This window comes from Micromonospora sp. R311 (genome assembly GCF_056780015.1).
The window spans coordinates 1-55051 of sequence record NZ_JBSWCE010000019.1; the positions used below are offsets into that span (position 1 = coordinate 1).

Sequence of the window (55051 nt, forward strand, 5' to 3'; positions counted from 1 at the left end):
GTCGCCCGGCTGCACCTGGACGCCCTCGGCGCCAAGCTCAGCACCCTCACCAAGGAACAGGCCGCCTACCTCGGCGTCTCGGTGGAGGGGCCGTTCAAGCCGGAGCACTACCGCTACTGATCCGACGCGTTCCCGACCGGGCCGGCCGCATCCGCGGCCGGCCCGGTTCGTCGTCCCGGGCCGGCTGCCCGCCGCCCCGACGCCCGGCCCACCAGCGTGGACCGCGGTGGATCGGGCCGGTCAGCGCGGTTCGGAGCCTCGCCGGGTCGGGCGGAACCAGGTCCACACGCACCAGACCAGCCAGGCCAACGAGACGACGGTGGCGAGCGTCCGCAGCCGCAGCGCGCTGAGCAGCAGCACCACGGCCAGCACCGCCAGCCACGGCCCGAAGCCCCTCACGACCGCCACCGGCCCCGCACCAGCCGCCGCACCAGCGGCGGCGCGATCCACGACCAGACGCAGAACAGCAGCCAGGCCAGCCCGAACAACCCGGCGAGCAGGTCCAGCCCGGCCAGGTTGAGTGCCATGATCACGGCCACCGCGATCAGCCAGGTGCGCAACGTGCCCAGCCGGTAGAGCGGGCGCAGCGGGCGCAGCAGCGGGTGGGTGTACACCCGGAACTCCCAGGCCGCGTCGGCGTAGTCGGCGTCGGTCGGGTCGTGCGCCACCGCCTGGCCGAACGATCGGTGGGCCGCGTCCACCCGGCCCCGCTGGGCGGCTGCCGCCCCGTGCAGCGCGAGCGCCACCGGATGGCCCGGCCAGGCGCCGAGGAACTCCCCGGCCACCCGCTCCGCCTCCCGGTCGTCGCCGCGGGCGTACGCCAGCTGGAAGCGGGAGGCGAAGACCGGCGGTGCCTGCGGCGCCAACGCGGCGGCCCGGGCGACCAGCCGGTCCGCCTTGTCGGCCTGCCCCACCGCGCTGCACAGGTCGGCGTACTGGCAGAGCAGCCAGGGGTTCTGCGGCTCGATCGCCAGCCCGTCGAGCAGCGCCCGCTCCGCCGGGGCGTACTCGTCGAGGTGGCGCAGGGCGAGGCCGAGCCGGCCGAGCAGGTCCGCATCCGGGCCGACCTCGGCGAGGCCCTGTCGGGTGACCGTGGCGACGTCGGCCCAGCGGTCCAGGTCGGACAGGGCGGCGGCCCGCAACCGGAACGCCGTCACGTCGATGGCGAGGGCGGCGGGGAGCCGGCTCAGCTCGGCCAGGGCCTGCTCGGCCCGGTTCAGCTCCAGCAACTGGGCGGCCCGCACGAGCGCCGGGTCGGGGGCGCTCATCCGGCGGCGGCCAGCAGGGCGATCAGCAGGGCCTCGGCGCCGCCGAGCAGCAGCACCGCCGCGATGCCGGGCAGCCAGAGCGACGCCGGGCCGCCGCCGCGCAGCTGGTACGCCCGGAACCGGCCCTTCTGGGTGGCCGAGACGACCAGCCAGACCAGGGCACCGGCCAGCGCGCCGATCAGCCGGACGGGTCGGCTCGCCTCGCCGGCGAAGACCGCCAGGGTGATCCCGGTCCGCGCGATCACGGCGGCCAGCCCGGCGCCGGCCACCGTCAGTGCGGCCCGGCGGGGCAGGCCCAACCGGGCGGCGTTGACCAGCGCCAGCACGGTGACCGCGGTCGGGCCGCCGAAGACGGCGGGGAAGAGCAACGACTGGGGACGCCACGGCGGGCGCTTCGGTTCGTACGCCGCGGGGGCGATGGTGGGGGTGAACAGGTCGTCGGCCACGGATGGTCCTGTCTGCGATAGGGGCAGGGCGGATCCTGCCACAACCGGCCCGTCCGGGCGGACCTCGCGCCGCGTCGGCCGAGGCCGGGGCGGCCGTGCGCCGGCGCGGCGCCGGTCACCCGCCGGGGCGGCCGGGCAGCGGCCCGGCGCCGGTCACCCGGCGGGGTGGCCGGGTACCGGCCCGGCGCCGGTCACCCGCCGGGGTGGTCGTCGGGCACCGTCGCCGGCCGCAGCGTGGGCGGGCCGGCCTGCGCCGGCACGACCACCGGCGGCTCGCCGGGCACCGCCGGCCGGACGTACGACGGTGGGGCGGCGGCCGGCGGTGACGCGATGGCCGGTGTGGGCGTCCCGGGCGCCGTGGTGGCCGGTGGGGTGGCCGGGCCGGGCAGCAGCTCCGGCCAGAGCGCCGCGGCGACCGCGCGTTCCCGGGCCAACCGGTGCCGCGCCCGGCGGTGCCGCTCACCGAGCACCGCGGCCAGGTAGACCGTCTCCGGCAGGCCCGGCGGCGGGGGCGGCGTGATCACCGCGGCGACCTCGGCCCACAGGCCGCGGGCCAGCCGGGCGCGCGCCGGCTCGGCCAGCTGGTGCACCCGGGCCAGGTACTGCCGCGCGGCCAGCGCCAGGCGGTCGTCCAGCCGGCTCAGGTCCAGGGTGTACGCCCAGCCCACCAGCGCCGGCACCGAGGTCGGCACCGGTCGCCAGATCGTCGCCGAACGGGTGTGCACGACGAGCGTGCCGGCCACCAGGTCGCCCAGCCGCCGGCCGCGCCGGTCGGTCAGCATCACCGTCACGCCGGCCACCCAGCTGAGCAGCGGCAGCACCAGGCCCGGCCACTCCACCGCGACGCCGACCAGCGCGCGGGTCAGCGACTGCCGAAGGCCGACCGGGGCGCCGTCGGCGCTGACCACCCGCAACCCGACCGCCATCTTGCCCGGCGTCCGGCCGTGGTTGAACCGTTCGAAGAGCACCGGGTAGCCGACCAGCACGGCGACCAGCGCGACGGTCCCGAACGCGTTGCTCAGCGCCGCGTCCACCACGACCATCGGCAGCGCGGCGAGCACGATGCCGACGAGCATGGCCAGGGTCAGCGCGAGCAGCAACTGCGCCAGCACGTCGAGCAGCAGCGCGAGCGCCCGCGAGCCGATCCGCGCGGCCCGCACGTCCAGCTCCACGGCCTCTCCGCTGACCAGCCCGGCGTCGCCCCAGGCCGGGGAGGGGGCCGGCGGTCGTGGTTGCGCGCTCACCCCGACAGTGAACACTATGATCCCCGGACGGGGGTGGGCGGTGGATCTCGACGCGTACGTCGCGGAGCACGGCGGGGAGTGGCGTCGGCTCGAGGTGTTGACCGGCCGGCGCCGGTTGGACGCCGCCGAGATCGACGAGTTGGTCGTGCTCTACCAGCGGGCCGCCACCCAGCTGTCGGTGCTGCGCAGCCGCTCGCCCGACCCGGCGCTGGTCGGTCAGCTCTCCCAGGTGGTGCTCCGGGCCCGGGCCCGGCTCACCGGGCGGCCCCGGCCGTCCTGGGCGGCGGTGGGCCGGTTCCTGCTGGTCGGGTTCCCCGGCGCGGTCTACCGGGCCTGGCCGTGGTGGTGCGGCGTGGCGACCGCCTTCACGCTGCTCAGCTTCTTCCTGATCTGGTTCGTGGCCGGCAACCCGGACACCGCGGCGGCGTTCATCGGCGAGGAGGCGGCCGCCGAGCTGGTCGACTCCGCCTTCGCCGACTACTACACCGAGTACTCCGCGCCGACGTTCGCCCTCCAACTGTGGACGAACAACGCCTGGGTGGCCGCCCGCTGCCTGGCCGCCGGGGTGCTGATCGTCCCGGTGCTCTACCTGCTGTGGCAGAACGCGTTGAACATCGGCGTGACCGGCGGGGTGATGGTCGCGCACGGCCGGGCCGACGTCTTCTTCGGCCTGATCACCCCGCACGGGCTGCTGGAGTTGACCGGGGTCTTCGTGGCGGCCGGCGTCGGGCTGCGGACGGGCTGGGCGTGGATCGCACCGCCGGCCGGGCTGACCCGGGGCCAGGCGGTGGCCCGGGCGGGCCGCCAGACCATCCTGGTCGCCGTCGGCCTGGTCGGGCTCTTCGCCGTCTCCGCCCTCGTCGAGGCGTTCGTCACCCCGGCGCCGGTGCCGGTCCCGCTCCGCGTCGCCGTCGGCGCCGCCGTCTGGCTGGCCTTCCTGGCGTACGTCCTCATCCTCGGCTCCCGCGCCCCGTCCCGCTCCGCCTCCGATCCGGTTGATCATGAGGTTGACGGCGTTCCCGATCTCCGGGACCACCGCTAACCTCATGATCAACGGCGGGGTGGGGCCGGGTGGGGGTTAGAGCTGGGCCTGGGATTTGAGGCGGAGGTAGGTGTCGGCGAGGGTGGGGGCTAGGCGGCCGGCGGGGGCGTCGACGACCGTGACGTTGTGGCGGGCCAGGGCCGCGCGGATGCGGTCCCGCTCGGCCAGCGCCCGCCAGCCGGCCGCCGCGGCGTAGGCGTCTCCCGGTCGGGCCGGTGCGGCGGTGGTGAGCGCGGTCAGCACCGGGTCGTGGGTCGCCGCGATCAGCACCCGGTGTCGGGCGGCCAGCCGGGGCAGTACGGGTAGCAGGCCCGCGCTCAGCGCGCCGGCCTCCAGCGCGGTGAAGAGCACCACCAGGCTGCGCTGCCGCTGCCGGCGCAGCAGCTCGCCGGCGATCAGGTCGAAATCCGTCTCCACCAGGGCCGGTTCCAGCGGGGCCAGCGCGTGCACCAGCCGGGGCAGCAGCGCCGGCCGCCCGGTCCCGGTCACCGTGGCGCGTACGGCGGTGTCGGCGGCGAGCAGGTCGACCCGGTCACCGGCGCGCGCCGCGAGGGCGGTGAGCAGCAGCGCCGCGTCGATCGCGGTGTCCAGCCGGGGCTCGTCGCCGACGCGTACCGCCGAGGTGCGGCCGGTGTCCAGCACGCAGACCAGCCGCCGGTCCCGCTCCGGCCGCCAGGTGCGCACCAGCACGTCGGCCCGGCGGGCGCTGGCCCGCCAGTCGATCGAGCGCACGTCGTCGCCGACCACGTACTCGCGCAGGGTGTCGAACTCGGTGCCCTGGCCCCGCCCCCGGGTGACCTGGGTGCCGTCGATCACCCGGAGCCGGGAGAGCTTCTCCGGCAGGTGCCGGCGCGAGTCGAAGCGGGGCAGCACGCGCAGCGTCCACGGCGGCGTGGCCGGGCGGCCCGAGCGCTGGCGGAACGCCAGCCCCAGCGGGCCGAGCGAGCGGACGGTCAGCGCCACCGCCGGCCGGTCGCCGCGGCGGGTGGGGGTGAGCCGGCTGGGCAGCGCGACGGTCTGGCCCGGCTCCACCCGCACCACCCGCTTGGGCGGGACGTCCGGGCGGGCGCCGGCCGAGGGCACCCAGGCGTCGCGCACCAGCGCCCGCAGCGTACGGCCGGAGGCGTTGCCCAGGTGCAGCACGACGGTGGCGGTCTCGCCGAGCCGGACCGCGCGGTCCCCGTCCCGGGTGGCGGTCACCGCGCCCGGCGGCACCGCCAGCGCCCGGTCCAGCGCCACCAGCAGCAGCACCATCCCGGTCATCACCAGCACCCCGGCGAGCGGCGACGGCCAGGCCGGCAGGGTCAGCGCGCCGGCCGCCAGCAGGAGCGCCGCCCGCCAGGTCATCGCGGCGTCGACACGGTGGCCAGCACCGTGTCCAGCACCGCGTCCACGCTGACGCCCTCCAGCTCGACCTCCGGCCGCAGCCGCAGCCGGTGCCGCAGGGTCGGCCGGGCGACCGCCTTGACGTCGTCCGGGACGACGTGGTCGCGGCCGGCCAGCCAGGCCCACGCTTTGGCGGTGCTGAGCAGGGCGGTGGCGCCCCGGGGCGAGGCGCCCAGCTCCAGCGCGGGGGTGGCCCGGGTGGCCCGGCACAGGTCGACCAGGTAGCCGAGCAGCGGCTCGGCCACGTGCACCCGCCCCACGGCGGCCCGCGCCGCGGCCAGATCGGCGGCCCCGGCCACCGGTCGTACGCCGGCGGCGGCCAGGTCGCGGGGGTCGAAGCCGGCGTGGTGCGCCCGCAGCACGCCCAACTCCTCCTCCCGGCTGGGCAGCGGCACGGTGAGCTTGAGCAGGAACCGGTCCAGCTGCGCCTCCGGCAGCGGGTAGGTGCCCTCGTACTCGATCGGGTTCTGGGTGGCGGCGACGATGAACGGGTCGGGCAGCAGCCGGCGATCACCCTCGACCGAGACCTGCCGCTCCTCCATCACCTCCAGCAGCGCCGACTGGGTCTTCGGCGGCGTCCGGTTGATCTCGTCGGCGAGCAGCAGGTTGGTGAAGACCGGCCCCTCGCGGAAGGTGAACGCGGCGGTGTGCGGGTCGAAGATCAGTGACCCGGTGACGTCGCCGGGCATCAGGTCCGGGGTGAACTGCACCCGCTTCGAGCCCAGGTCGAGCGCGGTGGCCACGGTGCGGATGAGCAGCGTCTTGGCCACCCCGGGCACGCCCTCCAGCAGCACGTGCCCACGGCAGAGCAGGGCGATCACCAGACCGGTGACCACCGCGTCCTGCCCGACGACCGCCTTGGCCACCTCGGCGCGCAGCCGGTGCAGGGCGGCTCGGGCGTCGTCGGGGTCGGCGGTCCGTGGCTCGGCGGTTCCGGCGGGTCGGGTCACCGGGGTTCTCCTTCGGGTCGGTCCGGCAGTGGCGCGTCGGGGGAGGCGGGCGGCGACGCCACCGTACGGGTCACCCCGTCCAGGGTGCGCGCCAGCTCCAACAGCTCCTGGTCGGTCTCCGGCTCACCGCCGTACAGCAGTTCCCCGGTGGCGGCGGGGTCGCCGCCGGTGCGGGCGGCGACCGCGCCGGCCACCTGGTCCGGTGGGGCGTCGGCCGGCAGGTTGAGCCGGGGCAGCAGCCGGGTCAGCGCGGCCTCCCGCAGGGTCCGGGCGGCCGCCTCGCGGGCTCCGGCGCGCTGGTAGAGCCGGGCCCGGCCGAGGACCGTCTCGGCGGAGCGGACGGTCACCGGCAGCGGCTCGGCCGCCGGCGGGCCGAGCCGACGGGCCCGCCAGAGCGCGAGGACGAGCGCCGCCAGCGCGAGCTGGGCCAGCAACGCCCAGAACCAGGGCGGAAAGGCGGCCCAGAGCGGGTTCGGCGGGTCGTCCTGGTCGGCGGCCTCGTTGCCGTCGCCGGAACCGGACGAGTCACCCCCACCCGGGCCGCCGGGCGCGCCGGGCCGCCCCGGCTCGCCCCGGCCGTCCCTACTGCCGTCGCCGGTGCCGTCGCCGTTGCCGTCGTCCGGCCCGTCCCCCGGGCCGTCCCCGGTGACGGGCGGGCCGCCCGCGCCGGCGGTCGGCGGCGGTTCCGCGTCGGCCAGATCGAGCCAGACCACCCGGCCGGCGACGCCGAGCAGGCCGGTGGCGAAGGCGAGGTTGTCCCACTCGGCGATCCGGTCGTTGCGGAACGGGTCGCTGGCGCCGACCACCACCTGCTCGGCCGGCCCCGGCAGGTGGGCCAGCGCGCCGGAGAAGCAGAACTCGACCTGGCCGGAGCGGTAGGCGCCGGCGGTGTAGCGCTGCAGGCCGACGGCGGCCGCACCGACCGCGTCCAGTTCTCGCAGCCGGCAGGGCAGCCCGTCGGCCGCCGGGCCCAGGGCCTGCGCCGCCCACCGGCGCTCGGCGGGCAGCAGCGGCAGTCCGGCGGCGGCCAGCACCGGGCGGGCCGGGTCGACCAGGACCAGCCGGGTGCCGGCCGGGAGCCGGTCCAGCGTCCGGACGGTGTCCGGGCGCAGCAGCTCCGGCGCGGGGACGAAGAGCGTGGCCGGCCCGGACCGGACGGCGGCCAGCGCCGCCCGGGTGGTGGTCTCCCGCTGCACGGTGACGCCGCGGTCGCGCAGGGCCGCGGCGAGGCGGCTGCCGCCGTGCTCGCCGGTGGCGACGGGGGAGAGGAAGCCGCCGTCGGCGTCGGGCTGGTCGACGGCGTGGGTGACCAGGGTGGTGGTGAGCAGCAGCGCGGCCAGCCCGATCGGGATCAGGATCCGGTGTCGCCGCCGGTGTCGCCGGGTGCCGGTCCGCGCGCCGGGGGTCGTCGTGGTGGTGGTCGGGGTCACGGCCTGCCCTGCCCCTCGGTCGGGTCGGCCAGCACCCGGTGCAGCTCGCGGGCGTGCTCTCGCATCCGCCGGTCGTGCTCCGCGGTGGCGGGGCGCTCGGCGTACCAGAGCTCGGAGAAGATCGCGCCGGCCGCGCGCAGCGGCGGGCCGGCCGGCGGGTGCCCGTCACTGGCCGCGGTGATCACCTCGATGACGGTCATGCCGGAGCGCAGCCGCACCGGCCGCCGGGTGACCAGCTCGCGGAGCATGCCGCGCAGCCGCTCGCGGACCGCCTCGGCGTAGCGCCCCTCGGCGGCCAGCCGATCGGCCAGGGACAGGTGGCCGGCGGCCGGCGGCTCGTCGGCCGGCTCCCGGGCCGCCGGCACGGCCGGCGCGGCGGCGGTCACCGGACCCGGCGGGCTCCGCCGCGGCGACCGGCGGCGCAGCCGCGGCAGCCGGCGGGGCACCCAGGCCGGGTAGGCGTACCAGGCGGCGGCGACCAGCACCGCCGCGAGCACGAGCAGCAGCGCGGCCAGCGGCAGCGGCACCCGGTCACCGAGGGCCGCCGTGGTCTCGGTCCACCACCGGCTGAAACTCATCGCCCGGCCGCCAGCAGCACGGCGTCCGGCGTGCCGGCCGGCGCCCGGGCGAGCAGGATGTCCAGCCCCTCGGTGCGGATCCGGGTCTCCAGGTGGACCGCGGCGTCGAGGCAGGCGATCGCCGGGTACGCGACGCTGTTCACGCCCGCCCAGATGATCAGGGAGACCGGCAGCTGCCACGCCTCGGGCAGCAGGTCGAGCCCGTCCAGCCCGTAGTAGACGCCCACCCCGAGGCCGACCCGGACCAGCCACCAGGCGAGGTAGCCGAGCAACCGGACCGCGCCGGCCCGGCCGCCGGCGCGGACCGCGAGCACGGCCGAGCGCAGCGGGGCGCGCAGCGGGTGGACCCGGTCCACGACCAGCGCCGGGGTCACCGCGCCGAGCAGGGCGAAAGCGATGATCCAGGCCGGCCCGAGCAGGGCGGCGGTGGCCATCACCGCCCCGACCAGCGGCACTAGCAGCAGGGTGGCGCCCCAGCGGGCCCCGGCGGGGCGGAGCAGCTCCCGGGCGCCGGCCCGGCGGCCGAGCAGCGCGGCGCCGGCGGCCCGGGCGGCCGGGTTGCCCAGCAGTGCGATGATCATCGCCTCGGTCGCCGCGCCGACGGCCAGGAGCAGCCAGTACCAGGCGAAGTGGCCGAACTCCACGAACCAGAGCGGCTGATCCGTGTCGGCGGCGAGGCGCAGCGGCAGGAGCAGGAGTTGCTCGCCCGCGGCCAGCACGGCGGCGAGCGGGACCAGCACCCGGGCGTGGTCGCGCAGCAGCAGGACCGCCGAGTCGAGCAACTCACCGACGGTGAGCGGGCGACGCGGGAGCACGGCGGTCGGGCCGGCGTCGGGCACGCGTACTCCTGACGGACGAACGGTGGTGGCGCGGGACGGCACACGCGGGGATCATGGTGTCACGCGCGGTCCGGCGGGGTGGACCCGCACGCCGGGCGGCGCCGTCCGGAGCCGGTTGCTGGGCGCCGGCGTCCCGCGGCAGTACCGTGCCGGGTGACGTTGATCCCACCGAACTGAACGGGGATGGAAAATTAATCCCATGAGAGCCCGGGTACTGGTGGTCGACGACGACCCCGCGCTCGCCGAGATGCTCGGCATCGTCCTGCGCAGCGAGGGGTTCCTGCCCTCGTTCGTGGCCGACGGGGAGCGGGCGTTGGCCGCCTTCCGTGACAACAGGCCCGACATCGTGCTGCTCGACCTCATGTTGCCCGGTATGAGTGGTATCGACGTGGCCCGGTCCATCCGGGCCGAATCGGGCGTCCCGATCGTCATGCTGACCGCCAAGAGCGACACCGTCGACGTGGTCCTCGGCCTGGAGTCCGGCGCCGACGACTACGTGGTCAAGCCGTTCAAGCCCAAGGAACTGGTGGCCCGGATGCGGGCCCGGCTGCGGCGCGGCGAGGACGCCGCCCCGGAGATGCTGACCATCGGGCCGCCCGGCAACCAGATCACCATCGACGTGCCGGCGCACACGGTGAGCCGCAACGGCGAGGAGGTGAAGCTCACCCCGCTGGAGTTCGACCTGCTGGTCGCGCTGGCCCGCAAGCCGCGGCAGGTCTTCACCCGCGAGGTGCTGCTGGAGCAGGTGTGGGGCTACCGGCACGCGGCGGACACCCGGCTGGTCAACGTGCACGTGCAGCGGCTGCGCGCCAAGATCGAGCCGGACCCGGAGCGGCCGGAAATCATCCTCACCGTGCGGGGCGTGGGCTACAAGGCGGGGACCGGATAGCCTGGTCCTACTGTGGTCACCTCCCCGGTCCAGGACTCCCCGTCAGCAGCTCCCCGCCGCCGTGGCGCCGCGTGGGAGCTGTGGCGTGGGCTCGCCGCCCGGGGCGCCCGGCTGCTCGCCGCCCTGCACCTGACCTGGCGGCGCTCGTTGCAGCTGCGGGTGGTGACCATCACCCTGGTGGCCTCCAGCCTGCTGGTGGGCGGGTTCGCCTACGTGATCGCGAACAAGATCACCGACATCCTGCTGGAGAACGCCGTCACCGACGCGCGGCTGCGGTTGACCAGCGGGGCGGACTACGCCGCCAAGCAGGTCTACCTCTTCGGCCAGCCGCAGGAGGCCCAGCTCCAGGACACCATCGAGGGCACGGTCAACTACCTGGCCGGCGGCGACCCGCAGCAGACCAGCGGCGTGGTGGTGGCGATCACCGCCGACGACTACACCGGCCTCCTGCACACCCGCAGCTCGCCCGCGGTCGACGTCCGGCCGCTGATCAGCCGGGAGATGCGCGCCGCGGTCGCCGACGGCAACGTGGCCAAGCAGATCCGCACCGGCCGGCTCACCGGCGAGCGCACGAAATACCTGGTGTACGGCTCGCCGGTGCCCACCCGGTTCGGCCAGATCGAGCTCTACTACTTCGTCCCGCTGGCCCGGCAGGACGCCACCGCCGCCGACGCCCGGGCCACCGTGGCGGCCACCGGCGTCGCCCTGGTGCTGCTGCTCGGGCTGCTGGCCGCACTGGTCACCCGGCTGGTGGTGACCCCGGTCCGGGTGGCCGCCCGGACCGCGCAGCGGCTCTCCGCCGGGCTGCTCGACCAGCGGATGGCGGTCAACGGCGAGGACGACCTGGCGCTGCTCGCCGCCTCCTTCAACCAGATGGCCACCAACCTGCAACGGCAGATCCTCCGGCTGGAGGAGATGTCCCGGTTGCAGCGCCGCTTCACCTCCGACGTCTCACACGAGCTGCGGACCCCGCTGACCACGGTCCGGATGGCCGCCGACCTGATCTTCGCCGAGCGCGACGAGTTCGATCCGGCGGTCGCCCGCAGCGCGGAGCTGCTCCAGGCCGAGCTGGACCGGTTCGAGGAGCTGCTCACCGACCTGCTGGAGATCAGTCGCTTCGACGCCGGGTTCGCCATGCTCGACGCCGAGCCGACCGACCTGGTGCCGGTGGTGCACCGGGTGGCCGACCGGCTGGCCGGGCTGGCCGAGCGGGTCGGGGTCCCCATCGAGCTGGACGTGCCGACCGCCCCGGTGATCGCCGAGGTGGACCCGCGCCGGGTCGAGCGGGTGCTGCGCAACCTGGTCGGCAACGCGGTCGAGCACGGCGAGGGCAAGCCGGTGCTGATCACCCTGGGTTCGGACGAGACCGCGGTGGCGATCACCGTGCGCGACCACGGGGTGGGGCTCAAGCCGGGCGAGGAGAAGCTGGTGTTCAACCGGTTCTGGCGGGCCGACCCGTCCCGGGCGCGGCAGACCGGCGGCACCGGGCTGGGGCTGTCGATCAGCCTGGAGGACGCCCGGCTGCACGGCGGCTGGCTGGAGGCGTGGGGGGCGCCGGGGCAGGGCGCGCAGTTCCGGCTCACCCTGCCGGCCCGCGCCGGTGACCGGCTCACCACCTCGCCGCTGCGGCTGGTGCCGGCCGACGCGGCCCTGCCGTTCGGCGGCCCGCGTGACGGTGGGCTGCTGGCCATCGGCCCGGGCCCGGATGGCGCACTGGCGATCGCACCGGCTCCGGGGGCGGCCCGTGGTAGCGACGCCGCCGCCGGCCCGGCCGGCGAGGGCGCCGCCGGGGCGAAGGCCGAGGCGCGGTCGTGAGACGCTCGCTGCTCACCGGCGTCGCCGGGCTCGCCCTGCTGGCCACCGGGCTGACCGGCTGCGGCATCCCGGACCGCACCGACGTCGAGGTGGAGCGCCGGGTATCGACGGCGGAGGCCGGGCCGTTCAGCGGTCACAGCCTGGAGCCGCCCACCCGGAAGGCCGCCGGGGGCAACGCGGACACCTTCGTCCGCAACTTCCTGGCCGCGGCCGCCGGCGAGCCGGACCGCGCCTACCAGCGGATCAAGGACTACATCGACCCGCAGCACCACGACCGGCTCCAGGAGAAGCAGGGCAGCGAGATCGCGCTCACCGTGGTGCGGCTGACCGACGACCCGGTGATCACGCCCGACGTCGACAGCACGAAGGTCGTCATCAACGTGCAGCAGATCGGCGTGCTGCGGGCGAACGGCACGCTGGTGCCTCCGGTGGCCACCGAGCGGAGCTACGAGTTCAAGCTGCGCAGCGCGGCCACCCCCGGGCAGGGTGACGTCGAGCAGGCCGGTCTCTACGTGCAGGACCCGCCGAACGTGCTGCTGCTCAGCGACGTGGCGTTGGAGCAGTACTACAAGTCCTCGTCGGTCTACTTCTGGAGCTCGGACCGCAGCCGACTGGTGCCCGACCTGCGCTATTTGCCCGACGCGGTGCCGGAGGAGCGGCAGGTGACCGAGGTGGTCCGGTGGCTGATCGGCGGTCCGTCCGACTGGCTGCGGCCGGCGGTCACCGCGCTGCCGGACCGCACCGAGCTGATCAACAACGCCACCGGGAGCGCCGGCCGGTGGGAGGTCAACCTGGCCATGTCCGGCAACGACGAGCGGCGGCTGGACCAGTTCGCCACCCAGCTCGCCTGGTCACTGCCGGACGTCGACGGGCAGCTGGAGCTGAAGGTCCAGAACCAGTCCCGCCGGGTGGTCGACCTGAGCGGCCAGCGGCTGGCCAACCGGGTCTACCCGCTGACGCAGAATCCGCAGCGGTTCTGCGTCTACGACGGCGCGGTGCACCCGCTCGCCGTCGTGGGGGAGCCGGGGACGGTGCCGGTGGCCGGGGAGGCCAACCGCAACGTGGTGTGGGCCAACTTCGGCCGCGCCGGTGATCGGACGCTGGCCGCGCTGGTGGTCACCGGGCCGAACAAGCGGCAGCGGCTCGCCGTGGGCAGCGGCGTCGCTCCGCTGACCGACCTGCGCCGAGGGCCCGAGCACACCGCGATCGGCCGGCCGGTCTGGCTGCGTACCCTCGACCCGCTGAAGCCGCGCGGGCTGGTGGTGGCCGACAAGAACCTCTACCGCTTCGACGGGGACGCGGCGATGAGCCAGGTGCAGCTCAACGGCGTGACGGGCGAGGTCACCGCGGTGGCGACGTCGCTGGACGGTCACCGGGCCGCGCTGATCGTCGGCGGCGGGCTCTACGTGGCCGCGGTCAGCCTGGACGGCGACCAGGTCAGCCTCGGGCCACTGCGGAAGGTGTTCACCTCGCTGACCGCCCTCTCGGCGGTCGACTGGAGCGGGGAGGATCAGCTGGTCGTGGCCGGTTCGGTCGACCGTCCGGCGGTCTACCAGGTCAGCATCGACGGCGCCCGGCAGGCCGGGCTGCACGAGAAGTTGGGCGCCAGGGTGACCCACCTGGCGGCGTATCCGGTCAACCCGGTGGTGCCGCAGCCCAGCGTGGTGCTGTACGAGGCGAACGGGGTGGCGTACAGCGGGTCGTCGCGGATCCAGCGGGACCAGGTGCTGAACGTGAGCCCGTCGCCGACCGGGGATCGCCCCGGCAATCCGACCGCCCCCTTCTTCCTCTACTGATCCCGGTGCGGGACGTCGGCGCGCTCTGGGCGGACCTCGCCGACCTGGTGCTGCCCGCCACCTGCGCGGGCTGCCGGGAACACCGGCCCGGCCTGCGGCACGGGGTGTGCCCGGAGTGCGCCGGGCAGTTGCAGGCGCTGCGTCCCCGCCCGGCACGGCCCACCCCCGCCCCGCCCGGCCTGCCGCCCTGCGTCGCCCTCGGCCCGTACGCCGGGCCGCTGCGGGAGACGCTGCTGGCGTACAAGGAGCACGGCCGGCACGGGTTGGCCCGACCGCTGGGCGGGCTGCTCGCCGAGGCGGTGGCCACCGCGCTCGGCGGGACCCGCCCGGTGACGCTGGTGCCGGTGCCGGACACCGCGGCGGCGGCCCGGGCCCGCTACGGCGACCACCTCGGCCGGCTGGCCCGGCACTGCGCCCACCGGCTGCGGCGGGCCGGCTGGCCGGTGCGGGTACGCCGGCCGCTGCGTGCCCTGCCCCGCCCGGACTCGGTGACGCTGGACAGCGCGGGCCGGGCGGCGGCGGCCGAGTCGGCGTTTCGGGTGCGCTCCCGGGTGGCGCCGGCGCCGGCCGGGACCGCCGTGGTGGTGCTGGACGACATCGTCACCACCGGCGCCACCCTCGCCGCGGTCAGCCGGGCGCTGGCCGCGACCGGCCTGTCACCGGCGGTCGCCGTGGTGCTCGCGGCGACCGAGAAACGGCAACAGTCGTAACCGTTCGTGTTTCCGTTTCACCCGTTGGTGTATGAGCTGTGAAAATTTCTGAGCGGTCTCGGCAACCGGGGGTGACTGTGCCATGAACAGGCGTTAGCGTTTTGCTGTCGGGGGTAGGAGGTCTTCCCAGCCGCCCCCGGCGGTGAAAGGAGGCGTAGCCGTATTGACCGGTCGACGCCGAGTGGGGCCTCCCCGGAGCGCGCGACCGGATGCCGGATCGAACGACCATCCGAACGAGGAGGTCACGTGGACATCGTGGTCAAGGGCCGGAACGTCGAAGTTCCCGACCATTACCGGGTGCACGTCGCGGAGAAACTCGCGAAGATCGAACGCTACGATCACAAACTCATTCGCGTCGATGTGGAGCTGTTCCACGAGCGCAATCCGCGTCAGGCGGACCACTGCCAGCGGGTGGAGATAACCTGCGTCTCCCGCGGTCCGGTGATCCGGGCCGAGGCCTGCACGAACGACTTCTACAGCGCGCTCGACGCGGCGATCGCCAAGCTCGACACCCGGTTGCGCCGGGCGGCCGACCGCCGCCGGGTCCACCGGGGTCGGCACGCGCCGCTCTCCGTCGCCGCCGCCACCGCCGGCCTGCCGGTGGCGGACCTCGACGTCCCGCCGCTGTCGGCGCCGGTGAACGGCGCGAGCGCGGCCACCGCCACCGCGGTCGCGGAACGGGTCGACGCCGAGGACGAGTACGACGACCAGCCCTGGCACATCGCGCGGGAGAAGGTGCACCCCGCCGAGCCGATGACCGTCGACGACGCGCTGTTCCAGATGGAACTCGTCGGCCACGACTTCTACCTGTTCCAGGACAAGGAGTCCGGCCGGCCGAGCGTCGTCTACCGCCGGCACGCCTACGACTACGGCATCATCTCGCTGGCGATCTGAGGAGCCGAGCGCGGTCGTGGCGGCGGCACCGCCCGCCGCCACGACCGGGCGGCGCGAGGTAGGTGGTCGGCTGCCCGCCCGGCCCGCGCGGCACGCCGGGTCAGCGCAGTTCCGCCGGCAGCAGTCCGAAGACCAGGTCGTCGACGCGGCTCCCGGCCAGGCCGGGCAGCCGCCCCCGCAGCAGCCCCTCGCGCCGGAAGCCGACCTTCTCCAGCACCCGGTGCGAGGCGATGTTGTCGGGCATGGTGCCGGCGGTCAGCCGGGCGATTCCGGCCGGCCCGAAGGCCCAGCCGGCGAGCAGTCGGACGGCCCGGGTGGCGATGCCGCGACCCCGCGCGGCCGGCAGCAGCGCGTAGCCGACGCTCGCCTCGCCGGCCGGCAGGTCGGTGTAGGAGAGCCCGCAACTGCCGGCCGGCTCGCCGGTGGCCGCGTCCAGGATCAGCAGCCGGGCGATGCTGCCGGTCAACCAGCCGCTCTCCGCCAGCCGGCAGCGCCGCTCGATCGCGTCCCGGGTGGGCGGCACCGGGGGCGCCTGGTTCGCCACCACCTCGGGGAGCGTGTGCAGCCGGAACATCAGGTCCGCGTCGTCCGGGGCGAGCCGGCGCAGGGTCACCACGCCGTCGTCGAGCCGGCCGTCGGGCAGGTCGGGCAGCGGGCGCGGAGTCGGCCCGGGCGGGTCGTCGGCGAGACGTACCCAGGCGAGCAGGTCGTGCCGGCCGCCGCCCCGGGTCGGGTTGGCGGCGCGGCGTACGCCCTCGTAGCGGAAGCCGGCGGCGAGCGCCACCCGCTGGCTGGCGGCGTTCTCGGCGTGGGTGAGCAGTTCCAGCCGGGCGGTCCCGGTGGCGAACGCGTGCCCGGCCAGCGCCCGGGTCGCCGCGGTGGCCACCCCCCGCCCGCGCGCCCACGGCGCCACCCAGTAGCCGATCTCGGCCTGGCTCCGGTAGGCCACCGGCTGGCTCAGTCCGACCCCGCCGAGCAGCCGGTCGGTGTCCCGGTCCGCCACCGCGTAGGCGGCCCCGCCGGTGGCCCAGGCCGCGGGTGCGCCCTCGGTGACCCACCAGCGGGCGTCCGCCTCGGTGTACGGCGACGGCATGCCGGAGATGAACCGCTGGGTCAACGGGTCGGCGCAGGCGGCCGCGGTGTCGGCGACGTCGTCGTCGCGGAACTCCCGCAGCCGGATCCCGTACGCCTCGACCACCTTCGGCGTCACGACAGGTCCTCGGCGAGCAGCCCGGCCACCCAGGCGTCCAGCCGCTCGCCCCGGTGGTTGACCCCGCCGCGGGCGGTGCCCTCGACGGTGAAGCCGGCCTTCTCGGCGACCCGGCGGGACGCGGTGTTGCCCACGTTCGCCCGCCACTCGATCCGGGCCAGGCCGAGCGTGGCGAAGCCCCAGGCGCAGAGCGCGGCGAGCGCGGCCGGCTGGTAACCCCGGCCCCGGGCGTGCGGCGCGGTCATGAAGCCGACGTCGGCCAGCAGCGGGTCGGCCGGGGAGAGCCGCAGGTCGATCGAGCCGGCGTACCGGTCGTCGGTGTCGGCGATCGCGTACGACGCGCCGGTGCCGCCCGCCCAGGCCGCCTCGGCGACGTCCCGCCGGAACCCCTCGGCGTGCTCGCGCCGGTACGGGTCGGGCACGGTGGTCCAGCGGACGGTCTCCGGGTCCTGGCAGGTGGCCACGACCGCGTCGAGGTCGCGTTCCTCCATCGGGCGCAGCCGCAGCTCGGTGGCGCCGGTGGTGGCGAAGAGGACCGGCTGGGGGCGGCCGAAGACGGCGGCCCGCCGGGCCTCCAGGGTGCCGGGGCCGGCCGGGCCGGTGCTGCCGGCGGCCGGCACCTCGCCGGGCAGCAGCGAGCCGATCCAGCCCTGGTTGCCGCCGTCGGGCGCCGGGTCCGCCAGCCGCAGCCGCCCCTCGACCCGGAACCCGGTGCGCAGCGCCACCAGCCGGGACGCGTGGTTGCCGACCTCGGCCTGCCAGATCAGCCGGCGCAGCTTGAGGGTGTCGAAGGCCCAGCGGGCGACCGCCCGGGCGGCCCGTACGGTGACGCCGCGCCCGCGGGCCCAGGGGGCGACCCAGTAGCCGATCTCGCCGGAGCCCAGGCCGGTGTCGATGGAGACCAGCCCGCACGAGCCGAGCAGCTCACCGGTGGCCGCGTCGCAGACCGCGAAGGGCGCCCCCCGGCCGGCCGACCAGTCGCCCGGCGCCACCTCGGTGACGAACCTCTGGGCGTGTTCGGGTAGGTACGGGCGGGGTACGGTGGTCCAGCGCTGAATGTCCGGGTCCTGGCAGGCGCGGTGCACGGCGTCGGCGTCGGCGGCCCGCCAGGGGCGCAGCAGCAGGCCGTCCTCGATGATCTCCACGGGCTCCACCCGACTCATCGTGCCGGATCGTTCGCGGACGGCGTAACGGATATCGGCGCCGCCGGGGGACGGGCTGCGTGTTATGTCGTTTTCGTTGGGACGGACCGCCGCCACCAGTGACCATCGCCCCGATGGAGCGCCTACGATGGTTCGAGACTGTCTAGGGGAGCGTTGATCCGTGTCGATTCTGGAAAAGGTCCTCCGCGCGGGCGAGGGCCGTATGGTGCGCCGGCTCAAGGCCATCGCCGCCGCCGTCAACTCGATCGAGGACGACTACGTCAACCTCACCGACGCCGAGCTGCGCGGCATGACCGAGCAGTTCAAGGAACGGCTGGCCGACGGCGAGACCCTCGACGACCTGCTGCCCGAGGCGTTCGCGGTGTGCCGCGAGGCGGCTGCCCGGGTGCTCGGCCAGCGCCCGTACGACGTCCAGGTGATGGGCGGCGCGGCGCTGCACTTCGGCAACATCGCCGAGATGAAGACCGGTGAGGGCAAGACCCTGACCTCGGTCATGCCGGTCTACCTGAACGCGCTCTCCGGCAAGGGCGTGCACGTGGTCACGGTCAACGACTACCTGGCCCAGCGGGACGCCGCGTGGATGGGCCGGGTGCACGAGTTCCTCGGCCTCACCGTCGGCGTGGTGCTGCCCAACCGCCCGGCCACCGAGCACCGGGCCGCGTACGAGTGCGACATCACCTACGGCACCAACAACGAGTTCGGCTTCGACTACCTGCGCGACAACATGGCCTGGTCGCGGGACGAACTGGTCCAGCGCGGGCACAACTTCGCGGTGGTCGACGAGGTCGACTCGATCCTGATCGACGAGGCCCGCACCCCGCTGATCATCTCCGGCCCGGCCGAGCACTCCGCCCGCTGGTACGGCGAGTTCGCCGCGGTGGTGGCCCGGCTCCAGCCCGGCAAGGACGGCGAGGGCGACTACGAGGTCGACTACGCCAAGCGGACCATCGCGGTCACCGAGCGCGGCGTCGCCAAGGTCGAGGACCGGCTCGGCATCGACAACCTCTACGAGTCGGTGAACACCCCGCTGGTCGGCTACCTGAACAACGCCATCAAGGCCAAGGAGCTCTACAAGCGCGACAAGGACTACATCGTCAGCGACGGCGAGGTCCTGATCGTCGACGAGTTCACCGGCCGCATCCTGCACGGCCGCCGCTACAACGAGGGCATGCACCAGGCGATCGAGGCCAAGGAGGGGGTGGAGATCAAGCAGGAGAACCAGACCCTGGCCACCATCACCCTCCAGAACTACTTCCGCCTCTACGAGAAGCTCTCCGGCATGACCGGTACCGCGCAGACCGAGGCGGGCGAGTTCAACAAGGTCTACAAGGTCGGCGTGGTGACCATCCCGACGCACCGGCCGATGGTCCGGCAGGACCGGCCGGACGTCATCTACAAGACCGAGAAGGCCAAGTTCAACGCCGTGGTGGAGGACATCGCGGAGCGGCACGGGGCCGGGCAGCCGGTGCTGGTCGGCACCGTCTCGGTGGAGAACTCCGAGATCCTCTCCCAGCTGCTGCGTCGGCGGGGCATCCCGCACTCGGTGCTGAACGCCAAGTTCCACGCCCGGGAGGCCGAGATCGTCGCCCAGGCCGGGCGCAAGGGCGCGGTCACCGTGGCCACCAACATGGCGGGCCGGGGCACCGACATCCTGCTCGGCGGCAACCCCGAGTTCCTCGCCGCGAGCGAGCTGCGCCAGCGCGGCCTCGACCCGCTGGAGCACGAGGAGGAGTACGCCAAGGCGATGGAGGAGGTCCTGCCCAAGTGGAAGCAGGCCTGCGAAGCCGAGGCGGAGGAGGTCGCCGCCGCCGGTGGCCTCTACGTGCTGGGCACCGAGCGGCACGAGTCCCGGCGGATCGACAACCAGCTGCGCGGTCGCTCTGGCCGGCAGGGTGACCCGGGCGAGTCGCGCTTCTACCTGTCGCTGCAGGACGAGCTGATGAAGCGGTTCCGCTCCGGCGCGGTCGAGGCGGTCATGGACCGCTTCAACATCCCGGAGGACGTGCCCATCGAGTCGAAGATGGTCACCCGGCAGATCAAGAACGCGCAGGCCCAGATCGAGGGCCAGAACGCCGAGATCCGCAAGAACGTGCTGAAGTACGACGAGGTGCTGAACAAGCAGCGCCAGGTGATCTACGCCGAGCGGCTCCGGGTGCTCAACGGCGAGGACCTCTCCGACCAGGTCCGCAACATGATCGACGACGTCATCGAGGCGTACGTGCAGGGGGCCACCGCCGAGGGCTACGGCGAGGACTGGGACCTCGAGCAGCTCTGGTCCAGCCTCAAGCAGCTCTACCCGGTCGGCATCACCATCGAGGAGCTGGAGGAGGAGGCGGGCGGCTCGCGGGCCGGCATGGACGCCGACTTCCTGATGTCCCGCCTCAAGGAGGACGCGCACGCCGCGTACGACCGGCGGGAGGAGCAGCTCGGCGAGGAGGCGGTACGCCAGCTCGAGCGGATGGTGCTGCTCCAGGTCATCGACCGCAAGTGGCGTGAGCACCTCTACGAGATGGACTACCTGCAGGAGGGCATCAACCTGCGGGCGTACGCCCAGCGCGACCCGGTGATCGAATACCAGCGCGAGGGCTTCGACATGTTCGCCACCATGATGGACGGCATCAAGGAGGAGACGGTCGGCTTCCTCTACAACCTGGAGGTCCAGGTCGCCGAGCCGGAGCCGGAGGCCGAAGAGGTCAAGCTGCTCGACAAGCCGGTGGAGATCCGGGCCAAGGGCCTGAACCGGGCGCCGCAGCAGCAGGGTCTGCAATACTCCGCGCCGACCATCGACGGCGAGGCGGGTCGCGGCTCGGTGGCCGTCGAGCCGGCCGAGGAGCAGGCTCCCGCGCTCGGCATCGGGCGGGGGGCCAAGGCCGCTCCGGCGGCACCGGGGACGACCGCGCCGAACGCCCCGCAGCGCCCGGCGACCGGGCTGCGCGGCCCGGCCGTCGCGTCGAGCGCGGCCCGCCGGCCGGCTCCGGGGCAGGCGGAGGCGGGCAACGGCCCGTCCCGCAACGCGCCCTGCCCGTGCGGCTCCGGCCGCAAGTACAAGCGCTGCCACGGCGCGCCCAGCGGCGGCGCCTGATCCGACGCTCGCCCGACGGGCCCCGGCCAGTTCGGCCGGGGCCCGTCGGCGTCTCCGGCCCGCCGCGGCGGCGTCCACCGTCTTGATCGACTCCGGGTGCGGCAGGGCGGGGTATCCGGCCGCGGGACACCCCGATCTGCCGCAACCGGAGCCTCAGCCCCCGCCGCCCGTCGGACGGCCGGCGGCTGCGGCCCGGCCGGCCGGGCCCGTCACAGGACCTGGAGGGCGGTGCAGAGCCAGGTGCCGCGGCGGTGTTCCAGGCGCAGCGCCATCGCCCAGGCGTGACCGTTGCCGCCGGCGAGCACCGCGGCCACCTCGACCGCGGCGGCCCGGGGCTCGCAGACCCGCAGCCGGCGCAGCCGCACGGCGGGCCGGGTCGACCGGCGGCGCACCGGGCCGGTCCGCGCGCCGGCCCGGGCCAGCTCGGACAGCAGCTCGGCGGCCCGGGCCGGGTCGAGTAGCGGCCGGAGCTGCCCGGGTGGACGGTAGCCGTTGAGCACCTCGAGGCACGTGCCGACGAAGCGGTGGGCCGCCCGGGTCGCCTCGGGCGTGGCGGTCACCAGGGCGCCGGGCGGCAGCGGGCCGGGGGCGCGGCGGCCGGGCCCGGCGGGGGCGGGCCCGGGCCGCAGCCGCCGGTCCGGCGGTCGGCCGGGCTCCCGGCGGACCCGCTCGAACAGGTCGAGGGCGAGCTGGCCGTCCCCGGGCAGTGGCCAGTGGCTGCCGTCCTCGTCGACGAAGGGTGGCTCGAACGAGGGCGCGGGCCGCAGCCGCACGGGCGGCCGGGACGGGCCGGGTCGGCGGGAGTCCGTCATCGCGTTGCCCCCTCGAAGCTTGCGTTTGCCTTCGTTTGCCTCTGGCTGCCTCTCATTCTTGAGCATGGCAGAGCCCGTGGTCAATGGCTCACCGCGTCGGCGGGGTCACTCGGAGTCGCGGTCGGCGAGCGGGTTGCTGCGTACCCACTCGGCGGTCTCCGCGTACTTGCGCTGGATGTACTCCTCCAGTTGGGCGCGCTCCACCCGCCACTGGCCGCGCCCCCCGATCTTGATCGCGGGCAGTTCGCCGCTGCGCACCATGTGGTAGACCTGCGAATCCGACACGTTGAGCTCGGCGGCCACGTCGGAGAGGAGCAGGAACCTCGGCTCCACGGAGACTCCCGGGGTTGGCGTCGTTTGGCTCAGTTTGCCACCGCCTGCCGGTGTCGCCCAGCACCCGCCGGCCGTCCCGGCCACTTCCGGCGCGGGACACACCGGGGCGGAACTTCCACCGGGCGAGGTGCGAGGTGTATGACGGTCACGGCGTGCGGCATGATCGGCGCCCGGGCCGGTGGACGCCGGCGGAGGACTCAGCAGGGAGACGACCGGTGAGCGACGACCTTGTCCGGGTGTACGTGCCGGCGACCGTCCCGATGCTGTCCCGGCTGCGGGAGCAGGGGCTCGCCGCGGCGCAGGCGCACGCGGTGACCCCGGCCCTGCGGGAGTGGTACGCCGAGGGCGACGAGGAGGAGTTGGAGTACGTCGCCTTCACCCGCGCCGCCCAGGACGCGTTGCAGCTGCTCCGGGCCGACCCGGGCGCGCCCCGCCGCAGGGTGGTGGTCTCGGTGGACCTGCCGGCCGCGGCGGTCGGGCGCGGTGACGGCGAGCTGGGGTCGAGCGGGGTCGAGCTGGCCCGGCCGGTGCCGGTCGAGGCCGTCGCCGCGATCCACGTGGACGGGTCGGAGGCGGTCGAGGACGTGACCGCCGCCGCCGAGGTGGTCGCCGAGGCGCTCGCCGGTGACCCGGACGCCCAGTTCACCGTCGACGGCGCCGAGGACCACGAGCTGGAGTGGTACGACGTCACCGAGCTGGACCTGCTGCTGCGTACCGCCACCTGACCCGCTCGGCGCGGGCGGCGGCGCGGCGACGCGGACCTGCGTGCCGCCCGGCCACACCCGGTCAGCGGTCGGCCGCGGCCTCCGCGGGCTCCGGGTCGTCGTCGGTCGGCGCCGGGCCGAGCGTCCGGCCGAACAGGACCAGCGCGGTCAGCGCGCCCACGAAGAGCACCCAGATGGCGTTGTCCACCCGCGAGGTGCCCAGCGACGTCTGGGCCACCGCGTCCGCCTCGCTCAGCGCGGCGGCCAGGTCGAGCAGGGAGCGCCCGCCGACCCGGATGACCACCTCGGCGACCACCAGGAGCAGGCCCGGGCCGGCCCCGGCCAGCAGGTACGCCGGCCAGCGCAGCACGGGGGCGCCCGGGTCGCGCCGGGTGGCCCGGCGGCGGGCCCAGGTCAGGTAGCCGAAGGCGAGCAGCCCGGCGACCAGCCCGGCGAGCAGGGACTCGGTGCGCGACACCCACTTGGCCGCGGTGACCAGCGACTCCTGCGTGTCGCCGGCGCCGAAGAGGTCGAAGAGCGGGTCCCGGGCCCGGCTGAACGCCACCACGAAGACCAGCGTGCCGAGCGCGGCGGCCACCACGGCGCCGACGGTCGGGGCGCTGCGGGCGCCGGCGACGGCCCCGCCGATGATCGCGGCGGCGGCGGTGGTGCCGGCGATCACGTTGGTGGTCGCGTTGTCGGCGTAGGTGAGGTTGATCGCGAACGCGGCGGCGAGCCCGATCAGCAGGCCGGCGCCGATCGCCGCGAGGAAGCGCAGGGTGGCCCGGTCGCCGACCCGGCGGCCGAGCAGGTCGACCCCGGAGAGGGCGAACGCGGCGCCGGCGACCAGCGCGGCGGAGATCACTCCCGGCAGCGCGAAGGCGGAGAGGCTGATCGCGGTGACCCCGGCCGCCGCCGAGGTGATCGCCTCGCGGGTCGACCAGAGCATGGCGGCCAGCCAGCCCAGTGCCAGCAGCGCGAGCAGCGGCGCCGCCGGCGCGGCGGCGCCCGCCGGAGCGTCGTCGGCCGGTCCCGCGCCGGTGGATGCTGCCCGTTCGGCGTCCGTCGGGTCGGCGGCACCGTCCGCCGGTCCCGCCTCGTCCGCCGCCGTCCGGGTGGTGGCGGCCGGTCCGGCGGTCGCGGGTGCGGCGCCCGGGCCGGCGGCCGCAGTGGTGTCGTCGGCCACCGGCTGGTCCGACTCCGCGGCCGCGGAGCCGCCGGGCTGCTTGGTCATCGTCTCCCCTTCGAGGCGGGCCGGCCCCCGGGCGGTCGGCCGGGCACGGGCGGGCAGGTCACCGGCAACCCAGGGTACGCGCCCACCCGCCCCGCCCGGCCGTCCCGCCCGGTGACCGGAGGTTCGGGTCGGTGCCGCGGCGATCCCCGACACCCACCTCTCGACCGACCGGACCGGGGCCGGCGGCTCGGGGGAGCCGGCCGCGCTCGTGAAGGGCCTGGTCGGCTGCCCGGCTCGAGCTGCGCGCCGACGACCCGCGCGCCGCCGGGCACCTGCTGGCGCCCGGCGTGGCGGCCCGGCGGGGAGGGCGGGGCAGGGTGGAGGCGAGGGGCCCGCATGGGAGAATTGGCCCCGGTCCCGCCGCCGCGACCGGCTACCGTCGCGCGGCGTCCCGGCGCAGGTCACCCGGCCGTGCGCCCGCGGGTCCGGTTTCGCCACCGCTGTCGAGATCGCCAGGAGCCTTGATGGACGCCGTGTTCTCCGTACCCGAGCCCCGTAACGAGCCGGTACGCAACTACGAGCCGGGTAGCGCCGACCGGGAGCGGCTCCAACGGCGACTGGCCGAGTTGGCCGCCGAGCGGATCGACCTGCCGATGACCATCGCCGGTGAGCAGCGGATGGCCGGCGGCGAGTCGATCGACGTGGTCCAGCCGCACAGGCACGCGCACGTGCTGGGCGTCACCGCGCACGCCACCCACGACGACGCCCGCGCGGCGGTCAAGGCGGCCAAGGACGCCGCCCCGATGTGGCGGGCGCTGCCGTTCGAGGAGCGGGCGGCGATCTTCCTGCGCGCCGCCGAACTGCTCGCCGGCCCCTGGCGGGACACCCTGAACGCGGCCACCATGCTCGGCCAGTCCAAGACCGCCATCCAGGCGGAGATCGACTCGGCCTGCGAGTTCATCGACTTCCTCCGGTTCAACGTGCACTTCGCGCGCCGGCTCCTGGCCGAGCAGCCGCTCTCGTCGGCCGGCACCTGGAACCGGTTCGACCACCGGCCGCTGGAGGGCTTCGTCTACGCGATCACCCCGTTCAACTTCACCGCGATCGCCGGCAACCTGCCGTCGGCGCCGGCCCTGCTGGGCAACACCGTGGTCTGGAAGCCGGGCCCGACCCAGCAGTTCGCCGCGCACTTCACCATGCGGCTGTTCGAGGCGGCCGGGCTGCCGGCCGGTGTGATCAACATGGTCACCGGTCGGGGCGAGGAGGTCTCCGACGTGGTGCTCGCCGACCCCGACCTGGCCGGCATCCACTTCACCGGCTCGACCAAGGTCTTCCAGCACCTGTGGAAGACCGTCGGCGACAACATCTCCCGCTACCGGGGCTACCCCCGGCTGGTCGGCGAGACCGGCGGCAAGGACTTCGTCGTGGCGCACTCCAGCGCCGACGTGGACGCCCTGCACACCGCCCTGATCCGCGGCGCCTACGAGTACCAGGGCCAGAAGTGCTCCGCGGCGTCCCGGGCGTACGTGCCGCGGTCGATCTGGGAGGGCGGGCTGCGGGACCGGCTGGCCGCCACCGCGGAGTCGCTGGCCTACGGTGACGTCACCGACTTCAGCAACTTCGGCGGCGCGGTCATCGACGCCAAGGCGTTCGACCGGCACACCGCCGCGCTGGAGCTGATCAGCGGCGACGACACCTGCCGGATCATCGCCGGGGGCACCGCCGACGACTCGGTCGGCTACTTCGTCCGGCCGACCCTGTTCGAGTGCACCGACCCGGCGCACGAGACGTTCACCACCGAGTACTTCGGCCCGATCCTCGGCGTGCACGTCTTCGACGACGCCCGCTTCGACGAGGTGGTCGCCCAGGCCGAGTCGATCGCCCCGTACGCGCTGACCGGGTCGATCTTCGCGACCGACCGCCAGGTGGTCGACGCGGTGGCGGAGAAGATGCGGTACGCGGCCGGCAACTTCTACATCAACGACAAGCCGACCGGTGCGGTGGTCGGGCAGCAGCCGTTCGGCGGCGCCCGGGCCAGCGGCACCAACGACAAGGCCGGCTCCTGGCACAACCTGGTGCGCTGGATGTCGCCGCGGACGATCAAGGAGACCTTCGTCCCGCCGACCGACCACACGTACCCGCACATGGGCTGAACCGGCGACGGTGGCCGGCGGCGCGTTCCGCGTCGCCGGCCACCGGTCCGTCGGCGGTGAGCGGGGGCCGGAGCGCGGCGGTAGCGTGGCGCGATGAGCCACCCCACCCCCGCGTACGACCCCCGGTTCGGTGAGCAGGGTGGCCTGCTCACCTACAGCGACTACCTGCGGCTGGCCGACCTGCTCGCCGCGCAGGTGCCGGAGTCCGATCCGGCCTCCCACGACGAACTGCTCTTCATCACCATCCACCAGGTCTACGAGCTGTGGTTCAAGCTGCTGCTGACCGAGCTCTCCGACGCCCGGGACCGGATGCTCGCCGGCGAGACCTACCTGCCGCGGGTGCGGCTGGAGCGCTGCCACGTGGTGGAGCGGGTGCTGATCGGCCAGGTCGACGTGATCGACACCATGACCCCGCAGGATTTCCTGGTCTTCCGGACCAAGCTGGCGCCCGCCTCCGGCTTCCAGTCGGTGCAGTTCCGGGAGATCGAGTTCCTCTCCGGGCTGAAGGACCCGGACTTCCTGCGCCGGTTCCGGGGACTGTCCGCCCCGGACCGGGAGCGGCTGGAGCGGCGGCTGGCCGAGCCGAGTCTCTGGGACGGCTTCCTGGCCGTGCTCGACCGGGCCGGCTTCGACGTCTCCGAGGCGGAGGCACGCTTCGCGGCGTACGCCACGATCGCCGCGGACCGGGAGCGGTTCGGGCCGCTGTGGGACCTCGCGGAGGCGCTGGTCGCCCACGACCAGGCGTTCTCGCTGTGGCGGGCCCGGCACGTGCTGATGGCCGAGCGGCAGATCGGCACCAAACCGGGCACCGGCGGCTCGGCCGGCGGGGCGTACCTGCGCTCCCGGGTGGAGACCCGGTTCTACCCGGAACTGTGGGAACTGCGCAGCCGGCTGTGAGGCATCGACGCTCCGCCACGGACTGTCTTGCGCCGACAGTGCACATAGGAACCCCTACCGGGTGGCGAAACTGTGAAATCCTGGACGGAGGGTCGGCAAAGTGGCAGCGTGAGGGGCATGGCGGATTCCGGAGTCAACCCCACGGCGGCGGCCCTGCTCGGGCTGCTCCATGAGGGCCCCATGACAGGTGGCCAGTTGATGGCCGCCGCCGAGCGCCGGCTGGCGCCGTACTGGTCGATGACCCGCAGTCAGGTCTACCGGGAGTTGCCGGTGCTCGCCGACCGGGGGCTCGTCCGGATGGGCAAGCCCGGCCCGCGCATGAGCCAGCCGTACGCGATCACCGCGGCCGGAAAACGGACGTTCTCCCGCTGGTTGGCGGAGGATCCCGGGCGGGACACCATCCGCAACCCGATCGCGCTGCGCATCGCCTTCGGCGACCTGCACTCGCCCAGCCAGCTGAAGAACCTCCAGGCGGCGGCGAACGAATACCACACCGAGGCCCTCGCCCGGGTCCGGGAGCAGGTCAAGAACGCCAAGAAGGAGGGCGAGACGTACGACGCCAGCGCGCTGGAGTTCGCCGTCGCCTACCACAAGGCCGCCCTGTCGTGGCTCAAGAGCGCCCCCGTCGGGTGATCCTCGGCCAACCCGCCCACCCGGGACCGCGGGGCTCGCAAGCCCACTCCGCACCCTCGCAGTACGCTTGTCAGTCGTGACCGCTGCCGATTACGCCGAACAGCTCAAGGACCTCGACGCCACCCTGCGCAACATCGAGTCGGTGCTCGACATCGACCGGCTGCGCGCGGACAAGGCCCGCCTGGAGCAGGAGGCGTCCGCACCCGACCTCTGGGACGACCAGGCCAAGGCCCAGCACGTCACCTCCCAGCTGTCGTACGTCAACGGCGAGATCGGCAAGCTCTCCAGCCTCCGCTCCCGGCTCGACGACGCCGGCGTGCTGCTGGAACTGGCCGAGGCGGAGTCCGACCCGGGGGTGCTGGCCGAGGTCGAGGCGGAGATCATCGGGCTGACCAAGGCCATCCAGGAGATGGAGGTCCGCACCCTGCTCTCCGGCGAGTACGACTCCCGGGAGGCGCTGGTCGCCATCCGGGCCGGCGCCGGCGGCGTGGACGCGGCCGACTTCGCCGAGATGCTGCTGCGGATGTACCTGCGCTGGGCCGAGCGGCACGGCTACCCGACCGAGGTCTACGAGACCTCGTACGCCGAGGAGGCGGGCCTGAAGTCGGCCACCTTCACGGTCAAGGTGCCGTACGCCTACGGCACGCTCAGCGTCGAGTCGGGCACCCACCGGCTGGTCCGGATCAGCCCGTTCGACAACCAGGGTCGCCGGCAGACCAGCTTCGCCGGCGTCGAGGTGCTGCCGGTGGTGGAGCAGACCGACCACATCGACATCCCCGAGAACGAGATGCGGATCGACGTCTACCGCTCCTCCGGCCCGGGTGGGCAGAGCGTGAACACCACCGACTCGGCCGTGCGGATCACCCACCTCCCGACCGGCATCGTGGTCACCTGTCAGAACGAGAAGTCCCAGCTGCAGAACAAGGCCTCCGCGCTGCGCGTGCTCCAGGCCCGGCTGCTGGAGCGCAAGCGGCAGGAGGAGCAGGCCAAGCTCCAGGGTCTCAAGACGGACGCCGCCGGCTCGTGGGGCGACCAGATGCGCTCGTACGTGCTGCACCCGTATCAGATGGTGAAGGATCTCCGAACCGAGCAGGAGACCGGCAATCCGTCGTCGGTCTTCGACGGCGACCTGGACGCCTTCATCGAGGCCGGGATCCGGTGGCGCAAGCAGCAACAGCTCGCTGGCGACAGTGCGTGACCGGGTACGGGCGGAGCGCTTCGTCGATCTTCCCGATACGCCCTAGATTGATGACTCGCCCCGCAACCGCGGGGCGTGGGGCTTGGCTCTTCCGTTACACCGCGTAGACTCACCACCCGTGATTCAGCTTGAGCAAGTGACGAAGACGTACCCGAAGGCGTCCCGGCCTTCGCTCGACAACGTGTCCGTCTCGATCGAGAAGGGCGAGTTCGTCTTCTTCATCGGTCCATCCGGCTCCGGCAAGTCCACCATCATCAAGTTGCTGCTGCACGAGGTCACGCCCAACAAGGGCCGGGTCATTGTGAACAGCAAGGACGTCACCTCGATGCGCTCCTGGAAGCGACCCCACTTCCGGCGCTCGATCGGCTGTGTCTTCCAGGACTTCCGGCTGCTGCCGAACCGCACCGCCTACGAGAACGTGGCGTTCGCTCTCGAGGTGATCGGCAAGACCAAGGCGGTGGCCCGCCGGGTCGTGCCGGAGGTGCTGGAGCTGGTCGGGCTCGGTGGCAAGGAGCACCGCTACCCGCACGAGCTCTCCGGTGGTGAGCAGCAGCGGGTCGCCGTCGCCCGGGCGTTCGTGAACCGCCCGCTGATCCTGCTCGCGGACGAGCCGACCGGAAACCTGGACCCGGACACCTCGATCGAGATCATGCGCCTGCTGGACCGGATCAACCGCACCGGCACGACCGTCGTGATGGTCACGCACGACTCCAACATCGTGAACCAGATGCGCCGCCGGGTCATCGAGATCGAGAGCGGCCGCATCGTGCGCGACCAGGCCCGCGGCGTCTACGGGTGAGCCGAACGGCCACCGCCAGCCGTACGACCTGACGACGAACACCTCACGCCGGAGAGCCGGAGGAATTCCCGATGCGGATGAAGTACGTCCTGTCCGAGGTACTGGTCGGACTGTGGCGCAACGTCACCATGACCATCGCCATGATCATCACCATGGCGGTGTCCCTGTTCATGCTTGGCGCGAGCGGCCTGCTGTACCAGAAGGTCGGCGACATGAAGGACCTCTACTACGAGCAGGTCGAGGTCTCGATCTTCCTGGACCAGGAGGTGACCGAGCAGCAGCGCACCGACCTGGACGCCAAGCTCAAGGGCGACCCCCTGGTCGAGGAGGTGCACTACGTCAACAAGGACGAGGCGTACAAGCGCTTCCAGGAGATGTACCAGGACGCCCCCGACCTGGTGAGCGCGGTCAAGCCGGACCAGCTGCCCGAGTCGTTCCGGCTCGAGCTGGTCAACCCGGAGCAGTACAAGAACATCTACGACCAGTACAAGGACGCCGAGGGGGTCGACGAGATCGTCGACCAGAGCCGGCTGCTGGACAAGGTCTTCGGCGTGCTCACCGGGATCCAGAACTTCGCGCTGGCGATCGCGGTCGTGATGGCCGTCGCCGCGCTGCTCCTGGTCGCCAACACCATCCAGGTCGCCGCGTACAGCAAGCGGCGTGAGGTCGCGGTCATGAAGCTGGTCGGCGCCTCGAACTGGTTCATCCAGGCGCCGTTCGTGCTGGAGGCCGTGGTCGCCGGTCTGATCGGCTCGATCTTCGGCCTGGTCGCGCTGGCCGCGCTGAAGGTCGCCGCCGGCGGCGGCTCGCTGGCCACCCTGGAGGGCCTGATCACGCCGATCTCCTGGTCCGACATCGCCCTGACGTTCCCGCTGATGGCCGCCGTCGGTGGCCTCGTCAGCGCGGTCACCGCCTGGGTCACGCTCCGCTTCTACCTGCGGGTCTAGTTACCGTACGGCTCTCCGAGGACCCTCCCGCGCCGGAATAAACGGTGCGGGAGGGTCCTTGTCGTTCGGGTAGCATGATCTCCGCCCCGGGCCGGTCCGACCGGTCGCGGGTCACCTGGAAGGGGGTGGCGCCGATGCCACGGGAAAAGGGACGAAAGGTCGTCGCCTCCAACAAGAAGGCCCGGCACGACTACGCGATCCTCGACACCTACGAGGCGGGGATGGCGCTGACCGGCACCGAGGTCAAGTCGCTGCGGGCCGGGCGGGCGTCGCTGGTCGACGCGTTCGCCCAGGAGCGCAACGGTGAGCTCTACCTGCATGGGATGCACATCCCCGAGTACACCCAGGGCACCTGGACCAACCACGAGCCCCGGCGTACCCGGAAGCTGCTGCTCAAGCGGCTGGAGATCGACCGGCTGATCGGCAAGACCCGCGAGGGTGGCCTCACCATGGTGCCGTTGCAGGTCTACTTCTCCGACGGCTGGGCGAAGGTGGAGATCGCCCTGGCCAAGGGCAAGAAGTCGTACGACAAGCGGCAGGACCTCGCCAAGCGGGACGCGGACCGGGAGATCGCCCGGGTCGCCGGCCGGCGGGGTAAGGGGATGGATGACTGATCTGTCCGCTTCGTCCGGGTCGGCGCGCCGGCCCGGGCCTCGGGATGAATCCCGTTGCGGCAGGCGTTAGGCTTGATGGTGCCGCCACACCGGCGGCCCGTCGAGGGGGTGACTGGTTTCGACTTCGTACGTTGCGGCAGGGGAAGCGAGCCGAGGAAGCCGACGTCGTCTCGAGAATCGTTCGTCGGAAACCAATAAGCGCCAAGAACAATCGCGCTGACTTCGCTCTCGCCGCCTGAGGCGAGTAGCGAGTCTGTCGGCCTGGGAGCGCCTTCGACCCAGTTAGCCGGCATCAGCTAGAAGGCTGGCCAACCGGACCCGGTCGCGGGGTCCGTGCGGCGAGATCAATCAGCGACTGGGCCCGTCACACCGACTCGCTCGCGTGATCGGAGGGGCCGAGTAGAGGCACAGCGAGCTGCGCTCGGAGAAGCCCTGACAAACCGGCGAAGGACCCGGGTTCGATTCCCGGCACCTCCACCACCTGACCTGTGCGCCCCGGTCCACCGGACCGGGGCGCACAGTCGTCTCCGGACCCGGTGCGGGCCGGGTCGCCGGGTCACCCCTGCCGTGGTGGGTCCGCGGCGTGCCAGTCGGCCGGTGGGACGTTGCGGCGTGACCGCTGGGGCCGGTGTGACCTGCGGGAACAGCGGGGCGCACGGGACGGATGAGGCGGGCCCGCACCCTGGACACCGGACATCGACAGGTTCACCATCGCTGTACGCGGTCAGACGCAGCGCGGGGAGGTGCCCATGGTCACCGGTCCGATCCACCAACCGTCCGCCGTCTTCGAGGCGGTCCGCCCGCAGGACGCCGTCCACCGGGCCGCCCTGGCCGGCGACCTCCACGCCCTGACCCGGACGCTGGCTGTCCCGCCCGGGGAACCGCGCTGGCGGGAACGGCTCGTGCTCCGGCTGGCACCGGTCCGGCAGGGCTTCGCCGAGCACGTCCAGGTCACCGAGGGGCCCTGCGGCCTGTACGCGGAACTGCTCGCCCACGCCCCCCGGCTGGCCCGTGGGGTGCGGCTGCTGACCCGCGAACACGCCACGATCGGCACCGCGCTCGCCGCTCTCCAGGAGGCCGTGCAACAGCCCGGGGTGCCGGTCGACGACCTGTGGGTCCGCACCAGGCACCTGGTGCGGGTGCTGGGCCGGCACCGGCAGCGCGGCGCGGACCTGCTCTGGCAGGCGTACCAGACGGATCTCGGCGGGGAGACCTGAGCGGCCCGGCCGGTGTCGGGAACCGGGCCGGCCGGGCCGGCGTCGAACCCGGTATGCGTCGATCAGTCGCCCTGCTGGGTCTGCCCCTGATGGTGATCGTGGCCGGCTGCGCGCCGGCCGGCTCCGGCGGGCCGGCCGCCCCCGACCAGCGGCAGGAGGCGTTCGCGCAGCGGGCCACCGAGGTGGCCGAGGCGTGGCGACCCGGCCCGGCGTGGCGCACCGGGTACGTGCCGATGCAGGAGCCGACCGTGCTGCTCGGCGATCCCGGCTTCACTCCGGAGACCGAGGCGGCCTTCCGGGCGGGCTGGTACCGCGAGCAGATCGAGCTGCCCACCGCCCGCCCGGCGGACGGCACCATCCGGTTCCCGGACGGCACCCTCACCGTCGGGCTGGTCACCGCGGCCGAGGCGTACCGGCAGCTCGACCAGGGGGACCCGCCGCCCTGTCCGGGGCGGCCGACGGAGCCCGACCGGCCGAAGTCCGGTCCGACCATCGAGCCCGGTCCGGACGGCCCGGTGAGCAGCAGCCCGCAGACCGCGTGCGTCCCGCTGACCGTCACCGAGGTGCGGCTCGGCACCGCCGCGGTGCGCACCAGCCGGGGCGAGGCGCAGGTGCCGGCGTGGCTGTTCACCGTGGCGGAACTCGGCGCGCCGGTGGCCCGGGTCGCGGTCGCCCCGGGCGCGACCGCCGCCGTACCCGAGCCGACCGCGCCGGACCGGCCGGCGCCGGACGGGGTGGTCGGCGCCCAGGACCTCGAAGCGGTCGACGGCGCGACGGTGACCTACCGGCTCGGCGTGGGCGCGTGCGACAGCGGCATCACCCCGCTGGTGCAGGAGCGCGACGACGTGGTGGTGGTCGGGGGCGGCGTGGTCCGCGCCACCGGCGTCTGCACCGCGATCCTCAAGCTCCAACCGGTCACCGTGACGCTGGCGGCGCCGCTGGGCGCCCGCCCGGTGCTCGACGTGCTCACCGGCACCCCGCTGCGGCTCACCGCGAACTGACGCCGGACGCCCGGACGGTCAGAGGATCCCCGGCACATCGGTGCTGATCGGCACCGGCAGCACGGTCGGGCCGTCGGCCCGCAACCCGGCGGCCAGCGCCTCGCCGAGCTGCTCCGGCGTCTCGACCACCTGTGCGGCGCAGCCGTAACCGCGGGCCAGCGCGGTGACGTCCATCCCCGGCAGGTCCAGCCCGGGCACCCCGGGAGTCTGCTTGAACTCGGCGAACGCCTTGAGGATGGCGTACTGCTGGTTGACCGGGACCACGACCACCAGCGGCAGCCGCAGCCGCGCGGCGGTCCAGAGCGACTGCACCGAGTAGTGGAACGAGCCGTCGCCGATCACCGCCACCACCGGTCGGTGCCGTCCGGTGTCCCGTTCGGCGAGCGTGACCCCGACCGCCGCCGGCAGGCCGTAGCCGAGGCCGCCACTGGCCATGGTGAAGTACGACGCCGGCCGGGTGATCCGCAGCCGGCGGCGCAGCGCCGGCAGGTTGGACGGGGTCTCCTGGACCAGCACCCCGTCGGCCGGCCAGTGCCCGGCCAGCGCGGCGAAGAGCGCGTCGGCGCTCAGCGGTCGCCCGTCCGGGGGCGGCGCCGGCTCGGCGCGCGGCGGCGGAGCCGGCCGGTCGGTGGCCGGCAGCAGGTCGAGCAGGGCGGCCATGGTCAGCCCGGCGTCGCCGAGCAGGCTGTCGCCGACCGGGGCGCGGGCCGCCTCGTCCGGGTCGTCGGTGACGTGCAGCAACCGGGTGCCCTCGGGCAGGTGGTCGCCCGGCACGTGCGGGTAGTAGCGGAAAACCGGGGCGCCGACCACCAGCACGGTGTCCCGCCCGCGCAGCGCCTCGGCCAGCGGCCCGATCGCGAACGGGAGCACCCCCTGGTAGTGCGGGTGGTCCTCGGGGAAGCCGGTCCGCTCCGGCGCGGGCGCGGACCAGACCGGCGCGGCCAGCCGCTCGGCCAGCGCCACGGCGGCCGGCCACCCGCCGGCCCGGTCCACCGCCGCGCCGAGCACCAGGCCGGGCGCCCGGCTGTCGGCCAGCACGGCGGCGAACTCCCGCAGCCGCTGCGGATCCGCGGCGTACCGGGTGGCCACGGTGCGCACCGGCGGTGGCGGGTCGGCGGGCTGCGACCAGTCGTCGAGCGGGAGCGAGAGGTACACCGGGCCGGACGGCGGCTGCACCGCGGTCGCGTACGCCCGCATCAGCGCCGCCGGGATGTCCTGCGCGCGGACCGGCTCGTGGCTCCACTTCACGTACGGCTGGGGCAGCTCGGTCGCGCGGCGGCTGGTTAGCCGCGGCTCGGCCAGCAGCATCTCCCGGGTCTGCTGGCCGGCGGTGACGATCAGCGGGGTGCGGTTGTGCCAGGCGGTGACCAGGTTGCCCATGCCGTTGCCGGTGCCCGGTGCGGTGTGCAGGTTGACGTGCGCCGCCCGGCCGGTGGCCTGTGCGTACCCGTCGGCCATCCCGACCGCGGACGCCTCGTGCAGGGCGAGCACGTAGTGGAAGTCGTCCGGGAAGTCCCGCAGGAACGGCTCCTCGGTGGAGCCGGGATTGCCGAAGACGGTGGTCAGACCGAGGGCGCGGAGCAGGTCGTACGTCGTGTCGCGGACCGTTGCCATCGTCACCCAATCTAACGGCGCAGACCGGGCGGGTCGGGCGATTCGCCCGCGCTCCCCCGGGTCAGGGCAGCGCGAAGGGCAGCTTGATCCCGTCCAGCGCCCGACCGCAGTCGCAGTCCCGCTCGGCGGGCAGCTCGGCGAGGGCCGCCAGCAGCAGCCCCCGCAGCCGGTCGGTGTTTTCCCCGAAGACCCGGAACACCTCCTCCTGGGTCACCGCGCCGCCGCCCTCGACGCCGGCGTCCAGGTCGGTGACGAGGGCGATCGACGAGTAGCAGAGGGCCAGCTCGCGAGCCAGCACGGCCTCCGGGTGGCCGGTCATGTTGACCACCGTGCCGCCGATCGAGGCGAACCAGCGGGACTCGGCGCGGGTGGAGAAGCGGGGGCCCTCCACCACCACGACCGTGCCGCCGTCCACCGCCGGGACGTCCCGGTCGGCCGCCGCGGCGAGCAGTGTGCGCCGGCCGTTCGGGCAGTACGGGTCGGCGAAGGAGACGTGCACCGCGCCCCGGTCGTAGTAGGTCTGGGCGCGGCCGCTGGTCCGGTCGATCAGCTGGTCCGGCACCACGAACGTGCCCGGCCCGAGGTCCGGGCGGAGCCCGCCGACCGCGCACGGGGCGAGCACCTGCCGCACCCCCAGCGACCGCAGCGCCCAGAGGTTGGCCCGGTAGGGGATCAGGTGCGGCGGATGCCGGTGGTCCCGACCGTGCCGGGGCAGGAACGCCACCCGGCGGCCGGCCACCTCGGCGATGGTGACGACGTCCGACGGCGGCCCGTAGGGCGTCTCCACCTCGTGCTCGGTGGCGCCGTCGAGCAGGGCGTAGAGACCTGATCCGCCGATCACCGCGAGTTCCGCCGTCGGGCCCATCGGTCCTCCCCTTTTCCTGTCGATCACGCGCCTGTCAGACCTTAGCCACCGCCCCGGGCGCAGGCTATGGTGCCAGGCATGGCGTTGACAGCGCGGATGGTCTCGGGTGACCGTGCGCACCCGACAGGCGACGGGCGCCGCGTCCGGGCGCACGGCTGACGGGTGTACGGCATGCAGGGAGAGGGACAGGCGATCGGCGGGCGGGCGATGGAGTCGATGACCGGGCGGCTGCTGGTCGCGACTCCGGCGCTCAAGGACCCGAACTTCGACCGTACGGTGGTGCTGCTGGTCGCCCACGAGCCCGGTGGGGCGCTCGGTGTGGTGCTGAACCGGGCCACCGAGGTGCCGGTCGCGGACGTGCTCGGGGACTGGAGCGACCTCGCGCGCCACCCGGCGGTGCTCTTCGAGGGCGGCCCGGTGCAGCCGGACTCGGCGATCTGTCTGGCCCGGATGCGCCACCCGGTGCGCCGGCTCAAGGGTTTCCACCAGGTCTCCGGCGCGGTCGGCACGCTGGACCTGTCGGTCGACCCGGAGCGGCTGCGGGAGAGCATCACCGGAATCCGGGTCTTCGCCGGCTACTCCGGCTGGGGCTCCGGCCAGCTGGAGCAGGAGATCGAGGACGGCTCCTGGTTCGTGCTGGACGCGCTGCCCGGCGACGCCTTCGTCGACCGCCCCGACGACCTGTGGCCGATGGTGCTGCGCCGGCAGGGCGGCATGATGGCGGCGGTGGCCCACTTCCCGCCGGACGTGGCGCTCAACTGAGTCGCCGGCGTCCCCCCACGCAGGACGTCGAGATCGCGGCCGAAGTGGCCACGAGTGACGTCGTGCCGGTGCTGGCGTGACCGGAACCGCGCCGTCGACGCCCGCCCCGATCCGGCCGCCGAGCGGGCCCGGCGACATGGCCGGGAACGCCGACGGGGCGGCGTACGCCGACCCGGTGTCGGAGTACGCCGCCCTCGGGCGGGACGAGCTGCGGGAGGCGGCCCGCGCTGCCATGGCGGTTACTTCGGGTCCCGGTTGAACTTCGAGGTCGACCAGAAGTAGCCGAGCACCGCGAGCCCCAGGCACCAGAGGACCGCCAGCCACCCGTTGTGGCCGATCTCGCTGCCGAGCAGCAGGCCCCGGAGGGTCTCGATGGCGGGCGTGAACGGCTGGTACTCGGCGACCGGCTGGAGCCAGCCGGGCATGGCGTCGACCGGGACGAAGGCGCTGGAGAGGAGCGGCAGCAGGATCATCGGCATCGCGTTGTTGCTGGCGGCCTCGGCGTTCGGGCTGACCAGGCCCATGCCGACCGCGATCCAGGTGAGCGCCAGGGCGAAGAGCACGAGCAGCCCGAGCGCCGCCAGCCACTCCAGGACGCCGGCATCCGTGGACCGGAAGCCGATGGCTACGGCGACGGCGCCCACCAGGACCACGCTCATGATCGATTGCAGCAGGCTGCCGACGACGTGCCCGACGAGCACCGAACCGCGGTGGATCGCCATCGTGCGGAAGCGGGCGATGATGCCCTCGGTCATGTCGGTGGAGACCGAGACCGCGGTCCCGATCACGGTGCTGCCGATGGTCATCAGCAGGAGGCCCGGAACGATGTACGCGACGTACTCGGAGCGATCCGCACCGCCGCCGCTGATGCCCGAGCCCATCACGTCGCCGAAGACGTAGACGAAGAGCAACAGCAGCATGATCGGGGTGAGCAGCAGGTTCAGGGTGAGGGACGGATAGCGCCGCGCGTGCAGGAGGTTGCGGCGCAGCATCGTGGACGAGTCGCGTACGGCGAGGGAGAGGGAACTCATCGGACGGCCTCCTTGGCCTGGTGGGGGACGCGGGCGTCGCCGGTCAGGGCGAAGAACACGTCGTCGAGGTCAGGGGTGTGCACGGTGAGGGTGTCGGCGTGCACGTCGGCGGCGTCCAGCCGGTCGAGGATCGCGCGCAGCTCGCGCTGGGTGCCGTCGCCGGGGATCTGCAGGGTGAGCGCCTGATCGTCGCGCACGGTCCCGCGCAGCGCGCCGGCCGCCCGCTCGTACGCCGCGGGGTCCTCGAAGCGCAGCTGGACGTGTCCGCCGGGGACGAGCCGCTTCAGCTCCGCGGCGGTGCCCTCGGCGGCGATCTTCCCGTCGTTGAGCACGGCGATACGGTCGGCGAGCTCGTCGGCCTCCTCCAGGTACTGGGTGGTGAGGAAGACGGTGACGCCGTCGGCGACGAGCTCGCGGATGATCTGCCACATGTTGTGGCGGCTGCGGGGGTCGAGGCCGGTGGTGGGTTCGTCGAGGAAGATGATCCGCGGGTTGCCGACCAGGGTCATGGCGAGGTCGAGGCGGCGCTTCATGCCGCCGGAGTAGGTGGAGGCGGGCTTCTTCGCGGCGTCGCTGAGGTCGAAGCGCGCCAGCAGGTCGGCGGCGGCGCGGTGGCCCTCGCGCCTGGGCAGGTGGTGCAGGTCGGCCATCAGGAGCATGTTCTCCTCGCCGGTGATCAGGCCGTCGACGGCGGAGAACTGGCCGGTGACGCCGATCGCGGCGCGTACCGCCTGCGGATCGGCGGCGAGGTCGTGGCCGCCGACGTGGATGGGGCCGGAGGCGGGGTCGGGGGAGATCAGGGTGGAGAGGATCTTGACGGCGGTGGTCTTGCCGGCGCCGTTCGGGCCGAGCAGGGAGAAGATCGTTCCTTCGGGGACGGCCAGGTCGACGCCGTCGAGCACAACCTTGTCGCCGTAGGACTTTCGCAGTCCGTTCGCCGCGATGGCCAGGTTGGTCATGATGTGCTCCTCAGAGGCTGCGGGCGACGATGTCGCCGTGGGAGGTGGTGGCGCGGATGTCGAGATCGGCGGCGCCATCGTTCTTGAGGGCGTTGCTGATGCGGCCGTAGCCGGTGCCGGCGTCCAGGGCGGCCGAGACGCCGGCGGCGGCGGCGACCGAGATGTCGCCGCTCTGGGTGCGGAGCACGACAGTGCCGCGCACGGCCTCGGTGATCCGGATGTCGCCCCTTGCGGTGCTGATCTCCGCGGGGCCGTTGAGTCGGCCGACCTCGACGTCGCCGTCGATCGCGGTGAGCCGGACGCTCGCGGCCTCGTCGATCTTGATCTGGCGGTAAGCGCCGTCGAAGACGACGTCGCCGAGGCGGCCGACGCCGCGCAGCTCGGAGCTGGCGGCCTTGGCCTCGACCCGGGAGCCGGCGGGCAGTTGGACGGTGACCTCCAGGGATCCGGAGGGGCCGAAGAGCTGGTTCCTGGGCTCGGGGGTGTGGATCCGCAGGACGCCGTCGCTGTATTCGACCTTGGTCTGCGCCGCCGCCTTCACGTCGCGACCCTTCGAGGCGTCCGCGGGCCGGACCTCGACGGTGGTGTCGGCCCGGTCGGCGGCGATGAACTGGACGCGCCCGGCGGGGATGTCGAGGACGGCGGAGATCGGGGTGGGGGTGTCGAACTTCTGCATCGTGCTCTCCTCTTGCGCTCCTTGTTTCTGACATCGGAAACGCTACGTTGCGTTCAAGATCTGAGCAAGACACATGTTGCATCTCGCCAACATCTTCCTAGGTAAACAGGCAATTATCGTTGCAACGATCGTGGTTTTAACGCAACGGCGGCATCGTGATCGTTGCATTGGATTAAGAATGAACGCTATGCTGGGGCATCAAGGAAGCGTGGAGGGAGATCGCGATGCCGGGAGGCAGGCTCACCCAGCAGGAACGCCAGCAGATCGCGCTGGGGCTGGCCGACGGGCTCGCCTACGCGGAGATCGCCAGACGTCTCGACCGCCCCACCTCGACGATCACCCGTGAGGTGATGCGGAACGGCGGCCCCACCGCCTACCGTGCCGACCTGGCCCACCGCGCCACCGAACGCCGCGCCCACCGGCGCAGGCAGACCGCCGCCCGAGGGCCGCAGGAGCCCCCGCAGCCCCACGGACGCGACGCCGAGGCCGTGCGCGAATACGAGGAGACGTTCACCACCCTCCTCATGCAGCAGGGCCTGCCCAAGATGATGTCCCGGGTGCTGACCTGCCTCTTCACCACCGACGCGGGCAGCCACACCGCGTCCGAACTCGTCCAGCGCCTCCAGGTCAGCCCGGCGTCCATCTCCAAAGCGGTCGCGTTCCTCGAGAGCCAGGGCCTCGTCCGCCGGGAGCGCGACGAACGCCGGCGCGAGCGCTACCTCGTCGACAACGACGTCTGGTACCAGTCGATGATCGCCGCCGCCCGATCCAACGCCCAGCTCGCCGAGACCGCCCGGCAGGGCGTCAGCATCCTCGGCCCCGACACCCCGGCCGCCGTTCGCCTGGAGAACATCGCCCGCTTCGTCGACTTCGTCGGCGAGAGCATCGCCCGCGCCGCGGAGCAGGCCCGCGAGATCCTCTACACGACAACCGAAGCGACCTCGGGCGGCACTGCCACGCCACGTTCGGATCACGGATAGGCGGCCGTCCTGGTGGTCGCGGCCAGCCGTCCACCCCAGCTCCGTGGCTGCTCGGGTGGCGGCGCTGCCGGCGGGAGGGCCCCGCGAGATGACCATGCCGACGGGCGTGTGTATAGTTCTCCCAGTGCCCGGGCGACCGGGTAGCAGCAAGGGGCCGTGGCGCAGCTGGTAGCGCACCACACTGGCAGTGTGGGGGTCAGGGGTTCGAGTCCCCTCGGCTCCACCCTTTCTCGACCAGGGCGTTCGTCACAATGACGGACGCCCTTCGTCATTTCGGACACCAGTTCCGGAAGTCCGTGCCAGGACCGTCTCAACCCGTCGGTGACCCTCCCGCTAGCGGGTGGTGACGGCGGCTCGGGTGGGCGTCCGCGGGCGTAGGCCGCGTCGGCGATGGCGGTTCCGGCCAGGACCGCGGTCGCCGCGAGGGCGGCCAGCAGCGGTGGCACGAACAGCATCGCCGGCGCCAGGACGGCCAGCACGAGCACGCCGATCGGCCGGATCCGGGACACGTGGCTGAAGGCGGCGTACTCGAAACCGGCGCGCCCGGCCAGGAGCAGCACGGGACCGCCGAGGAGGACGGCGACCCTGGGCGAGCGCGACGACGAACGCCAGGTCGAAGAAGAGTTCCAGAAAGTTCGTCTGCCGCGGCTCCCCGGGTCTGCGCAGCAGCTTCGCGGCGCTCGTCGGCATCGGCTCGCCGTCGCGTTCCGGCTACCCGAACGTGAACACGTACGCCTCGGCACCGGCCTCGAGGAACGTGATCTCCAGGGTCCGTTCGCGGACCGCGTCGCGTTGGCGCACGAGCTGGTAGAGGCGGCCGTCCCGGAGCGACCCGTTCCCCTCTTCGTCGACGTCGACGCCGTGTGACGGTCCCGGGGGCGCCCCGTCGAGGAGCACGCGGAAAGGGATCGGCTCGCGCGCCCCGGGGGACAGCACGAGATGAGCGTCGCGCGCGTGGAACCGGCAGGCGATGCTTCCGCCGGCCCGGTCGAGGACGACATTCTCCGGCCCGATCGTCCACTCGCCGGTGAGGGCCCAGTGGTCGGGGCGCAGGCTCTCGGGTAGCTCGTAGGCGCCGCGTTCGTCGAACGCGCCGCCGCCCGGTGACGCGAAATGCTCGCCGCGCTGGTAACCGAGATAGGTCTCCGGCGTACGCAGATGCTCCCAGTCGGCGTCCGCCTCCACGCCGAGCCCTTCCACGGGTACGGGCTCGCGCTCGACGCCGAGCAGCCGCTGGATGAGCCGCTCCGATTGCTCGTAGCGTCCTTCCCCGAAGTGGTGGTCGCGGATGACGCCCTCCGCGTCGACGAAGTAGAGCGCCGGCCAGTAGTGGTTGTCGAAGGCGCTCCAGACCTGGTATTCGTCGTCGATCGCGACCGGGTAGTCGATTCCCCGCGCCGCGACCGCCTGCCGCACCTGGGCGATCTCGTGCTCGAACGAGAACTCCGGCGTGTGGACTCCGATGACGATCAACCCGTCGTTCCGGTAGGCCTGCGACCACGCGCGGACGTACGGCTCCTGGCGCAGCCAGTTGATGCACGTCAGCGTCCAGAAGTTCACCAGGACGACGCGGCCGCGCAGCTCGGCGGGGCCGAGTGGCTCGGAGTTGAGCCACCCGGTCGCCCCGCCGAGCGAGGGCAGGTGCTGACGTGCCAACACGGCCATCTAGCGAAGCGACCGGAATGCGGTCCGGAGCTCTTCGGAGAGAAGTTTCGGCTGTTCCCAGGCCGCGAAATGCCCACCCTTGTCGAGCCTGTTGTAGTGGATGAGATTGGGATACGCCCGCTCCGCCCAAGTCCGCGGGGTCTGATACATCTCATTCGGGAAGACACTCACGGCGGCCGGGACGGTGACGCCCTTGGCGGCGAAGAAGGAGAGCTTGTTCTCCCAGTAGATGCGCGCCGCGGAATTCCCCGTGTTCGTCAGCCAGAAGAGCGTGACGTTGTCGAGAACGTCGTCCCGGGTGAGGCCGACGGGTTGTCCGGCGAAGGCCCGGCAGATCAGATCCAGGCTTGCGGCGTCATGGTCGATCATGTAGCTCGCCAGAGCGATGGGCGAATCCGCGAATCCGGTCAGTGTCTCCGGGCGCGTCCCCATCATGAGGGCGTAGGCGGAATGCTGCCAGAAGAAGTTCAACTGCTCGCACGCCCGCTTCTCCTCGTCGGAGAGGTCGGACGGCAGCGAGGCGAGTGGGTCGGTGGCGCCGGTGATGCCGGACTGGAGCAGCGCATCGATGTCGGGCGGGACGATACCCGGCATATTGGTATGAATGCCAACCAACTCGGGCGGCCCCTGCAGCGCCATCACATCCGTGATGAGAGCGCCCCAGTCGCCGCCCTGCGCCACGAATCGCGTGTAGCCGAGGCGCCGCATCAGTTCGATCCAGGCAGCCGCGACGCGCTCGGGGCCCCAGCCGGGCGTGCTCGGCTTGCCCGAGAACCCGAAACCGGGCATCGACGGGATCACCAGGTGAAAGGCGTCGGACGCGTCCGCGCCGTGCGCGGTGGGGTTGGTGAGCGGGTCGATGATCTTCAGCTGCTCGATCACCGAGCCCGGCCAGCCGTGCGTGACGATGAGCGGCAGCGCGTCCTCGTGTTTCGACCTGATGTGGAGGAAATGGATGTCGAGCCCGTCGATCTCGGTGATGAACTGCGGTTGGGCGTTCAGTCTCGCCTCGACCTTGCGCCAGTCGTACTCTTTCTCCCAGTAACGCGCGAGTGCCTGGCTCGTCGCGAGCGGCACGCCCTGCGACTGGTCGTTGACGGTCTCCGGTTCGGGCCAGCGGGTGGCCGCGATGCGCGCCCGCAGCGCCTTGAGTTCCGACTCGGGGATTTCTACCGTGAACGGCCGGATCTCTGTGGCGCGCGGCGGCGCTACGGTCTTGACAGCCACGTAGGACTCCTTTTCGGTCGCGCTCATCGGTGGTCGGGCGAGGGCCTGCCGCTGTCGGCGGACGTACGCCCCGGCTCCTGCCTCGCGGGCGCGTCGTGGGTGAAGGAGTCGCGCGGACTCGTGCCGGTTCGGCAGCGCGACGCGATCCCTGAGTCCGACCCTAGAACGCCTTTTCCCTGATCGCGGGCCGTTACGCGCACTCGGCGGGGCGGCCCGTCCGGAACAGGCGCCAGCCGGCGCGGGTCATTGACCCGGGCGCGCCGGACCAGTCTCGTTCGCGTCTTGTCCGGCGACGTCCGGCGGCATTCGGCACACCCGTCCCGAGGCGGCCGTGCTGGTCAGAAACGCTGCCGGCCGCGCACTAACTGGCGTTCTCCCCGCGACGGGGTAGCTTCCAGTTCGGCCGGACGTAGTGGCAGGTGTAGCCCTCGGGATACTTCTCCAGGTAGTCCTGGTGCTCCGGCTCGGCCTCCCAGAAGGGCCCGGCGGGGCTGACCTCGGTGACCACCTTGCCGGGCCACAGGCCGGAGGCGTCGACGTCGGCGATCGTCTCTTCGGCGACCCGCCGCTGCTGCTCGTTGCAGTAGAAGATGGCTGACCGGTAGCTGGTCCCGATGTCGTTGCCCTGGCGGTTCTTCGTCGTCGGGTCGTGCACCTGGAAGAAGAACTCGAGAAGATCCCGGTAGGACAGTTGGGCGGGGTCGAAGACGATCTCGATCGCCTCGGCGTGGGTCCCGTGGTTCCGGTAGGTCGCGTTCGGCACGTCCCCGCCGGTGTACCCGACCCTGGTGGCGAGCACGCCGGGGCGCTTCCGGATGAGGTCCTGCATGCCCCAGAAGCAGCCGCCGGCCAGGATCGCCTTGTCAGTCGTCTCGGTCATCGCCTCGCCTCCCCGTCCGGCACCGTCTTCAACGGGCCTCCCCGCGCGCCTACCCCGCCTGCCGTTCAATAACCCCGGCGCCGGCCGCGCAGGGGCGAGCTGGCGTACCGGCCGGGCGCCGCTGGCGACGCCCGGCCGGTCGATCAGCCCTGGCGGCCCTTCCACCGGGGGTTGGCGCGATTCACCACGACCACCCGGCCACGGCGGCGGACCACCACCGAACCCGGCTTCTGCTTCAGCGCGCGCAGTGAGCTGCGTACCTTCATGGCTGCCTCTCCTCGGCCTCGGGTCTGGCCTCGTTGCGGTTCCCGGCGGTGCAAACGCCGCGGTCGATACCGGGATTCCCGCCGGAAGGGGGAGCGCCGGCACGGTGTCGAACCTTTGGCGAGCCGCGTCCGTACCAGTGCGCGGGAGGTCGAAGCCATGACCGTACGCCGAGCCGCCGTCGCCGTGCTGGTCGCCGTCGCGTCCCTGCCCGTCACCGCCGCACCGGCCGCCGCGCACGGCGCGCCGACCGATCCGCTCAGCCGCGCGGCGGCCTGCGGCCCCGCGGGCCGGCACGCGGCCACCCCGGCCTGCCGGGCGGCGGTCGAGGCGGGCGCCGCCGTCCGGGAGTGGGACAACGTCCGGGTGGCCGCGGTCAACGGGCGGGACCGGCAGCGGATCCCGGACGGGGAACTGTGCAGCGGCGGGCTGTCGGCGTATCGGGGGCTGGACCTGCCGCGCGCCGACTGGCCGGCCACCGAGGTGACCGCCGGCGGCAGGTTCACCTTCCGCTACCGCACCACGATCCCGCACCGGGGCACCTTCCGGCTCTACCTGACCCGCCCGGGCTACGCCGCCACGAACCGCCTGACCTGGAACGACCTGGAGTCGGTGCCGTTCCTGCGGGTGACCGACCCGCCGGTGCGCGACGGGGCGTACCAGCTGCGGGGGCGGCTGCCGGCGGACCGGACCGGCCGGCACCTGATCTACACGATCTGGCAGAACTCCGACACGCCGGACACCTACTACTCCTGCTCCGACGTGGTGCTCCGCCCCCCGGCCGGCAACGCCGGCCTCGGCGGGCCGGCCGCCACCCCGGACCGGGGTGCGGCGAGCCCGGCTCCGCCGCCGCGTACCGCCGCGGCGGAGCCGACCGGCGCGGCGGCCGGCGAGCCCGGCGTGGCGGTGGCCTCGCTCCGCGACGTCGACGGCGGCGGCCGGCCGCTGCTGGCCGGCGCCGCCGTCGCGCTCGCCGTGCTGCTGCTCACCCTCGGGTGGACACGACTGCGCCGGCCCGGCAGGGCTCCGGCGGGCCGGCCCTGCGAGGTCCGCAACCACCGGGCCAACCGCCCCCGCATCTGGTGAGGCTCAGCCGAGGTGCCGGTCGATCTCGGCCAGCTCCTCGGCGGTGAAGTCGAGGTTGCCCAGCGCGGCGATGTTCGCCTCCAGCTGGGCCACGCTGCTCGCCCCGATGATCAGGCTGGTCATCCGCGGGTCGCGCAGCGCCCAGGCGAGCGCGAGCTGGGCCAGCGACTGGCCGCGCCGCTCGGCGATCGCGCCGAGCGCCCGGATGGTGGCCATCCGCTGCTCGTCCAGGTCGCTCTCCTTGAGGAAGACGCTGGTGCGCACCCGGGAATCGGCGGGGATCCCGTCGAGGTAACGGTCGGTGAGCAGGCCCTGCGCCAGTGGGCTGTACGCGATGCAGCCGGCGCCCACCCGCTCCAGCGTGTCGAGCAGGCCGTCGGACTCGGTCCACCGGTTGAGCATCGAGTAGGACGGCTGGCTGATCAGCAGGGGCGTGCCCAGGTCGCGCAGGATGGCGGCGGCCCGCTCGGTCTGCTCGGCGTTGTAGTTCGAGATGCCGACGTAGAGGGCCTTGCCGGAGCGGACGATGGCGTCGAGCGCGCCCATCGTCTCCTCGAGCGGAGTCTCCGGGTCGAAGCGGTGGGAGTAGAAGATGTCGACGTACTCCAGGCCCATCCGGCGCAGCGACTGGTCGAGCGAGGAGACCAGGTACTTGCGGGAGCCCCATTCGCCGTACGGGCCGGGCCACATGAGGTAGCCGGCCTTGCTGGAGATGACCAGCTCGTCCCGGTAGGGCGCCAGGTCGCCGGCGAGCAGCCGGCCGAAGTTCTCCTCGGCGGCGCCGGGCGGCGGGCCGTAGTTGTTGGCCAGGTCGAAGTGGGTGATCCCCAGGTCGAAGGCGCGGCGGACGATGTCCCGCTGCCGCTCGAAGGGGCGGTCCGGGCCGAAGTTGTGCCACAGGCCGAGGGAGATGGCGGGCAGCCGCAGGCCACTGCGCCCGCTGCGCCGGTAGGTCATGGTGTCGTAGCGGTCGTCCGCGGCGAGGTAGTTCACGATCATGAGCCTAGTCGCCGGGTGGGACACGCCCGCGCGTCGCGTCACCCACCCGGGAGCCGGGGAGTTGACCACCACGGCCGACATCCGAACGGGGGGAATGACCAGATGGACGACATCACCGCGCTGATCCTCGACGACCACACCGCGTTCCGGCGCGGGTTCGCCCGCCTCGACGACGCCCGCGACGAGCACGAGCTGCTGGCGATCTGGGAGGCGCTCGCCCTGCACCTGGACATCCACGCCGAGGCCGAGGAGGCGATCCTCTACCCGCACCTGGTCCGGCACGGCGACGACGGCGAGGCCGAGACGGCGGACGCGGTCGGCGACCACAACAAGATCCGCGATGCGATCGCCGAGGCGAAACTGCACCCGGTCGGCTCCGAGCAGTGGTGGGCGGCGGTGTGGAAGGCCCGCCGGGAGAACAGCGAGCACCTCGCCGAGGAGGAGGACGAGGCGCTGCCGGACTTCCGCCGGCACGCCGGCACCGAGCTGCGCGCCGAACTCGGCCGGCGCTGGCTGACCTTCTACGGCGAGCACAAGAACGGCCGCGACCTGCCGTTCCGGGACAAGGACCCGCAGCGCTACGTGCAGGAGCACCGCTGAGGATCTCCCCGGCACGGGGGAGTCGCCCGGCCGGGTGACGGCGGCAGAATGGGCGGATGACCCCCCGGGCGGCCCTGGTCCCGCTGGTCGCCGGCAGCACCTGGCGGCGCGGCGTGTTTCTCTTGCTGGGCGGGGTGCTGGTACTGCCGTACGTGCTGCTCGCGGTCACCTTCGGGCAGCTGTTCGCCCAGTCGGACGTGCCCCGGCCGCTGGCGCTCGGGCTGCTGGTGGTGGCGGCGGCGATCGCCGTGGTGCCGGTGTTCCTCGGGGGGAGCCGGGCGCTGGAGATCGCCGCGGCCCGGGCCCTGCTCGGCGTCGAGCTGCCCGACCCGGCCCCCGGGCACCGGGCCGACCGGGAGACCCGGCTGCGGTCGGCGCTCTGGATCGCCACCCACCTCACCGTCGGCGGGCTGGTGATGTTCGCGCTGATCAGCGCGCTGCCGATGGCGCTGGCCTTCATCGCCCAGCAGTTCGGTCTCGGCGCCGACCTGATCAGCCGGGAACGGTTCGGGCCGCTGGACGGTCGGGACACCGGCTGGTTGACGCTGATCGGCGTGCTGATGCTGGTGGGCCTCGGCTACGCCGTCGCCGGGCTGGGGGCGCTGGCCGCCTCGATGGCGCCGGTGCTGCTCGGCCCCGCCCCGGCGGAACGGATCGCGGCCCTGGAGGCACGGGCCACCCGGCTCGCCGAACGCAACCGGCTGGCCCGGGAACTGCACGACTCGGTCGGCCACGCGCTGACCGTGGCCACCCTCCAGGCCGGCGCGGCCCGCGAACTGCTGGACCGGGACCCGGAGTTCGTCCGGCGGGCGCTCACCGCGATCGAGGAGACCGCCCGTACCGCGACCGAGGACCTGGACCACGTGCTCGGGTTGTTGCGGGACAGCGAGGGCGGGCGCGCCGCGCCGGCGCCGCAGCGCACGCTCGCCGACCTGGACCGCCTGGTCGCCGACACCCGGGCGGCCGGGCTGGCGGTCGACGCGCGGTGCACCGGTGATCCGGCCGACCTGCCGGCGGCGGTCTCCCGGGAGGGCTACCGGATCGTGCAGGAGGGGCTCACCAACGCCGCCCGGTACGGCCGCGGGCCGGTGACGCTCCGGCTCGACGTGGGCGCGGAGGCGCTGGCGCTGGAGCTGGTGAACCGGCTGGCCGGCGACGTCGTGGCCGACCCGGGGCGCGGCGGGCGGGGCCTGGACGGGATGCGCGAGCGGGTGCTGCTGCTCGGCGGCCGGCTGACCGCCGGGCCGGAGGGCGACCGCTGGCGGATCCGGGTGCGACTGCCGCTGGAGGGGGCGCGATGACCGACGGCGCGACGACCGACCGCGCGACGACCGGGCTGCTGATCGTCGACGACGACGAGCTGGTCCGGATCGGCCTGCGGGCGATCCTGGACGCCCAGCCCGACCTGCGGGTGCTCGCCGAGGCCGCGGACGGCGCCGAGGTGCTGCCGCTGGTCGCCCGGCACCGGCCCCGGGTGGTGCTGATGGACGTGCGGATGCCGGGCATCGACGGCATCCAGGCCACCCGGTCGCTGCTCGCCGCGTCCGCCGACCCGCCCCGGGTGCTGGTGGTGACCACCTTCGAAAACGACGAGTACGTCTACGACGCGCTACGCGCCGGGGCGAGCGGCTTCCTGCTCAAGCGGGCCCGGCCGGCCGAGGTGGTGGAGGCGGTGCGGGTGGTCGCCCGGGGCGAGTCGCTGCTCTTCCCGGCCGCGATCCGCCGGCTGGTGGGGGCGTACGGGGGGCGGGGCGCGGACCGGCTGACGGCGGCCCGGCTCACCGAGCGGGAGGCCGAGGTGCTCCGGCTGATGGCGACCGGCCGGTCCAACCCGGAGATCGCGGCGCACCTGGTGGTCGGGGTGGAGACGGTGAAGACCCACGTCGGCAACGTGCTGGCCAAGCTCGGGGTGCGCGACCGCACCCAGGCGGTGATCGCCGCGTACGAGTCGGGGTTCATCACCCCCGCCGGCTGACCCGTTCCCCCGGGCGGGGGAGCCGGTTCACCGGTGCACGGGAGGGATCGCGGGGGCCGCCGGCCGAGGCTGGAGCCATGACGACGATCACCGCCACCCGCCACCGTCCACTGTCCCGCTGGCCCGACCGCTTCGCTCCGCTGGCCGCCGGCTGGCTCGGCCTCTGGGGCGTGCTCGCCCTGGTCGCCACCGTCACCGGCGATGGCTACCCGTTCGGCGCGAACGATCCGCGCGGCGGCGACACCAACCTGCTCCGGCTGGTCCCGGTCAGCGCCGGGCCGCCGCTCTTCGCCGCGCTGCTGCTCGGCGCGGCGGTGGCCGCGCTGGCCATGACCGGCCCCGCCGCCCGGGCGTCCCGGCCGCTGCGCACGCTGCTGGCCGGGTACGCCTGGACGGTCGCCGCCCTGCTGGCCGTGGTCGTCCCGGACGCCCAGGTGCTGGTCCTCCTCGGCTACGCGCCGATGCTGATCCTCGGGGCGCCGTTCGGCTGGCCGCCGGTGGACTACGCCGAGATCTTCACCTGGACGCTGTTCGCCCGGTTCGCCGCCCTCGCCGGCGGGGTGCTGCTGGCCGGCGCGGTGCTCGTCTGGCAGCGGCGGACCGCCGACGCCTGCGTGGGGTGCGGCCGCGGCGGCACCGGCCGGGGCTGGACGAGCCGGGCCGCCGCCGCCCGCTGGGGGCGGTGGGCCGCCTGGACCGCCGCCGCGATCCCCTTCGGGTACGCGCTGACCCGGTTCGCCTGGGCCGCCGGCATCCCGCTCGGCATCTCCCGCGAGTTCCTCACCGAGATGCAGGGCAACGGCATGGTCTGGGCCGGGTTCGGGCTGGCCGCCTTCGCCACCGTCGGCGCCCTGCTCACCCTCGGCCTGGTGCAGCGCTGGGGCGAGCGGTTCCCCGGCTGGGTGCCCCGCCTGGGCGGTCGCCCGGTGCCGGTGAAGCTGGCCGTGGTGCCGGCCACCCTGGTCGCGGTCGCGGTCACCGCGGCCACCGTGGGGCTGGTCGCCAGCCCGGACTTCTGGTCGCTGGCCGGCGGCGGGCTCACCGTGGCCACCGCGCCGATGCTGCTCTGGCCGGCCTGGGGGCCGGCGCTCGCCGCCGCCGCGTACGCGTACCACCTGCGCCGCCGGGGCGGCTGCCCGCGCTGCGGTCGGGGCTGAGGGTGGGAGCGGGGGTACCCGGCAACGAACGGGCACCCCCGCCCGGCCCGAGCTAGCGTGGTCGGGTGACTGCGCGCAACCCGATGATCCCGGTCCCTCCGGCCGACCTGCCCGGCACGCTCGGCGCGCTGCGGGCGGCCGGTCACCGGTACCGCACCGTCAAACAGGAACTCCGCGACAACCTGCTGGCCCGGATGCGCGCCGGCGCCGACCGCTTCCCCGGCATCGTCGGTTACCAGGACACGGTGCTGCCGGAGGTCGAGCGGGCGCTGCTCGCCGGGCACGACATGGTGCTGCTCGGCGAGCGCGGCCAGGGCAAGACCCGGCTGATCCGCTCGCTGGTGGCGTTGCTGGACGAGTGGACCCCGGTGATCGCCGGCTCGGTGCTCAACGAGCACCCGCTGCACCCGATCACCCCGGCCTCCCGGGCGCTGGTCGCCGAGGCCGGCGACGACCTGCCGGTCGGCTGGCTGCACCGCTCGATGCGCTACGGCGAGAAGCTGGCCACCCCGGACACCAGCGTCGGTGACCTGATCGGCGACGTGGACCCGGTCCGGTTGGCCCAGGGGCGCAGCCTCGGCGACCCGGAGACGATCCACTTCGGGTTGGTGCCGCGTACCAACCGGGGCATCTTCGCGGTCAACGAGCTGCCGGACCTGGCCGAGCGGATCCAGGTGGCGCTGCTCAACGTGCTGGAGGAGCGGGACATCCAGGTCCGCGGCTACCAGTTGCGGCTGCCGCTGGACCTGTTCCTGGTGGCCAGCGCCAACCCGGAGGACTACACCAACCGGGGCCGGATCATCACCCCGCTCAAGGACCGGTTCGGCGCCGAGGTCCGCACCCACTACCCGGTCGAGCTGGAGCTGGAGCTGGCCCTGATCCGGCAGGAGGCCGACCTGGTCGCCGAGGTGCCGGAGCACGTGCTGGAGGTGCTCGCCCGGTTCGCCCGGGCGGTGCGCGAGTCGCCGTCGGTGGACCCGCGCTCCGGGGTCTCCGCCCGGTTCGCCATCGCCGCCGCCGAGACGGTCGCCGCCGCCGCGCTGCGCCGCGCCGGCCTGCTGGCCGCCGCGGACACCACCGCGGGGGTACGCCCCGAAGCGCCGGTGGCCCGGGTCGGCGACGCGGTCTCGGTCACCTCCACCCTGCGCGGCAAGGTGGAGTTCGAGAGCGGCGAGGAGGGGCGGGAGATCGAGATCCTCGGTCACCTGCTGCGGACCGCCACCGCCGAGACGTTCCGGGCCCGGCTGGCCGGGCTGGACCTGTCCGGCTTCACCGGCCTGGTCGCCGAGGGCACCGTGATCGAGACCGGTGAGCTGGTCAGCTCGGCCGAGCTGCTGCGCCAGGTGGGCACCGTGCCCGGGCTGGCCAAGGTGCTGGACAAGCTCGGCATGGGCGACGCGCCCACCCCGGAGGAGGCCGCCGCCGGCGTGGAGTTCGTGCTGGAGGGGCTGCACCTGACCCGCCGGCTCGGCAAGGACGTCACCGAGTCCGGCCGCACCCGCTACGGCGGCCGGGGCTGAGCGTGGCCGGCAACCGGTTCCGGTACGGGCAGTGGCGCGGCGGTCCCGATCCGCTGGCGCCCCCGTACGACGTGCGCGAGGCGGTGGACGCGGTGGGCGCGGAGGTGCTCGCCGGCGGCAGCCTGCGGGAGGCGCTGCGCGACCTGCTGCGCCGGGGCCCGCAGGGCCGGGGCGGCCTGGACGACCTGGCCGCCCGGGCCCGGCGGCTGCGCCGCGAGGCGCTGCGCCGGGGGGACCTGGACGGGGCGGTGACCCGGTCCCGGGCGCTGCTCGACCAGGCCCTCGCGGCGGAGCGGGACGAGCTGCGCGGCCGGGACGACGCCGCCGCCCGGTTCGCCGAGGCGATGCTGGACAATCTGCCCCGCTCCACCGCCCGGGCGGTGGAGGAGCTGGCCGGCTACGAGTGGGCCAGCGACGAGGCCCGCCGGTCGTACCAGCAGATCCTCGACGGCCTGCGCGACGACGTGCTGGGCCAGCGGTTCGCCGGGCTGCGCGACGCGGTGCGGGCGTCCGCCGACCCGGCGGCGCAGCAGCGGCTGGCCGAGATGATGCACGACCTGAACGAGCTGCTGGCCCGGCACGCGCGGTCGGAGGACACCACCGACGCGTTCGCCGAGTTCATGCGCCGGCACGGCGAGTTCTTCCCGGAGCAGCCGAAGGACGTCGACGAGCTGGTGGACGTGCTGGCCCGGCGGGCGGCGGCCGGCGAGCGGCTGATGCGGTCGCTGTCCGACCGGCAGCGCGAGGAGCTGGCCGGACTGATGCGCCAGTCGCTCGGCGACCGGCTGGCCGGGGAACTGTCCGCGCTGGACGGGCACCTGCGCGCGCTCCGCCCCGACCTGGCGTGGGGGCGCGGCGAGCGGGTCCGCGGCGAGCAGCCGCTGGGCTACGGCGAGGCGGCCGGCGCGCTCGCCGAGATCGGCGAGCTGGACGAGCTGCTGGACGCCCTGGACCAGGACTACCCGGGGGCGACCCTGGACGACGTCGACGTGGACGCGGTGACCCGGACGCTGGGCCGGGACGCCGCCGACGACGTACGCCGGTTGCGGGAGCTGGAGCGGGAGCTGCGCCGGCAGGGCTGGGTGAGCCGGGACGCCGACGGGCTGACCCTGAGCCCGAAGGCGCTGCGCCGGCTCGGCGGCACCGCGCTGCGGCGGGTCTTCGCCGACCTGACCGCCGGGCCGCGCGGGCAGCACGACCTGCGTTCGGCGGGCGCGGCCGGCGAGGTCAGCGGCGGTTCCCGGCCCTGGGAGTACGGCGACGAGCAGCCGCTGGACGTGGTGCGGACGCTGACCCGGGCGGTCCGCCGGGCCGGGCCGGGCGTGCCGGTGCAGCTCGCGGTCGAGGACTTCGAGGTGGTGGAGACCGAACGGCGGGCCTCCGCCGCGGTGGCGCTCTGCGTCGACCTGTCCTACTCGATGATCTCGCAGGGCCGCTGGGGGCCGATGAAGCAGACCGCGCTGGCGCTGTCGCACCTGGTGGCGACCCGCTTCCCGCAGGACGCGCTGCAGATCATCGGGTTCGGCCGGCAGGCGCTGCCGCTGAGCCAGCAGGAGCTGGCCGCGGTGGAGCCGGACATGGAGCAGGGCACCAACCTCCAGCACGCGCTGCGGCTGGCCGCCCGGCACCTGCGCCGGCACCCGGACGCCGAGCCGGTGGTGCTGGTGGTCACCGACGGGGAGCCCACCGCGCACCTGGACCCGGACGACGGGGAGGCGCTGTTCCACTGGCCGCCGCTGCCGGAGACCATCGAGGCGACGATCCGGGAGGTGGACCGGCTCACCCGCTACGGCGCCACGCTCAACCTCTTCATGCTCGGCGAGGACGAGGGGCTGCGGCGCTTCGTGGACGCGGTGGCCCGCCGCAGCCGCGGCCGGATGTTCACCCCCGACCTCGACGACCTGGGCGAGTACGTCGTCTCCGACTACCTGCGCGCCCGCCACGGTCGCCGCTGACCCGCCCCGCGCACCGGTGCGGCGCTGATCGGGGCCGGCACGGCGAGGCGCCGTCGTGGCGTGCAGCCGGGTGCGGTCCCGGGGTTTCGGGCCCTGTCGAGCTGCCCCATCTGTACGGGCGCCTGGCCATTGCGCCGGCCCGTCGGAGTGCCGGCCGTCCGGGCAGCCTCCGCCGGCTGGGCACCTGCTGCCTCGGGTGCCGGCCGCCCGGTTGCCGCGTTCGCTGCCCCTGGTCCTACCGGTGGGGCAGCTCGACAGCGTCCCGTCAGTCGTTCCTCCGGCGATCCCGGAACTAGGCTGGCGGCGCGGGGACGGCGGTCGGCGCCGCCGGGTCCCGTCCGGGTGAACCGACCACCGGAACGCCCGACCGGCCGGCGCGGGCCGGGCTTCACTGAGCGTATGGACAGTGGGGCGTTACGGGACGCGTACGCGCAGGTGCTGGCCGAGGTCGACGCGGGCGGGTTCGGGCCGCCGCCGCAGGGGCAGCTCAGCGCCGAGCAGATCGTCGCCCACCTGGCCGCCAACGACGAGCTGATGGTCGAGGCGACCGAGGCGGTGCTGGCCGGCGCGCCGTTCGCCTACTACGACCTGGAGACCATCCACCGCCCGCAGGTCGACGCGCTGGTCGCCGAGTGCGGCGGGCTGGACCCCCTGGCCACCCTGCTGCGCGCCACCAGCCAGAAGCTCTGCGCGCTCACCGAGCGGCTCGGCCCGGCCGCCCAGACCCCCGTCGACACCCATCTGCGCGAGGGCTACGACCTCAACGTGGACGGGCCACTGCCCTGGGGCCGCACCCTCGACCTGCACACCCGGGTGCACCTGCCCAAGCACCTGGCACAGCTGCGCATGCTCCGTGCCGGCTGACCGGACGGGTGGCGCCCGCAGGGCGGCGGTCAGGCCGGCTCGGGTTGCCGGCGGAAGGCTCGGCGGTACGCCGACGGGGCCACCCCGATCCGCAGGTGCAGTTGCTGGCGCAGCGCGGCGGCGGTGCCGAAGCCGCAGCGGCGGGCCACCTGGTCGACGGTGAGGTCGGTGGTCTCCAGCAGCAGCCGGGCGTGGTCGGTGCGCTGCTGGAGCAGCCACTGCGCCGGGCTGAGCCCGGTCTCGGAGCGGAAGTGCCGGGTGAAGGTGCGGACGCTCATCCGGGCCTGCTCGGCCAGGTCGCGCAGGGTCACCGGCTCGTGCAGCCGCTGCCGGGCCCACTCCCGGGCGGCGGCGGTGCTGGCCCCGGCGACCCGCGGCACCGGCCGCTCGATGTACTGGGCCTGGCCGCCCTCGCGCCACGGCGGCACCACGCACCGGCGGGCCGCCCGGTTGGCCACCTCGCTGCCGTGGTCGGTGCGGATGACGTGCAGGCACAGGTCGAGCCCGGCGGCCACCCCGGCGGAGCTGAGCAGCCGGTCGTCGTGGATGAAGAGCACGGCGGGGTCGAGGTCGACCTCCGGGTGCAGCCGGCGGAAGCGGTCGGCGTACGCCCAGTGGGTGGTGGCCCGCCGGCCGTCGAGCAGCCCGGCGGCGGCCAGCACGAAGGCACCGGTGCAGATCGACACGAGTCGGGCGCCCCGCCGGTACGCCGCGCGCAGCGCCTCGGCCACCTCCGCGTCGAGGGCGC

At 73.9% G+C, this 55051-nt stretch carries 54 protein-coding genes, 1 tRNA gene and 1 other RNA gene (1 of these 56 cut by a window edge); 31 read left to right on the forward strand and 25 right to left on the reverse strand.

The features are described from left to right. Positions 1–120 (forward strand): adenosylhomocysteinase (locus AC1WTP_RS17500; RefSeq protein ID WP_481650438.1); only part of this gene is annotated, 120 nt, incomplete at its 5' end. A 120-nt stretch (positions 121–240) separates the two neighbouring features. Here AC1WTP_RS17500 and AC1WTP_RS17505 read toward each other — a convergent pair. From AC1WTP_RS17505 to AC1WTP_RS17520, 4 genes are all read right to left on the reverse strand, one after another. Next, complete coding sequence (locus tag AC1WTP_RS17505; protein ID WP_481650329.1) at positions 241–399, reverse strand: hypothetical protein; 159 nt, start codon at positions 397–399, stop codon at positions 241–243. Further along, the gene (locus tag AC1WTP_RS17510) at positions 396–1268 is read right to left on the reverse strand and encodes a hypothetical protein (protein WP_481650330.1); all 873 of its coding nucleotides are present in this window, start codon (positions 1266–1268) and stop codon (positions 396–398) included. The genes AC1WTP_RS17505 and AC1WTP_RS17510 overlap by 4 nt, the downstream gene beginning before the upstream one ends. After that, positions 1265–1714 carry a hypothetical protein gene (locus tag AC1WTP_RS17515; protein WP_481650331.1) on the reverse strand — a complete coding sequence of 150 codons (450 nt, stop codon included), beginning with the start codon at positions 1712–1714 and terminating at the stop codon, positions 1265–1267. Before AC1WTP_RS17515 ends, AC1WTP_RS17510 begins: the two co-directional genes overlap by 4 nt. A 191-nt stretch (positions 1715–1905) precedes the next feature. Further along, the gene (locus AC1WTP_RS17520; RefSeq protein ID WP_481650332.1) at positions 1906–2958 is read right to left on the reverse strand and encodes an RDD family protein; all 1053 of its coding nucleotides are present in this window, start codon (positions 2956–2958) and stop codon (positions 1906–1908) included. A gap of 16 nt (positions 2959–2974) precedes the next feature. Here AC1WTP_RS17520 and AC1WTP_RS17525 point away from each other — a divergent pair, with 16 nt between their 5' ends. After that, a complete protein-coding gene (locus AC1WTP_RS17525; RefSeq protein ID WP_481650333.1) occupies positions 2975–4000 on the forward strand; it encodes a stage II sporulation protein M in 1026 nt (341 codons plus the stop codon). A 36-nt stretch (positions 4001–4036) separates the two neighbouring features. On the opposite strand, the gene AC1WTP_RS17530 is transcribed toward AC1WTP_RS17525, so the two are convergent. From AC1WTP_RS17530 to AC1WTP_RS17550, 5 genes are read right to left on the reverse strand one after another with little or no spacing between them, the layout of a single operon-like run. Then, on the reverse strand, positions 4037–5347 hold the full coding sequence (locus AC1WTP_RS17530) for a DUF58 domain-containing protein (RefSeq protein WP_481650334.1): 1311 nt from the start codon (positions 5345–5347) through the stop codon (positions 4037–4039). Beyond that, entirely contained in the window at positions 5344–6336 is a 993-nt protein-coding gene (locus tag AC1WTP_RS17535; RefSeq protein ID WP_481650335.1) for an AAA family ATPase, read from the reverse strand. Before AC1WTP_RS17535 ends, AC1WTP_RS17530 begins: the two co-directional genes overlap by 4 nt. Beyond that, entirely contained in the window at positions 6333–7766 is a 1434-nt protein-coding gene (locus tag AC1WTP_RS17540) for a DUF4350 domain-containing protein (protein ID WP_481650336.1), read from the reverse strand. Before AC1WTP_RS17540 ends, AC1WTP_RS17535 begins: the two co-directional genes overlap by 4 nt. Beyond that, the gene (locus AC1WTP_RS17545; protein ID WP_481650337.1) at positions 7763–8344 is read right to left on the reverse strand and encodes a DUF4129 domain-containing protein; all 582 of its coding nucleotides are present in this window, start codon (positions 8342–8344) and stop codon (positions 7763–7765) included. Before AC1WTP_RS17545 ends, AC1WTP_RS17540 begins: the two co-directional genes overlap by 4 nt. Next, on the reverse strand, positions 8341–9183 hold the full coding sequence (locus AC1WTP_RS17550) for a hypothetical protein (RefSeq protein ID WP_481650338.1): 843 nt from the start codon (positions 9181–9183) through the stop codon (positions 8341–8343). Before AC1WTP_RS17550 ends, AC1WTP_RS17545 begins: the two co-directional genes overlap by 4 nt. 199 nt (positions 9184–9382) lie before the next feature. Between AC1WTP_RS17550 and mtrA the strand changes: the two genes are divergently transcribed. The 5 genes from mtrA (at position 9383) to hpf (ending at position 15287) form a co-directional block, all read left to right on the forward strand. Then, a complete protein-coding gene (mtrA, locus tag AC1WTP_RS17555; protein WP_088995875.1) occupies positions 9383–10072 on the forward strand; it encodes an MtrAB system response regulator MtrA in 690 nt (229 codons plus the stop codon). A 78-nt stretch (positions 10073–10150) separates the two neighbouring features. Then, positions 10151–11887, forward strand: coding sequence for an MtrAB system histidine kinase MtrB (gene mtrB, locus AC1WTP_RS17560; protein ID WP_481650439.1), 1737 nt, complete (start codon positions 10151–10153; stop codon positions 11885–11887). After that, entirely contained in the window at positions 11884–13683 is a 1800-nt protein-coding gene (locus AC1WTP_RS17565) for an LpqB family beta-propeller domain-containing protein (RefSeq protein WP_481650339.1), read from the forward strand. The genes mtrB and AC1WTP_RS17565 overlap by 4 nt, the downstream gene beginning before the upstream one ends. Positions 13684–13688: 5 nt before the next feature. Then, positions 13689–14393, forward strand: a complete 705-nt coding sequence (locus tag AC1WTP_RS17570; RefSeq protein WP_481650340.1) for a ComF family protein — start codon at positions 13689–13691, stop codon at positions 14391–14393. Positions 14394–14639: 246 nt separating this feature from the next. Continuing rightward, positions 14640–15287, forward strand: a complete 648-nt coding sequence (hpf, locus tag AC1WTP_RS17575) for a ribosome hibernation-promoting factor, HPF/YfiA family (protein WP_481650341.1) — start codon at positions 14640–14642, stop codon at positions 15285–15287. A gap of 100 nt (positions 15288–15387) precedes the next feature. Here the strand turns inward: hpf and AC1WTP_RS17580 are convergent, their stop codons facing one another. Further along, a complete protein-coding gene (locus AC1WTP_RS17580) occupies positions 15388–16497 on the reverse strand; it encodes a GNAT family N-acetyltransferase (protein WP_481650342.1) in 1110 nt (369 codons plus the stop codon). Further along, complete coding sequence (locus tag AC1WTP_RS17585; RefSeq protein ID WP_481650343.1) at positions 16494–17660, reverse strand: GNAT family N-acetyltransferase; 1167 nt, start codon at positions 17658–17660, stop codon at positions 16494–16496. Before AC1WTP_RS17585 ends, AC1WTP_RS17580 begins: the two co-directional genes overlap by 4 nt. 160 nt (positions 17661–17820) lie before the next feature. Between AC1WTP_RS17585 and secA the strand changes: the two genes are divergently transcribed. Further along, complete coding sequence (secA, locus tag AC1WTP_RS17590; protein WP_481650344.1) at positions 17821–20742, forward strand: preprotein translocase subunit SecA; 2922 nt, start codon at positions 17821–17823, stop codon at positions 20740–20742. Between the two features lie 209 nt (positions 20743–20951). Here secA and AC1WTP_RS17595 read toward each other — a convergent pair whose 3' ends face one another. Both AC1WTP_RS17595 and AC1WTP_RS17600 read right to left on the reverse strand, forming a co-directional pair. Beyond that, a complete protein-coding gene (locus tag AC1WTP_RS17595; RefSeq protein ID WP_481650345.1) occupies positions 20952–21554 on the reverse strand; it encodes an Rv3235 family protein in 603 nt (200 codons plus the stop codon). A gap of 105 nt (positions 21555–21659) precedes the next feature. Continuing rightward, positions 21660–21887, reverse strand: coding sequence for a helix-turn-helix transcriptional regulator (locus AC1WTP_RS17600; RefSeq protein WP_481650346.1), 228 nt, complete (start codon positions 21885–21887; stop codon positions 21660–21662). Positions 21888–22102: 215 nt separating this feature from the next. Here AC1WTP_RS17600 and AC1WTP_RS17605 point away from each other — a divergent pair, with 215 nt between their 5' ends. Continuing rightward, positions 22103–22612, forward strand: coding sequence for a DUF6912 family protein (locus AC1WTP_RS17605; protein ID WP_481650347.1), 510 nt, complete (start codon positions 22103–22105; stop codon positions 22610–22612). 61 nt (positions 22613–22673) lie between these two features. On the opposite strand, the gene AC1WTP_RS17610 is transcribed toward AC1WTP_RS17605, so the two are convergent. After that, a complete protein-coding gene (locus AC1WTP_RS17610; protein ID WP_481650348.1) occupies positions 22674–23825 on the reverse strand; it encodes a hypothetical protein in 1152 nt (383 codons plus the stop codon). Positions 23826–24289: 464 nt separating this feature from the next. Here AC1WTP_RS17610 and pruA point away from each other — a divergent pair, with 464 nt between their 5' ends. The 10 genes from pruA (at position 24290) to AC1WTP_RS17660 (ending at position 33224) form a co-directional block, all read left to right on the forward strand. Continuing rightward, positions 24290–25918: an L-glutamate gamma-semialdehyde dehydrogenase gene (gene pruA / locus AC1WTP_RS17615; RefSeq protein ID WP_481650349.1), complete on the forward strand. Its 1629-nt coding sequence runs from the start codon at positions 24290–24292 to the stop codon at positions 25916–25918. Between the two features lie 93 nt (positions 25919–26011). Then, a complete protein-coding gene (locus AC1WTP_RS17620; RefSeq protein ID WP_481650350.1) occupies positions 26012–26815 on the forward strand; it encodes a tryptophan 2,3-dioxygenase in 804 nt (267 codons plus the stop codon). 117 nt (positions 26816–26932) lie between these two features. Then, positions 26933–27448, forward strand: a complete 516-nt coding sequence (locus AC1WTP_RS17625) for a PadR family transcriptional regulator (protein ID WP_481650351.1) — start codon at positions 26933–26935, stop codon at positions 27446–27448. Positions 27449–27524: 76 nt separating this feature from the next. Continuing rightward, positions 27525–28646: a peptide chain release factor 2 gene (prfB, locus tag AC1WTP_RS17630; protein WP_481650352.1), complete on the forward strand. Its 1122-nt coding sequence runs from the start codon at positions 27525–27527 to the stop codon at positions 28644–28646. A gap of 118 nt (positions 28647–28764) precedes the next feature. Continuing rightward, the gene (gene ftsE / locus AC1WTP_RS17635; RefSeq protein ID WP_109904753.1) at positions 28765–29445 is read left to right on the forward strand and encodes a cell division ATP-binding protein FtsE; all 681 of its coding nucleotides are present in this window, start codon (positions 28765–28767) and stop codon (positions 29443–29445) included. A gap of 71 nt (positions 29446–29516) precedes the next feature. Then, positions 29517–30392, forward strand: a complete 876-nt coding sequence (gene ftsX / locus AC1WTP_RS17640; RefSeq protein WP_481650353.1) for a permease-like cell division protein FtsX — start codon at positions 29517–29519, stop codon at positions 30390–30392. 134 nt (positions 30393–30526) lie between these two features. Then, entirely contained in the window at positions 30527–31006 is a 480-nt protein-coding gene (gene smpB / locus AC1WTP_RS17645) for an SsrA-binding protein SmpB (RefSeq protein ID WP_088979560.1), read from the forward strand. 104 nt (positions 31007–31110) lie between these two features. Beyond that, positions 31111–31486: a transfer-messenger RNA gene (ssrA, locus tag AC1WTP_RS17650) on the forward strand. A gap of 269 nt (positions 31487–31755) precedes the next feature. Further along, positions 31756–32223 carry a hypothetical protein gene (locus AC1WTP_RS17655; protein WP_481650354.1) on the forward strand — a complete coding sequence of 156 codons (468 nt, stop codon included), beginning with the start codon at positions 31756–31758 and terminating at the stop codon, positions 32221–32223. A 53-nt stretch (positions 32224–32276) separates the two neighbouring features. Then, on the forward strand, positions 32277–33224 hold the full coding sequence (locus tag AC1WTP_RS17660; RefSeq protein WP_481650355.1) for a hypothetical protein: 948 nt from the start codon (positions 32277–32279) through the stop codon (positions 33222–33224). A gap of 18 nt (positions 33225–33242) precedes the next feature. On the opposite strand, the gene mdlC is transcribed toward AC1WTP_RS17660, so the two are convergent. Continuing rightward, on the reverse strand, positions 33243–34838 hold the full coding sequence (gene mdlC, locus AC1WTP_RS17665; protein WP_481650356.1) for a benzoylformate decarboxylase: 1596 nt from the start codon (positions 34836–34838) through the stop codon (positions 33243–33245). Between the two features lie 61 nt (positions 34839–34899). After that, entirely contained in the window at positions 34900–35703 is an 804-nt protein-coding gene (locus AC1WTP_RS17670) for an S-methyl-5'-thioadenosine phosphorylase (protein WP_481650357.1), read from the reverse strand. Between the two features lie 171 nt (positions 35704–35874). On the opposite strand from AC1WTP_RS17670, the gene AC1WTP_RS17675 reads away from it, so the two are divergent. After that, on the forward strand, positions 35875–36465 hold the full coding sequence (locus AC1WTP_RS17675; RefSeq protein WP_481650358.1) for a YqgE/AlgH family protein: 591 nt from the start codon (positions 35875–35877) through the stop codon (positions 36463–36465). A gap of 76 nt (positions 36466–36541) precedes the next feature. Next, on the forward strand, positions 36542–36724 hold the full coding sequence (locus AC1WTP_RS17680) for a hypothetical protein (protein ID WP_481650359.1): 183 nt from the start codon (positions 36542–36544) through the stop codon (positions 36722–36724). Here the strand turns inward: AC1WTP_RS17680 and AC1WTP_RS17685 are convergent. Genes AC1WTP_RS17685 through AC1WTP_RS17695 form a run of 3 tightly spaced genes read right to left on the reverse strand, consistent with a single transcriptional unit; the run spans position 36705 to position 39131 of the window. Beyond that, positions 36705–37496 (reverse strand): ABC transporter permease, encoded by a 792-nt coding sequence (locus AC1WTP_RS17685; protein WP_481650360.1) that lies wholly within the window; start codon positions 37494–37496, stop codon positions 36705–36707. The two genes, AC1WTP_RS17680 and AC1WTP_RS17685, sit on opposite strands and share 20 nt — an antisense overlap. Beyond that, positions 37493–38455 carry an ATP-binding cassette domain-containing protein gene (locus AC1WTP_RS17690; protein ID WP_481650361.1) on the reverse strand — a complete coding sequence of 321 codons (963 nt, stop codon included), beginning with the start codon at positions 38453–38455 and terminating at the stop codon, positions 37493–37495. The genes AC1WTP_RS17685 and AC1WTP_RS17690 overlap by 4 nt, the downstream gene beginning before the upstream one ends. 10 nt (positions 38456–38465) lie before the next feature. Beyond that, positions 38466–39131 (reverse strand): DUF4097 family beta strand repeat-containing protein, encoded by a 666-nt coding sequence (locus AC1WTP_RS17695; protein ID WP_481650362.1) that lies wholly within the window; start codon positions 39129–39131, stop codon positions 38466–38468. A gap of 224 nt (positions 39132–39355) precedes the next feature. Here AC1WTP_RS17695 and AC1WTP_RS17700 point away from each other — a divergent pair, with 224 nt between their 5' ends. Both AC1WTP_RS17700 and AC1WTP_RS17705 read left to right on the forward strand, forming a co-directional pair. After that, positions 39356–40111 carry a helix-turn-helix domain-containing protein gene (locus AC1WTP_RS17700; RefSeq protein WP_481650363.1) on the forward strand — a complete coding sequence of 252 codons (756 nt, stop codon included), beginning with the start codon at positions 39356–39358 and terminating at the stop codon, positions 40109–40111. A gap of 150 nt (positions 40112–40261) precedes the next feature. After that, positions 40262–40334, forward strand: a tRNA-Ala gene (locus AC1WTP_RS17705). 488 nt (positions 40335–40822) lie between these two features. Here the strand turns inward: AC1WTP_RS17705 and AC1WTP_RS17710 are convergent. From AC1WTP_RS17710 to AC1WTP_RS17725, 4 genes are all read right to left on the reverse strand, one after another. Beyond that, positions 40823–41767, reverse strand: coding sequence for a redoxin domain-containing protein (locus AC1WTP_RS17710; protein ID WP_481650364.1), 945 nt, complete (start codon positions 41765–41767; stop codon positions 40823–40825). 9 nt (positions 41768–41776) lie between these two features. Next, positions 41777–43003: an epoxide hydrolase family protein gene (locus tag AC1WTP_RS17715; protein ID WP_481650365.1), complete on the reverse strand. Its 1227-nt coding sequence runs from the start codon at positions 43001–43003 to the stop codon at positions 41777–41779. A 361-nt stretch (positions 43004–43364) separates the two neighbouring features. Continuing rightward, positions 43365–43883 (reverse strand): peptide-methionine (S)-S-oxide reductase MsrA, encoded by a 519-nt coding sequence (gene msrA / locus AC1WTP_RS17720; protein WP_481650366.1) that lies wholly within the window; start codon positions 43881–43883, stop codon positions 43365–43367. 143 nt (positions 43884–44026) lie between these two features. Beyond that, positions 44027–44149: a 50S ribosomal protein L36 gene (locus tag AC1WTP_RS17725; protein WP_447137344.1), complete on the reverse strand. Its 123-nt coding sequence runs from the start codon at positions 44147–44149 to the stop codon at positions 44027–44029. A 157-nt stretch (positions 44150–44306) separates the two neighbouring features. Here AC1WTP_RS17725 and AC1WTP_RS17730 point away from each other — a divergent pair, with 157 nt between their 5' ends. Then, entirely contained in the window at positions 44307–45233 is a 927-nt protein-coding gene (locus tag AC1WTP_RS17730; RefSeq protein WP_481650367.1) for a lytic polysaccharide monooxygenase auxiliary activity family 9 protein, read from the forward strand. A 3-nt stretch (positions 45234–45236) separates the two neighbouring features. Here the strand turns inward: AC1WTP_RS17730 and mgrA are convergent, their stop codons facing one another. Beyond that, positions 45237–46232 carry an L-glyceraldehyde 3-phosphate reductase gene (gene mgrA, locus AC1WTP_RS17735; RefSeq protein WP_481650368.1) on the reverse strand — a complete coding sequence of 332 codons (996 nt, stop codon included), beginning with the start codon at positions 46230–46232 and terminating at the stop codon, positions 45237–45239. 102 nt (positions 46233–46334) lie between these two features. Here mgrA and AC1WTP_RS17740 point away from each other — a divergent pair, with 102 nt between their 5' ends. From AC1WTP_RS17740 to AC1WTP_RS17770, 7 genes are all read left to right on the forward strand, one after another. Next, positions 46335–46832 (forward strand): hemerythrin domain-containing protein, encoded by a 498-nt coding sequence (locus tag AC1WTP_RS17740; protein ID WP_481650369.1) that lies wholly within the window; start codon positions 46335–46337, stop codon positions 46830–46832. Positions 46833–46888: 56 nt separating this feature from the next. After that, complete coding sequence (locus AC1WTP_RS17745; RefSeq protein ID WP_481650370.1) at positions 46889–48133, forward strand: sensor histidine kinase; 1245 nt, start codon at positions 46889–46891, stop codon at positions 48131–48133. Next, entirely contained in the window at positions 48130–48807 is a 678-nt protein-coding gene (locus AC1WTP_RS17750; protein ID WP_481650371.1) for a response regulator transcription factor, read from the forward strand. Before AC1WTP_RS17745 ends, AC1WTP_RS17750 begins: the two co-directional genes overlap by 4 nt. A gap of 77 nt (positions 48808–48884) precedes the next feature. Next, on the forward strand, positions 48885–49964 hold the full coding sequence (locus AC1WTP_RS17755; RefSeq protein ID WP_481650372.1) for a hypothetical protein: 1080 nt from the start codon (positions 48885–48887) through the stop codon (positions 49962–49964). A gap of 83 nt (positions 49965–50047) precedes the next feature. Then, complete coding sequence (locus AC1WTP_RS17760) at positions 50048–51484, forward strand: magnesium chelatase ATPase subunit I (RefSeq protein ID WP_481650440.1); 1437 nt, start codon at positions 50048–50050, stop codon at positions 51482–51484. A gap of 2 nt (positions 51485–51486) precedes the next feature. Continuing rightward, the gene (locus AC1WTP_RS17765; protein ID WP_481650373.1) at positions 51487–53439 is read left to right on the forward strand and encodes a VWA domain-containing protein; all 1953 of its coding nucleotides are present in this window, start codon (positions 51487–51489) and stop codon (positions 53437–53439) included. 399 nt (positions 53440–53838) lie between these two features. Continuing rightward, a complete protein-coding gene (locus AC1WTP_RS17770; protein ID WP_481650374.1) occupies positions 53839–54303 on the forward strand; it encodes a hypothetical protein in 465 nt (154 codons plus the stop codon). 29 nt (positions 54304–54332) lie between these two features. Here AC1WTP_RS17770 and AC1WTP_RS17775 read toward each other — a convergent pair whose 3' ends face one another. Beyond that, on the reverse strand, positions 54333–55051 hold the 3' portion of the coding sequence (locus tag AC1WTP_RS17775; protein WP_481650375.1) for a GlxA family transcriptional regulator. 283 nt of this gene lie beyond the right edge of the window; the window shows 719 of its 1002 coding nt (coding positions 284–1002); its start codon lies beyond the right edge, outside the window; its stop codon occupies positions 54333–54335.

What these genes read in the sequence shown, in the direction of transcription:
- AC1WTP_RS17510 (WP_481650330.1), bottom strand. Translation starts at nt 1,268, where the DNA reads ATGAGCGCCCCCGACCCGGCGCTCGTGCGGGCCGCCCAGTTGCTGGAG.
- AC1WTP_RS17525 (WP_481650333.1), top strand. Translation starts at nt 2,975, where the DNA reads ATGATCCCCGGACGGGGGTGGGCGGTGGATCTCGACGCGTACGTCGCG.
- AC1WTP_RS17530 (WP_481650334.1), bottom strand. Translation starts at nt 5,347, where the DNA reads ATGACCTGGCGGGCGGCGCTCCTGCTGGCGGCCGGCGCGCTGACCCTG.
- AC1WTP_RS17545 (WP_481650337.1), bottom strand. Translation starts at nt 8,344, where the DNA reads ATGAGTTTCAGCCGGTGGTGGACCGAGACCACGGCGGCCCTCGGTGAC.
- mtrA (WP_088995875.1), top strand. Translation starts at nt 9,383, where the DNA reads ATGAGAGCCCGGGTACTGGTGGTCGACGACGACCCCGCGCTCGCCGAG.
- AC1WTP_RS17585 (WP_481650343.1), bottom strand. Translation starts at nt 17,660, where the DNA reads ATGAGTCGGGTGGAGCCCGTGGAGATCATCGAGGACGGCCTGCTGCTG.
- AC1WTP_RS17595 (WP_481650345.1), bottom strand. Translation starts at nt 21,554, where the DNA reads ATGACGGACTCCCGCCGACCCGGCCCGTCCCGGCCGCCCGTGCGGCTG.
- AC1WTP_RS17610 (WP_481650348.1), bottom strand. Translation starts at nt 23,825, where the DNA reads ATGACCAAGCAGCCCGGCGGCTCCGCGGCCGCGGAGTCGGACCAGCCG.
- pruA (WP_481650349.1), top strand. Translation starts at nt 24,290, where the DNA reads ATGGACGCCGTGTTCTCCGTACCCGAGCCCCGTAACGAGCCGGTACGC.
- AC1WTP_RS17620 (WP_481650350.1), top strand. Translation starts at nt 26,012, where the DNA reads ATGAGCCACCCCACCCCCGCGTACGACCCCCGGTTCGGTGAGCAGGGT.
- AC1WTP_RS17625 (WP_481650351.1), top strand. Translation starts at nt 26,933, where the DNA reads ATGGCGGATTCCGGAGTCAACCCCACGGCGGCGGCCCTGCTCGGGCTG.
- ftsX (WP_481650353.1), top strand. Translation starts at nt 29,517, where the DNA reads ATGCGGATGAAGTACGTCCTGTCCGAGGTACTGGTCGGACTGTGGCGC.
- smpB (WP_088979560.1), top strand. Translation starts at nt 30,527, where the DNA reads ATGCCACGGGAAAAGGGACGAAAGGTCGTCGCCTCCAACAAGAAGGCC.
- AC1WTP_RS17655 (WP_481650354.1), top strand. Translation starts at nt 31,756, where the DNA reads ATGGTCACCGGTCCGATCCACCAACCGTCCGCCGTCTTCGAGGCGGTC.
- AC1WTP_RS17660 (WP_481650355.1), top strand. Translation starts at nt 32,277, where the DNA reads ATGCGTCGATCAGTCGCCCTGCTGGGTCTGCCCCTGATGGTGATCGTG.
- mdlC (WP_481650356.1), bottom strand. Translation starts at nt 34,838, where the DNA reads ATGGCAACGGTCCGCGACACGACGTACGACCTGCTCCGCGCCCTCGGT.
- AC1WTP_RS17670 (WP_481650357.1), bottom strand. Translation starts at nt 35,703, where the DNA reads ATGGGCCCGACGGCGGAACTCGCGGTGATCGGCGGATCAGGTCTCTAC.
- AC1WTP_RS17675 (WP_481650358.1), top strand. Translation starts at nt 35,875, where the DNA reads ATGCAGGGAGAGGGACAGGCGATCGGCGGGCGGGCGATGGAGTCGATG.
- AC1WTP_RS17685 (WP_481650360.1), bottom strand. Translation starts at nt 37,496, where the DNA reads ATGAGTTCCCTCTCCCTCGCCGTACGCGACTCGTCCACGATGCTGCGC.
- AC1WTP_RS17690 (WP_481650361.1), bottom strand. Translation starts at nt 38,455, where the DNA reads ATGACCAACCTGGCCATCGCGGCGAACGGACTGCGAAAGTCCTACGGC.
- AC1WTP_RS17695 (WP_481650362.1), bottom strand. Translation starts at nt 39,131, where the DNA reads ATGCAGAAGTTCGACACCCCCACCCCGATCTCCGCCGTCCTCGACATC.
- AC1WTP_RS17700 (WP_481650363.1), top strand. Translation starts at nt 39,356, where the DNA reads ATGCCGGGAGGCAGGCTCACCCAGCAGGAACGCCAGCAGATCGCGCTG.
- msrA (WP_481650366.1), bottom strand. Translation starts at nt 43,883, where the DNA reads ATGACCGAGACGACTGACAAGGCGATCCTGGCCGGCGGCTGCTTCTGG.
- AC1WTP_RS17725 (WP_447137344.1), bottom strand. Translation starts at nt 44,149, where the DNA reads ATGAAGGTACGCAGCTCACTGCGCGCGCTGAAGCAGAAGCCGGGTTCG.
- AC1WTP_RS17730 (WP_481650367.1), top strand. Translation starts at nt 44,307, where the DNA reads ATGACCGTACGCCGAGCCGCCGTCGCCGTGCTGGTCGCCGTCGCGTCC.
- mgrA (WP_481650368.1), bottom strand. Translation starts at nt 46,232, where the DNA reads ATGATCGTGAACTACCTCGCCGCGGACGACCGCTACGACACCATGACC.
- AC1WTP_RS17740 (WP_481650369.1), top strand. Translation starts at nt 46,335, where the DNA reads ATGGACGACATCACCGCGCTGATCCTCGACGACCACACCGCGTTCCGG.
- AC1WTP_RS17745 (WP_481650370.1), top strand. Translation starts at nt 46,889, where the DNA reads ATGACCCCCCGGGCGGCCCTGGTCCCGCTGGTCGCCGGCAGCACCTGG.
- AC1WTP_RS17750 (WP_481650371.1), top strand. Translation starts at nt 48,130, where the DNA reads ATGACCGACGGCGCGACGACCGACCGCGCGACGACCGGGCTGCTGATC.
- AC1WTP_RS17755 (WP_481650372.1), top strand. Translation starts at nt 48,885, where the DNA reads ATGACGACGATCACCGCCACCCGCCACCGTCCACTGTCCCGCTGGCCC.
- AC1WTP_RS17760 (WP_481650440.1), top strand. Translation starts at nt 50,048, where the DNA reads ATGATCCCGGTCCCTCCGGCCGACCTGCCCGGCACGCTCGGCGCGCTG.
- AC1WTP_RS17770 (WP_481650374.1), top strand. Translation starts at nt 53,839, where the DNA reads ATGGACAGTGGGGCGTTACGGGACGCGTACGCGCAGGTGCTGGCCGAG.